The 57198-nt window shown below is 63.8% G+C and carries 49 protein-coding genes, 2 tRNA genes and 1 CRISPR repeat array (2 of these 52 running past the window's edge); of the genes, 22 read left to right on the forward strand and 29 right to left on the reverse strand.

Translation table 11 applies throughout. The annotated features are described in order from the left end of the window. Positions 1–1914: a CRISPR direct-repeat array (repeat unit 32 nt; unit sequence GTTTCGATCCGCGCTCCCGCACGGGGAGCGGC); it begins 1248 nt to the left of the window's first position. 199 nt (positions 1915–2113) lie between these two features. The 12 genes from cas2 to ACELLULO517_RS04025 form a co-directional block, all read right to left on the reverse strand. After that, positions 2114–2404 carry a CRISPR-associated endonuclease Cas2 gene (cas2, locus tag ACELLULO517_RS03970; RefSeq protein ID WP_227305966.1) on the reverse strand — a complete coding sequence of 97 codons (291 nt, stop codon included), beginning with the start codon at positions 2402–2404 and terminating at the stop codon, positions 2114–2116. Between the two features lie 3 nt (positions 2405–2407). Further along, complete coding sequence (cas1c, locus tag ACELLULO517_RS03975) at positions 2408–3448, reverse strand: type I-C CRISPR-associated endonuclease Cas1c (protein WP_227305967.1); 1041 nt, start codon at positions 3446–3448, stop codon at positions 2408–2410. Positions 3449–3457: 9 nt separating this feature from the next. Further along, complete coding sequence (cas4, locus tag ACELLULO517_RS03980; protein WP_227305968.1) at positions 3458–4090, reverse strand: CRISPR-associated protein Cas4; 633 nt, start codon at positions 4088–4090, stop codon at positions 3458–3460. An 11-nt stretch (positions 4091–4101) separates the two neighbouring features. Next, positions 4102–4995 carry a type I-C CRISPR-associated protein Cas7/Csd2 gene (cas7c, locus tag ACELLULO517_RS03985; protein ID WP_227305969.1) on the reverse strand — a complete coding sequence of 298 codons (894 nt, stop codon included), beginning with the start codon at positions 4993–4995 and terminating at the stop codon, positions 4102–4104. 3 nt (positions 4996–4998) lie between these two features. Further along, positions 4999–6900: a type I-C CRISPR-associated protein Cas8c/Csd1 gene (cas8c, locus tag ACELLULO517_RS03990; RefSeq protein WP_227305970.1), complete on the reverse strand. Its 1902-nt coding sequence runs from the start codon at positions 6898–6900 to the stop codon at positions 4999–5001. Then, a complete protein-coding gene (cas5c, locus tag ACELLULO517_RS03995; RefSeq protein ID WP_227305971.1) occupies positions 6897–7568 on the reverse strand; it encodes a type I-C CRISPR-associated protein Cas5c in 672 nt (223 codons plus the stop codon). The genes cas8c and cas5c overlap by 4 nt, the downstream gene beginning before the upstream one ends. Positions 7569–7795: 227 nt before the next feature. Then, the gene (locus ACELLULO517_RS04000; protein ID WP_227305972.1) at positions 7796–10039 is read right to left on the reverse strand and encodes a CRISPR-associated endonuclease Cas3''; all 2244 of its coding nucleotides are present in this window, start codon (positions 10037–10039) and stop codon (positions 7796–7798) included. A 116-nt stretch (positions 10040–10155) separates the two neighbouring features. Next, positions 10156–10232: transfer RNA gene (locus tag ACELLULO517_RS04005), tRNA-Arg, on the reverse strand. 68 nt (positions 10233–10300) lie between these two features. Then, positions 10301–10606 carry an ETC complex I subunit gene (locus ACELLULO517_RS04010; protein WP_227305973.1) on the reverse strand — a complete coding sequence of 102 codons (306 nt, stop codon included), beginning with the start codon at positions 10604–10606 and terminating at the stop codon, positions 10301–10303. A 50-nt stretch (positions 10607–10656) separates the two neighbouring features. Continuing rightward, positions 10657–10733 (reverse strand) — tRNA-Pro (locus tag ACELLULO517_RS04015). A gap of 52 nt (positions 10734–10785) precedes the next feature. Continuing rightward, positions 10786–11334 carry a DUF192 domain-containing protein gene (locus ACELLULO517_RS04020; RefSeq protein WP_227305974.1) on the reverse strand — a complete coding sequence of 183 codons (549 nt, stop codon included), beginning with the start codon at positions 11332–11334 and terminating at the stop codon, positions 10786–10788. A 3-nt stretch (positions 11335–11337) separates the two neighbouring features. Beyond that, positions 11338–12477 carry an acetoin utilization protein AcuC gene (locus tag ACELLULO517_RS04025; protein WP_227305975.1) on the reverse strand — a complete coding sequence of 380 codons (1140 nt, stop codon included), beginning with the start codon at positions 12475–12477 and terminating at the stop codon, positions 11338–11340. 357 nt (positions 12478–12834) lie between these two features. Here ACELLULO517_RS04025 and alaS point away from each other — a divergent pair, with 357 nt between their 5' ends. Continuing rightward, the gene (alaS, locus tag ACELLULO517_RS04030) at positions 12835–15474 is read left to right on the forward strand and encodes an alanine--tRNA ligase (protein WP_227305976.1); all 2640 of its coding nucleotides are present in this window, start codon (positions 12835–12837) and stop codon (positions 15472–15474) included. A gap of 90 nt (positions 15475–15564) precedes the next feature. On the opposite strand, the gene ACELLULO517_RS04035 is transcribed toward alaS, so the two are convergent. Both ACELLULO517_RS04035 and ACELLULO517_RS04040 read right to left on the reverse strand, forming a co-directional pair. Further along, positions 15565–16515 carry a glycosyltransferase family 9 protein gene (locus ACELLULO517_RS04035; RefSeq protein WP_227305977.1) on the reverse strand — a complete coding sequence of 317 codons (951 nt, stop codon included), beginning with the start codon at positions 16513–16515 and terminating at the stop codon, positions 15565–15567. Positions 16516–16593: 78 nt separating this feature from the next. Then, positions 16594–18138 carry a YifB family Mg chelatase-like AAA ATPase gene (locus ACELLULO517_RS04040; protein WP_227305978.1) on the reverse strand — a complete coding sequence of 515 codons (1545 nt, stop codon included), beginning with the start codon at positions 18136–18138 and terminating at the stop codon, positions 16594–16596. 167 nt (positions 18139–18305) lie between these two features. On the opposite strand from ACELLULO517_RS04040, the gene ACELLULO517_RS04045 reads away from it, so the two are divergent. Continuing rightward, positions 18306–19340 (forward strand): aspartate-semialdehyde dehydrogenase, encoded by a 1035-nt coding sequence (locus tag ACELLULO517_RS04045; protein WP_227306074.1) that lies wholly within the window; start codon positions 18306–18308, stop codon positions 19338–19340. 47 nt (positions 19341–19387) lie between these two features. Here the strand turns inward: ACELLULO517_RS04045 and ACELLULO517_RS04050 are convergent, their stop codons facing one another. Next, complete coding sequence (locus tag ACELLULO517_RS04050; protein ID WP_227305979.1) at positions 19388–20218, reverse strand: SDR family oxidoreductase; 831 nt, start codon at positions 20216–20218, stop codon at positions 19388–19390. A gap of 115 nt (positions 20219–20333) precedes the next feature. Between ACELLULO517_RS04050 and ACELLULO517_RS04055 the strand changes: the two genes are divergently transcribed. The 3 genes from ACELLULO517_RS04055 (at position 20334) to ACELLULO517_RS04065 (ending at position 25904) form a co-directional block, all read left to right on the forward strand. After that, positions 20334–21227 carry a LysR family transcriptional regulator gene (locus ACELLULO517_RS04055; protein WP_227305980.1) on the forward strand — a complete coding sequence of 298 codons (894 nt, stop codon included), beginning with the start codon at positions 20334–20336 and terminating at the stop codon, positions 21225–21227. Between the two features lie 200 nt (positions 21228–21427). Further along, positions 21428–24226: a glycosyltransferase gene (locus ACELLULO517_RS04060; protein WP_227305981.1), complete on the forward strand. Its 2799-nt coding sequence runs from the start codon at positions 21428–21430 to the stop codon at positions 24224–24226. Between the two features lie 7 nt (positions 24227–24233). Next, positions 24234–25904: a glycosyltransferase family protein gene (locus ACELLULO517_RS04065; RefSeq protein WP_227305982.1), complete on the forward strand. Its 1671-nt coding sequence runs from the start codon at positions 24234–24236 to the stop codon at positions 25902–25904. 62 nt (positions 25905–25966) lie between these two features. Here ACELLULO517_RS04065 and ACELLULO517_RS04070 read toward each other — a convergent pair whose 3' ends face one another. The 4 genes from ACELLULO517_RS04070 to ACELLULO517_RS04085 form a co-directional block, all read right to left on the reverse strand. Further along, positions 25967–26920 (reverse strand): protein-methionine-sulfoxide reductase heme-binding subunit MsrQ, encoded by a 954-nt coding sequence (locus tag ACELLULO517_RS04070; protein ID WP_227305983.1) that lies wholly within the window; start codon positions 26918–26920, stop codon positions 25967–25969. Further along, positions 26917–27582, reverse strand: coding sequence for a hypothetical protein (locus tag ACELLULO517_RS04075; protein ID WP_227305984.1), 666 nt, complete (start codon positions 27580–27582; stop codon positions 26917–26919). The genes ACELLULO517_RS04070 and ACELLULO517_RS04075 overlap by 4 nt, the downstream gene beginning before the upstream one ends. After that, entirely contained in the window at positions 27579–28244 is a 666-nt protein-coding gene (gene aat, locus ACELLULO517_RS04080; protein WP_227306075.1) for a leucyl/phenylalanyl-tRNA--protein transferase, read from the reverse strand. The genes ACELLULO517_RS04075 and aat overlap by 4 nt, the downstream gene beginning before the upstream one ends. Before the next feature lie 91 nt (positions 28245–28335). Further along, complete coding sequence (locus tag ACELLULO517_RS04085) at positions 28336–28929, reverse strand: S24 family peptidase (RefSeq protein WP_456304384.1); 594 nt, start codon at positions 28927–28929, stop codon at positions 28336–28338. A gap of 264 nt (positions 28930–29193) precedes the next feature. On the opposite strand from ACELLULO517_RS04085, the gene ACELLULO517_RS04090 reads away from it, so the two are divergent. Continuing rightward, positions 29194–29694, forward strand: a complete 501-nt coding sequence (locus tag ACELLULO517_RS04090) for a hypothetical protein (RefSeq protein WP_227305986.1) — start codon at positions 29194–29196, stop codon at positions 29692–29694. 34 nt (positions 29695–29728) lie between these two features. Further along, positions 29729–29965: a hypothetical protein gene (locus tag ACELLULO517_RS04095; RefSeq protein WP_227305987.1), complete on the forward strand. Its 237-nt coding sequence runs from the start codon at positions 29729–29731 to the stop codon at positions 29963–29965. A gap of 38 nt (positions 29966–30003) precedes the next feature. Here ACELLULO517_RS04095 and ACELLULO517_RS04100 read toward each other — a convergent pair whose 3' ends face one another. The 8 genes from ACELLULO517_RS04100 to ACELLULO517_RS04135 all read right to left on the reverse strand — a co-directional run bounded on the left by ACELLULO517_RS04100 (position 30004) and on the right by ACELLULO517_RS04135 (position 36897). Next, positions 30004–30252 carry a hypothetical protein gene (locus tag ACELLULO517_RS04100; protein ID WP_227305988.1) on the reverse strand — a complete coding sequence of 83 codons (249 nt, stop codon included), beginning with the start codon at positions 30250–30252 and terminating at the stop codon, positions 30004–30006. Between the two features lie 126 nt (positions 30253–30378). Beyond that, on the reverse strand, positions 30379–31308 hold the full coding sequence (locus tag ACELLULO517_RS04105) for a cation diffusion facilitator family transporter (protein ID WP_264481298.1): 930 nt from the start codon (positions 31306–31308) through the stop codon (positions 30379–30381). A gap of 60 nt (positions 31309–31368) precedes the next feature. Next, positions 31369–32031: a tyrosine-protein phosphatase gene (locus ACELLULO517_RS04110; protein WP_227305989.1), complete on the reverse strand. Its 663-nt coding sequence runs from the start codon at positions 32029–32031 to the stop codon at positions 31369–31371. 32 nt (positions 32032–32063) lie between these two features. Beyond that, positions 32064–32846: a succinate dehydrogenase iron-sulfur subunit gene (locus ACELLULO517_RS04115; RefSeq protein WP_227305990.1), complete on the reverse strand. Its 783-nt coding sequence runs from the start codon at positions 32844–32846 to the stop codon at positions 32064–32066. A 21-nt stretch (positions 32847–32867) separates the two neighbouring features. Further along, on the reverse strand, positions 32868–34679 hold the full coding sequence (sdhA, locus tag ACELLULO517_RS04120; RefSeq protein ID WP_227305991.1) for a succinate dehydrogenase flavoprotein subunit: 1812 nt from the start codon (positions 34677–34679) through the stop codon (positions 32868–32870). A 13-nt stretch (positions 34680–34692) separates the two neighbouring features. Then, positions 34693–35094, reverse strand: a complete 402-nt coding sequence (gene sdhD / locus ACELLULO517_RS04125; RefSeq protein WP_227305992.1) for a succinate dehydrogenase, hydrophobic membrane anchor protein — start codon at positions 35092–35094, stop codon at positions 34693–34695. 12 nt (positions 35095–35106) lie between these two features. Then, positions 35107–35541, reverse strand: a complete 435-nt coding sequence (gene sdhC / locus ACELLULO517_RS04130; RefSeq protein ID WP_227305993.1) for a succinate dehydrogenase, cytochrome b556 subunit — start codon at positions 35539–35541, stop codon at positions 35107–35109. Between the two features lie 951 nt (positions 35542–36492). Beyond that, positions 36493–36897: a ketosteroid isomerase-related protein gene (locus ACELLULO517_RS04135; protein ID WP_227305994.1), complete on the reverse strand. Its 405-nt coding sequence runs from the start codon at positions 36895–36897 to the stop codon at positions 36493–36495. Positions 36898–36989: 92 nt separating this feature from the next. Here ACELLULO517_RS04135 and ACELLULO517_RS04140 point away from each other — a divergent pair, with 92 nt between their 5' ends. The 5 genes from ACELLULO517_RS04140 to ACELLULO517_RS04160 all read left to right on the forward strand — a co-directional run bounded on the left by ACELLULO517_RS04140 (position 36990) and on the right by ACELLULO517_RS04160 (position 44341). After that, entirely contained in the window at positions 36990–37871 is an 882-nt protein-coding gene (locus ACELLULO517_RS04140; RefSeq protein ID WP_227305995.1) for a glycine--tRNA ligase subunit alpha, read from the forward strand. A gap of 5 nt (positions 37872–37876) precedes the next feature. Continuing rightward, entirely contained in the window at positions 37877–39952 is a 2076-nt protein-coding gene (gene glyS / locus ACELLULO517_RS04145) for a glycine--tRNA ligase subunit beta (protein WP_227305996.1), read from the forward strand. 2 nt (positions 39953–39954) lie between these two features. Beyond that, positions 39955–42636 carry a pyruvate, phosphate dikinase gene (gene ppdK, locus ACELLULO517_RS04150; RefSeq protein ID WP_227305997.1) on the forward strand — a complete coding sequence of 894 codons (2682 nt, stop codon included), beginning with the start codon at positions 39955–39957 and terminating at the stop codon, positions 42634–42636. 140 nt (positions 42637–42776) lie between these two features. After that, positions 42777–43655 (forward strand): glycosyltransferase family 2 protein, encoded by an 879-nt coding sequence (locus ACELLULO517_RS04155; RefSeq protein ID WP_227305998.1) that lies wholly within the window; start codon positions 42777–42779, stop codon positions 43653–43655. Beyond that, the gene (locus tag ACELLULO517_RS04160; RefSeq protein WP_227305999.1) at positions 43652–44341 is read left to right on the forward strand and encodes a TVP38/TMEM64 family protein; all 690 of its coding nucleotides are present in this window, start codon (positions 43652–43654) and stop codon (positions 44339–44341) included. The genes ACELLULO517_RS04155 and ACELLULO517_RS04160 overlap by 4 nt, the downstream gene beginning before the upstream one ends. On the opposite strand, the gene gluQRS is transcribed toward ACELLULO517_RS04160, so the two are convergent. After that, positions 44307–45188 (reverse strand): tRNA glutamyl-Q(34) synthetase GluQRS, encoded by an 882-nt coding sequence (gene gluQRS / locus ACELLULO517_RS04165; protein WP_227306000.1) that lies wholly within the window; start codon positions 45186–45188, stop codon positions 44307–44309. The two genes, ACELLULO517_RS04160 and gluQRS, sit on opposite strands and share 35 nt — an antisense overlap. A 69-nt stretch (positions 45189–45257) precedes the next feature. Here gluQRS and ACELLULO517_RS04170 point away from each other — a divergent pair, with 69 nt between their 5' ends. Both ACELLULO517_RS04170 and ACELLULO517_RS04175 read left to right on the forward strand, forming a co-directional pair. Further along, positions 45258–45929, forward strand: coding sequence for an alpha/beta hydrolase (locus ACELLULO517_RS04170; RefSeq protein WP_227306001.1), 672 nt, complete (start codon positions 45258–45260; stop codon positions 45927–45929). A 331-nt stretch (positions 45930–46260) separates the two neighbouring features. Further along, positions 46261–46773, forward strand: coding sequence for an HNH endonuclease (locus tag ACELLULO517_RS04175; protein WP_264481353.1), 513 nt, complete (start codon positions 46261–46263; stop codon positions 46771–46773). Positions 46774–46859: 86 nt separating this feature from the next. Here ACELLULO517_RS04175 and ACELLULO517_RS04180 read toward each other — a convergent pair whose 3' ends face one another. Next, positions 46860–48434, reverse strand: coding sequence for a Do family serine endopeptidase (locus ACELLULO517_RS04180; protein WP_227306003.1), 1575 nt, complete (start codon positions 48432–48434; stop codon positions 46860–46862). A 154-nt stretch (positions 48435–48588) separates the two neighbouring features. Between ACELLULO517_RS04180 and ACELLULO517_RS04185 the strand changes: the two genes are divergently transcribed. The 8 genes from ACELLULO517_RS04185 to ACELLULO517_RS04220 form a co-directional block, all read left to right on the forward strand. Next, positions 48589–49713: an Mrp/NBP35 family ATP-binding protein gene (locus ACELLULO517_RS04185; protein WP_227306004.1), complete on the forward strand. Its 1125-nt coding sequence runs from the start codon at positions 48589–48591 to the stop codon at positions 49711–49713. Between the two features lie 397 nt (positions 49714–50110). Continuing rightward, the gene (locus ACELLULO517_RS04190) at positions 50111–51004 is read left to right on the forward strand and encodes a hypothetical protein (protein WP_227306005.1); all 894 of its coding nucleotides are present in this window, start codon (positions 50111–50113) and stop codon (positions 51002–51004) included. A gap of 82 nt (positions 51005–51086) precedes the next feature. Further along, positions 51087–51614 carry a Fur family transcriptional regulator gene (locus ACELLULO517_RS04195; protein WP_227306006.1) on the forward strand — a complete coding sequence of 176 codons (528 nt, stop codon included), beginning with the start codon at positions 51087–51089 and terminating at the stop codon, positions 51612–51614. A 60-nt stretch (positions 51615–51674) separates the two neighbouring features. Next, positions 51675–54488, forward strand: coding sequence for an isoleucine--tRNA ligase (ileS, locus tag ACELLULO517_RS04200; protein ID WP_406566229.1), 2814 nt, complete (start codon positions 51675–51677; stop codon positions 54486–54488). 5 nt (positions 54489–54493) lie between these two features. Beyond that, positions 54494–55003, forward strand: a complete 510-nt coding sequence (gene lspA, locus ACELLULO517_RS04205) for a signal peptidase II (protein WP_227306008.1) — start codon at positions 54494–54496, stop codon at positions 55001–55003. 11 nt (positions 55004–55014) lie between these two features. Next, positions 55015–55590, forward strand: coding sequence for a DUF3035 domain-containing protein (locus ACELLULO517_RS04210; protein ID WP_227306009.1), 576 nt, complete (start codon positions 55015–55017; stop codon positions 55588–55590). A 12-nt stretch (positions 55591–55602) separates the two neighbouring features. Continuing rightward, positions 55603–56370 (forward strand): SDR family NAD(P)-dependent oxidoreductase, encoded by a 768-nt coding sequence (locus ACELLULO517_RS04215; RefSeq protein WP_227306010.1) that lies wholly within the window; start codon positions 55603–55605, stop codon positions 56368–56370. 38 nt (positions 56371–56408) lie between these two features. Next, positions 56409–57198: the 5' portion of an aldo/keto reductase gene (locus tag ACELLULO517_RS04220; RefSeq protein ID WP_227306011.1), read on the forward strand. 236 nt of this gene lie beyond the right edge of the window; the window shows 790 of its 1026 coding nt (coding positions 1–790); the start codon lies at positions 56409–56411; the stop codon falls past the right edge of the window.

The raw sequence follows: 57198 nt of genomic DNA on the forward strand, positions 1-57198 counted from the left end.
CACGCAGAGGGTGTGTTTCGATCCGCGCTCCCGCACGGGGAGCGGCGTGTCGGGCGGGGCCTCGCCGCGGCGCCATTTCAAGTTTCGATCCGCGCTCCCGCACGGGGAGCGGCGCCCACGGGCTGGTAGATTGCGTGACAGCCCATGTCGTTTCGATCCGCGCTCCCGCACGGGGAGCGGCTTGCTTCAAAAAGGCGGACCCGTATTTCAGAGACTCGTTTCGATCCGCGCTCCCGCACGGGGAGCGGCGAATTCGGCGACGCGATCATTGATCTCCTCGGGGGTTTCGATCCGCGCTCCCGCACGGGGAGCGGCCAACCAGGTAACCGGCACCGCTCTCGCTGAGAGCGTTTCGATCCGCGCTCCCGCACGGGGAGCGGCCCAAGATCGCCGCCGCCGCCGTCGCGACCAAGACAGTTTCGATCCGCGCTCCCGCACGGGGAGCGGCATGTCCGAACCGATATCGACCTTTGTGGACTGCGAGTTTCGATCCGCGCTCCCGCACGGGGAGCGGCCCATAATATCCGATATAGGCGGCGTCCGTCGGCTGTTTCGATCCGCGCTCCCGCACGGGGAGCGGCTGGGCGGCACTTACCCCGCCGATGATGAGCGGGGAGTTTCGATCCGCGCTCCCGCACGGGGAGCGGCAGCCCGGCAGGGACAATGCCGCCCCATCATCGTCATGTTTCGATCCGCGCTCCCGCACGGGGAGCGGCTTATATGGCGACGCAAAGGCGCCCCCAGCCGAGGGTTTCGATCCGCGCTCCCGCACGGGGAGCGGCTCCAATCCTTCCGCTATCTCTTCATCGATTGTGTTGTTTCGATCCGCGCTCCCGCACGGGGAGCGGCGTGCAGATAATCGAGGACGGCGATCATACGGACGTTTCGATCCGCGCTCCCGCACGGGGAGCGGCCACATGGGTTGTGCGTCGGCCCAGCTAAAAATTGTTTCGATCCGCGCTCCCGCACGGGGAGCGGCCCGGAGGCGCCGTGAATGCCTCGTAAAGCTTCATGTTTCGATCCGCGCTCCCGCACGGGGAGCGGCGGCCTGGGGTATCAAGGTTCTGTCGGCGCTATCATGTTTCGATCCGCGCTCCCGCACGGGGAGCGGCACCACCGGGACAAGTACTTGTCGTTGTAAAGGCAGTTTCGATCCGCGCTCCCGCACGGGGAGCGGCCCTGTCCCGCGTGGTCAGTGCGGATGAAATGAAATGTTTCGATCCGCGCTCCCGCACGGGGAGCGGCTTCGTCACGGTCGCACCATCGATCGTGAAGGTGAGACGTTTCGATCCGCGCTCCCGCGCGGGGAGCGGCTTGCATGAAAATTACCGCGATAAGCCAATGGATTTGTTTCGATCCGCGCTCCCGCGCGGGGAGCGGCAGACTATTGCCAAAAGAAAAGAGAAGCACTCATTGAGTTTCGATCCGCGCTCCCGCGCGGGGAGCGGCTATCGGTGGTGTAGGTCATCACCACGCGCTCCAGTTTCGATCCGCGCTCCCGCGCGGGGAGCGGCAAAACGATCACCAGCTTGATCGCGTTGTAAATCCTGTTTCGATCCGCGCTCCCGCGCGGGGAGCGGCCGGACCTGGCCAGTGCGGCAAGACGGCGATCGCCGAGTTTCGATCCGCGCTCCCGCGCGGGGAGCGGCCGATGCGCCGGCGGACGACCTAGTTGTGATCGGCGTTTCGATCCGCGCTCCCGCGCGGGGAGCGGCAAGGATCAGCCTCAAACCGGTCAAAGTCATCACCGTTTCGATCCGCGCTCCCGCGCGGGGAGCGGCCGGACTGAACACGTAGCGCAGCCATCATGACTTTGTTTCGATCCGCGCTCCCGCGCGGGGAGCGGCCCGTATTTTGGAAGACATAGGTTATCAAATGAGGCGTTTCGATCCGCGCTCCCGCGCGGGGAGCGGCTCCTGCGCCGTAAGCGGTTGATCCGCTTAGAAAAAACGCCTCGCTCGCGCGAACCATCCTCCCCAAACCTCACAAACGCCTGCCAAGCAAAGGAGCTTCGACAAAATCTAGCCTATAAACAATGACAAAGACCAATCGCGAACCGCCCTGACTTTTGTCGGACGCTTGGGGTCCGCGCAAGCGGCCAGATTGCCGCTCTTCACAGGATCAAGGGGCCTTCAAGGTCCACCGCCGGCTTGGCGCCGACATGTTCCACGCGCCTGCGGCCGGAAGCGCCGAGGAAATAGAAGCGCAGGCTGTCACGCTCGGCATCCATCTCCGCCACCAGCCTTGCCCGCAGCAAAACCCATTGATCGGGCGCCAGCTCGCATTCGAAGACTGAGAATTGCACGCGCTGGCCGTAATCCTTGCAGGCCTTTGCGATCCGCCGCAAGCGGCGCGCGCCGCCCGGCGACGTCACTTCGACATCATAGCTGATGAGGACGAGCAAGATCTATTTCCAGATCATCGGCGGATAGGCGTCCAGATCGCCGCGCAGCGTGCGCGCCAGCAGGCTCGCCTGCAGATGCGGCAACAACCCGAGCGAGGTGCGTTCCTTCAGGAAGGGATGCTCGATCTCCTCCTTCTTACGCTCCTGCCAGGCCGTCAGCACTGTCTTGCGACTGTCCTCCGCCAGCAATACCGCGCCATTCTCCATCACCCGGAAATCCGCGATCCCGATCTCCCGCCGGTTGAGCAAGGACAGCACCAGGCGGTCAGCCAAATTCGCCCGCAATTCCTCCATCAGATCCAGCGCCATGCTCGGCCGGCCGGGCCGCATGCGGTGCAGAAAGCCAGCCGCCGGGTCCAGCCCGACGCCTTCCAGCGCCCCCCGGCAATCATGCACCAGCATGGTATAGACGAAGGAGAGCAGTGCATTGACAGGGTCCATCGGCGGGCGGCGACTGCGGCCGCGGAAGACGATACCGGGATCGGGCACACGCAGCGCATGGCCGAAGACGCCGAAATAAAGCGCGGCGGCCTCTCCCTCATGCCCGCGCAACCGGTCGAGATCCGTCTCATGCGCTGCGCGCGCCGCGATGTCCCGCATGCGCTCGACAGCGGCTGCCATCGCCGCCCGCGCATCCTCGCTCAAACCCACACCATGATCGCGCAAAGCGCGTTGCAGAAGGCCGCGCTGGTTAAGCGCCTTGGCCGCCACCATGGCGCGCGCTACCGCGACGCAGCCGGCCGGGTCATCCATGCGCCGATACTGCTCGCGCCGCAGCAGAATATTGCCGGAGACCGGGCCTTCCACCCGCGCCAGAAAGCGGCCGTTCATGCTGAAGAAGGCGCTGACGATTCCAGCCTCGGCCAGCGCCCCCATCAGCGCGGGCGAGAGCGAGACGCGACCGAAAACCGCGACGCTGCCCAGCATATGCAGCGGCACGCGCAGCTTCTCCTCACCCGCGACCTCCGCCACGACATTCAGCCCATCCTTGCGCAGATAGGCGCCGTCCAACGTCACATAAAGCGTGTTGAGCAATCGGCGCATGCGATCCGCCTAATCCTGCAATTGTTCGTCGAACCAGGCAGCGACCGAGCCTTTTGCGCCGGTCACGCGCGGCCGGCAGATATCGATGAGCGAGCAAGCATCGCAGCGCTTTTTCTCGTAACCCATGCGGGGCGTGCGGCCGCCGGCGAGCAGCGCGCTGGTGTCGGCCGCGACCGACCGGGTCAGGTCCCGCAAGGCGGCATCGAAGGCAACAACCGTGCGGCGCCGCGGCTCCCCATAGAACAAGGCGCCTTCGGCGATTTCCACCGCGAACATCTCCTCCAGCGCAAAAGCTTGGGCGCAGAGCTGCACCTCATCCGCGCGATGCGCCTTGGGACGGCCGCGCTTATGCTCCACAGGGTAAGGGCGCCAGCCGCCGGCAGCGGTCGCATGCAGTTCAACCACATCGGCGACGCCAGTGACGCCCAGCCGATCCGATCGCAGCGGCATGCCAGTGACGGTGCGCACACCGCGACGGATTTCGGAGACGGTCGCATGAACCCGTTCATGCGCGACGCGCCCCTCCGCCGTCACCGCGTTTTCGGCCCATAGCTGCTCGATATGGATGAGCGCGCATTGACGCGGGCAGAACAGATAGTGCTGCAGGGCGGAGAGAGCGATGAGATCGGCATCCGACGTCATCGCCCGCCCCGTCAGATCTTGTGTTCGACAGTGATGCCGGGCGGCAGATCGGCCTCGTTCACCGTCACCACATAATCGCCGAAACCGCGCGCCGGCCCCTCGCCTTCGGCGCGCGACACCGTCACGCGCTCCAGCAGCTTATGCGCGGGCGCATTGCCCAGATCGCTGTCATGCTTGAAGACGATCAGGCTGCGGGCCGTCATCTCCCCCCGTGCGGCGGCGCGGTCATGATCGAACATGGTCGCCAGCGCATCCCAGAGCAGAGCGAGGTCGGCATCCGAAAAGCCCGTGCCTTTGCGCGCGTCATTGGCCAGGCGGGCGTTGATGAAGCCATGCGCGCGATAGAGACCGTAGGGCACGATATGCTTGCGCCCCATGGTGCGATCATTCTGTAGCGCGTCGCGCTCGTTGGTGACGGAGGAACGGGTGATGGAGATTTCCATCGGCACGATGGCCTCGATACTCTCAGCGAAAGTGAATTGCACCGGCCCGCGCACCTGACCGGCATTGACTTCGGTCGACATCACCGCGCCGAAGGCGCGGATATCGAAGAAGTTGCTGCACATCCAGCGCGTCAGTTCCTCGGCCTTGTCCTTCGGCGCCTTCTTGGTCTTGGTGTCGGGTTCGATCCCGAAATGCGCATAGGCTTTGCGGTGCTGGACGTTCAACACCGCGCCGTCGCGCATATAGATGTCGTAGCCTGGCGCATCGCCCTTCGCCATGGCGACATAGTTGCGAATCTTGCGTTTGATGGCGACGTCGGTCACAAGCCCGTGCGCCGTCTCGGGGTCCATGCGCGGCATATTGCCGGCGTCCGGGTCGCCGTTCGGATTGCCGTTGCGGACATCGAAAAGAAACACGAAATCATAGCGATGAGTGATGGGCGTCGGCTGCGTCTCGGTCATCGGTCACTCTCCCTCAGGGGATGTATCGGCATTGGCTTCGGCAGCCTCGATCTCGGGCGGCACATCTTTTTTGCGGCGAAAGACATCGCGCTGATGGTAGTAGCCGAGGGCGAAGCGTCCTTGATCTTCCAAAGGCAGCGTCTTCGGAAAGCTGCCGTCCAGGCCGGAGACGATCTCGGCGATATGATCCTCGAACCATTCAGCAAGACCCGCACCCACCTTGGTGCGGATCGTCTTGCTATGGTTGCGCGCATTGCGGATGAGCGAGGGGAAGACCAGCGCCGGCGTCGCCGAGGCCGAGGCATAGAAGCGATCGCGCACGGTCGCGTTGCGCTGGCCGAGTGCGGCCCCTTGCAACCGCTCCAGCACCGAGAAAAGACGGCCCAGACGATAGGCCGGGTTGGTGGTCGTCAGATCAATCGACACAGGCACGTCCTCCGCAATTTGGTTCCAGCGGTACATCCGGGCGAGGCAGGCTTTCAGCAGCGCGACCCGCAGGTCGCTGACCTTCTCCAAGGCGCGGCCGGTACGCCGATCCTCCTGATCCTGATCGGCGCGGATGCGCATGATCGTCTGCACCAGCAGGCTGCGCGGATAGGGCAGACCGGTGAGGATCGCGCGCATCACCTCACCGCTCAGATTGGGCGGAATATTTTCGGACTTCCGTTGCGGCGCGATGTCCCGCAGCAAAGCCCAAAGCGGCGGCGGCCAGAAGCGTGGCGACGGATCGAGCCGCAGATCCGACCAATGGGTTTGAAAATTCGCTGTGAAATCGCCGAGTGACTGCTCATACCAGAACCGGACGGAAAGCCGGGCGGCATTGGGGCTGAGGCCGAGCACATAGGATCGCGTCTCCGGCTTCAGGTCCGTGCCGGCGCTTGCTTCCGTCAGGGGCAGGCCGTCCTCCAGCCGTTTCATGACGTCGCGGAGCTTCGTGGTCTCGGTTCCCTCATCCGCCGGCAAGCCGCCGTCCGGGTCTTCCTCTTCCTCTTCGCCGCCCGCGATCATGCGGCGCATGAGGCTTTCGGCGTCCCCAAATTCCGCCCAGAAGGCCGTCGTCGTCTCACCCAGCATGACACGGTTCGGGTAGCGGGGCCGCCCTTTGGAATCCTGGCCTTTGGCGGTCAGCAAAGCATTGAGGGCCGTGCCATAGGCGAAAGCGGCGGCCTGCGATACCGGTGCATTGTCACCCTGGCTATGGCCGTAGGAGTCGAAGGATTTCTCGTTAAAAGAAACCAATGGCGCGAGTTTTTCGCTAATCCCTTTAATCGGGGGATGCAGTCGGGCAATTGGCGCCTTTCTTCCCGTCACTAGGCACATTGCCTCGGTAACCATGCCTTCGCCGGATGCCTCGGCCAGCAGCGCATCGCGCGCCGCTTGGCGATCATGAATGAAACCGTTGTCACCTTGCAGCCGGAAAACCACATTGCTTCCCGGCAAGCCCTCTAGGTTGTGGATTTGGCCAATTTCGTTGGGTGTCCAACTCTCCAGAAAGCGTAGCAACGCCCGACAACCGATATCGTCGGTCTTGGCCAACAGCATCCTATGCCGCTCTTTGAAAGCACTATGCTTTTCGACAGCTTTGCGCCGCAACTTCTCAATTGCCGCAGGGGAACCTGACTTGTCAGGGCGCGGGATGCCTAGAGCATAGTCTGTTGGATCCCAAAAAGTCCCAGAGACAATCTTTTCACCTCTCCGGTCATTCGGTGCTTGAGGAGCTTCCACTACTTTTGGGAGACGTTTCTTCCCAATTTCGAGTCGTTCGTCATCTACTGAGACAACTGCGCCATCCTGGTTCAGCACGATCGTGAAGCTGATCTGCGCGGGTCCGAAGCCGGGCACCGGCGCCTCCCCCACCAGCGCCTGACGGTCATACCGCCGCGCCAGGGATTGCAGGATGGTCAAGACACGATGCCCGCATCGCCGCTGGCCGGAATCTCGATCACGCCGTCCTTCATTACCGCGCGGAAGAACTTTGCCTCCATGCCCGGTGCGTAATCGACGTCGAGCACCATCCAGCCGAGATCCCGCTCACCCTGCAGTGAGTCATGCGGCGCGGGCGCCTCCCCCTCCCACAGTTCGAAATCGCAGGCAAATTCTCGTGTGCCCAGATAGGGGTGATGGAAATACTGGCCCTTTGCGGCACGACGGCGCGCCATTTCCAGATGCTTCTGCACGGATTCGCTCGGGTCGGCGCGGCCTTTGGCACTCAGCTCGACCCGCGCCTCGATAATATAGGCGACCTCCTTCAACAGCGTGGAGGCGCGCTGCTGCCGATCCTCGTCCACATAAAGCGCCAACCCATCGGTTGACTGGGCACGCATGGCGGAAGCGATCTTGCCGGCTGGGATTTTGGAGCCGACTTCGTTGCGGCGGATGGACTCGAAACGGATCTGGTTGAGCACGCGAATGCGTTCGATGCGCCAGACCATTTGTGGTTTCCAATGGATGGCTTCCAGCACGCCGCGCGCGGCGGAGGGTGTCATGACATCGTAGCTGACACGCTCGACCTTCATTTCCGGGCGGGAAAATAGCGCTCGCCGGCCAGAGACTTTAAGCTTGAAGCTGTTCATGCGCAGCCTGTCTGATCGTTACGAATATGATGTAACGAATCAACCAATCAGGCAATAGGCTTTGAGACAGATCATCGATCTTCGGCTCGGAAAATCTCGGCCCTTACAAACAAAACAGGAAACCAAACGTTATCTCAAAAGCAACGCAGTTTTGCAGTGCAATGAAACCTCGCTCAACTTGTCGGATGCAGACATAGTCACTGCCGCCCGCCTCAGGGCAATGCGTTTTACGTAAGCATCAACCCCTCGGCCTTACGAAACGTAAGATCGCTCCAGTCCAGCCCGGCCTCTGGACTGTAGAGATCAAGATTGCTCAGCACCACGAACTGATCGCCAAATTTCGCCTCCTCGATGCAGGTGACGGCACCTTTGGCCAGCATCTCCGCCCGCACAGCGCAAGGAACGCCCACCGTATAGCGCCCCAGTTTCTGCGCAATCCCGCCCGTGCCTTTTACATAGGGCAACTGATCCAATAGCGGTTTGACTTCCCCGTCATCCTCAACCGGCACGATGACCGGCACCATCGCGTCGTCGATGAAGCGCATGCGGGCGGCGATGTCCGCGAAAGGAAAGTTGAGGTCGCCGCGTTTCTCGCCGCAAAGCGCCAGAACGTTCTTATCGTCCAGCGCATCATCGCCATGCCGCCAATAGAGCATGCGGAAAAAGGCCGTCATGGCCTCCGGGCTGAAGGGGTCATCCGCATGCAGGCCCAGAACCTCGCCACCGGCCTCGGCATTCCTCCGCAGCTTCGGAATCACCTTGTATGCGGGCGAGGAGAAAACCAGCACCTCGCTCTCCTCAGGTGTTCGCCTGAATTCTCGGTTGCAGCGGCCGGCGGCTTGGGCGATCTGGTCCAACCCCGCCGTCGCCCGCAATACGAGCGGAAAATCGACATCGACTCCAGCCTCGACCAGCGATGTCGAGACAACCTGACAAGGGCGCTCACGCTTCAGATCGTCCCGGATTTCCGCCAGAATCCGTCTGCGATGCACGCTATGCATGCAGGTCGAGAGATGCCGTGCGCCGGGCAGGTGTTTGATGGAATCATACAGCGCCCGCGCATGGGCACGCTGGTTGACGATACATAGCACTTGCGGCGCGGCCGCGATGCGGTCCGCCAATGCGCTATCCGTCTGCGGCCCGATGTCCCGCAGCGTCACCCGCCGCAGCTGCGCGAACAGCGCCGGCACATCGGCGATGATTTCCTGCGGATTGTCGAAGCCGCCCGCGAATCCCGCCTCACTGCCAGGCAAGGGCGCCGTCAAAGCCGGCTGGGTCGCGGTGCATAACACGACCGAACTGCCGTAATTGCGCGTGAGTTCCTTCAGCGCCGCCACACAAGGCCGCAGCAAAGCCAGCGGCATGGTCTGCGCCTCATCCAGCACCACCACGCTGCGCGCGATGCTATGCAGCTTGCGGCAACGGCTGGGCCGGTTGGAAAACAGGCTCTCGAAGAACTGCACGGCCGTCGTCACCACAATCGGCTTGTCCCAACGCTCCATCGACAGGCGCAGCCGGTCAGGCCCCGTTCGCTCGCCGCTCCATGTCGCCTCATCCGCCATCTCGAAGGCGCTGTGATGTTCCAGCACCGCATCGCCCAGCCCTTCCAGCGCGGTGCGGTAGACCTCCGCCGTCTGCTCGATGATCGAGGTATAGGGGATGACGACGATGACGCGGTCCAGGTGGTGCTGCCGCGCATGGGCGAGTGCGAAGGCGAGCGAGGTCAGCGTCTTGCCGCCGCCGGTCGGCACCGTCAGCGTGAAGACGCCCGGCGGCGCCGCGGCTTTGGCCATCGCCTCGCGCAGCACGCCGTCACGCAGGGTATTGAGCGGGCTGGGTTTGGCGTCACGGGCCGCGATCCAACCCATCAATTGCGCTTCCAGCGCCGCGATCGCAGGATGCGTGATCGCCGCCACCGTTTCACCGCGCGATTGCGCATCGAAGCGGGCCGCCGCCGTGCGATCCGCGTCGATCAGGCAGGAGAAGATCATGCGTGTCAGGAAGGCGCGCTGAAAGCCGCCTTCATCGGTAAAGAAGCGCATGCCTTCGGGCTTTGACAGAGTCTGGGGGAGGAGAAGACCATCGGACTTGGCGGTGCGCGCGACGGCCGCCAGCAGGCCGGAGCCCCCGTCCAGCCGCCCGTCAGGGCCGAACAGATCATCCTGCAGCCCGGCATGATGTCCTGCCACGGCATGCGCGATCAGCCGGCCCCATTTTTCCGGCAGATTTTCCTTGGCCCAGACCGCACCAGCCGTTGAGTGATCGACCCGTGCGGCGGCACCCTGCAATCGCGCCTGAAACGCCGGGCTGTATTTGCCGATATCATGCAGCAGCCCGGCCAGCCGCCCGAATTCGGCACATCCGAACCGGGCCGCAAGCGCGGCCGCCAGGTCCGCCACCTCCTGCAAATGATGCAGAAGCGGCTCCCACGGCTGACCTTCGGGCGCGGTATGAGCGAAGTAAGCCACCATAGGAACAGACGTCCTTTCAGGCGCTCAGCATGATGCTTCCAACATAGCACAGCCATTGTCGCATCATCGGTCGATGACGGGACAATGGCATGCATCAAACATATCGGAAAAGGGAATGGCGCGCCCTGGTGGATTCGAACCACCGACCCACAGCTTAGAAGGCTGTTGCTCTATCCAACTGAGCTAAGGGCGCAGACGCCGCGCAAATCTGGAACGCGTGGCGAGAAGTCTGGCCGGCCAAATCGTGCGGCCGGCGTCACATCAATGAGACCAGTTATCGACCCGGTCATTGCGGAAATTATCGGCATAGGCCTTAGGCTTGACCTCACGGGCGTGGACGATCTCCACGTCATAGGCGGCACCGTTCTTTTCGGCATAGGCAATCGCCTCTTCCCGCGTCGGGAAGGAGAGGATGACCTGCTGCTGCGTCTCACCGCCGCCGATCCAGCCCATCAGCGGATCAGGCCGCTGCGGCTCCTGCCGCTGCCATTCCAGCACCCAATGATGCTGCGCGCCGAAGCCGGACTGCATCGCGGATTTCGGCCGCCGAAAGATACGTGCGCGCATCGCAACTCCTCCATCCTGCCGGACCCGAAGCTCCGGTGTCGCTTATCCGGTGGTCGGGGCGGCCGGACTCGAACCGGCGGCCTCGTGTACCCAAAACACGCGCGCTACCAGGCTGCGCCACGCCCCGTCCGAAGCGATGTATAGCGGGCCTTGTGCAATATGCCAGCCCGTCTGGATGCTTAGTTGCTACCCGCGGCGGTGTTGGTCGGCTTGGTATCGCCGAAGGTCTCGGCGACGACGCTATCCCCGACCGAGATCTGCTCCTTCGCCGTCAGCCCGCCCTGCAGCTCCAGCACGGCCTTCACCGGGCCGCCGCTATCGACCGGCGCCAGGCTGAAGGGCACGGTATTCTCGGCGATGGCGCGGATGGTGCCGTCCGGATTGATGAAGACCATGTCGAGCGGGACCAGCGTGTTCTTCATCCAGAAGGGCTCGGGCTGGACGGTCGGGAAGACGAACAGCATGCCGCTATCGGCCGGGACGACCTTGCGGAACATCAGGCCGGTCGCCTGCTGCTGCGGCGTCATCGCCATTTCCACCTTGAAGCGATGCGGCTTGCCCTGATCGTCCATGATCGTCAGCGGTTGCTGCGTCAGCGTCGCCTGCGGGCCGGTCGGGTCGTCGTCCTGCGCGTGGACAGGCGCGATCCAGCCCAGCACGATCGGCACGGCGGACAGGATGAGCAAGAGGATGAATACGAGGATGATGGTGCGAAGGCGAAGGCGCATCCGTTAGGTCTCCTGTAGCGTGACGGCGGCGAGCTGGCGGATCTCCTCCCGCACCGGCCCCTCCCTGGGCTGATCCCGCAGGGTCCTGGTCCAATGCGCGGGCGGATTGCGACCGGCGGCGCGGTTGTAGACCAGTCCGCGCAGGATTGTCTCAGCCTCGGTAGGCAAAATTTCGGGGATCTGAAACCCGTTTACGGTTGCCCAGATACCGGCCCAGCAACGCGCGACGGTGAAAGGGTTATAGCCGCCGCCGCCGAGCAGGATCAGCCGGGGCGACAGCGGCATGACGGCGGCGACCGCCGCCCAATAGGCATTATTGGAGAGGGACAGCCGCGCGAGCGGGTCTTCCTCTAGGGAATCCGCCCCACATTGCAGCATGATCGCCTGCGGGCGGAAGCGCTGGATCAGCGGCAGCACAGCCTCGTGCAGCAGAAACCGGGCCTCCGTATCATTATAGCCGGCCAGCACCGGCAGATTGCGGGCCGATCCGCCGGCGCGATCCCCTATCAGGCCGGTATGGGGCCAGCGCCCGGCCTCATGAATGCTGACCGTCAGAACCCTGGGGTCGCCGGCAAAAGCATCCTGCACGCCGTCACCGTGATGGGCATCGAGGTCCAGATACAGAACGCGCTCCAGCCCCCGGTCCAGCCAGGTCAAAATGCCGAGCACGCAGTCATTGACGTAGCAGAAGCCTGACGCGCGATCTGCGCGGCCGTGATGGGTGCCGCCGCCCGGCACATGGACGATGCCGCCTTCCCCCGTCAGCGGTGCCGTCAGCCGGGCCGCCAGCATGACGCCGCCGGCCGAGGTCGCCGGGCGGCGGAACATCTCGGGATAGACCGGGTTATTGTCCGTGCCGATGCGGAAGCGATCCCGATCCGCCACGCTGACTGTGCCGGAGCGCTCCGCATTCTGCAGGGCCGCCAGATAGGCCGGATCGTGGAACCGGCTCAGCTCGGCCAGGTCCGCCATCGGGGAGTCACGGTAAACTCTATCCGGCAGCCAGCCGAGGGCGCGGCAAAGGTCAATCGTCGTGGAAACCCGGGGCACGGCCAGGGGATGGGTCGGCCCATAGGTCGAAAAACGATAGATATCGCTGCCGATGAACAATGGTGGTGTTGCAGAGGCGCGGACCAGACCCAATGATTATCCCTCAGGGCAAAAAAAAGGCGGTGCCGAAGCACCGCCAAGTTTAGGGAGGAAACGTCCAAGAAAGCAGCAACACGATCAAGGACCGCCGTTGCTGCGATGCACAAAGTAATTTGGACGAATGATTTTTGCAAGCGCATTTTTGCAGCACTGAACCGCATAGCGAACACACTTCCATAATTACGAAGTGAAGTAGCGTGCGACCCGCGCTCTGTGCGCTGGATTATGGTCCGATACCCGCTTAAAACGCATACCTCCTGCAAACTCAGGCCGACAAGGTGACAGCGCCGGGCGGGTGCGCTAGGTGCGGACTACCGTCATTTCATCCCAGTCTTCGAGATCTTGCCCGCCATGGCCAGCAGCAACGATATCCGCGCGACTTTCCTCGATTACTTTGCCCGCAATGGGCATAGCGTGGTGGAAAGCTCTCCCCTCGTCCCGCGGAACGACCCTACGCTGATGTTCACCAACAGCGGCATGGTCCAGTTCAAGAATGTCTTCACCGGGCAGGAACGCCGGCCCTATAGCCGCGCCGCGACGGCGCAGAAATGCGTGCGTGCCGGCGGCAAGCATAACGACCTCGACAATGTCGGCTATACCGCCCGCCACCATACTTTCTTTGAAATGCTGGGGAATTTCTCCTTCGGCGACTATTTCAAGGAACAGGCCATCACCCATGCCTGGACCCTGCTGACGAAGGATTTCGGCCTGCCCGCCGATAAGCTGATGGTCACGGTCTATCATGAGGATGAGGAAGCGGCGGCACTTTGGCGCCGTATCGCCGGCCTGCCGGATGACCGCATCATCCGCATCGCGACCTCGGACAATTTCTGGCGCATGGGCGATACCGGCCCCTGCGGCCCCTGCAGCGAGATCTTCTATGATCACGGCCCCTCCATCCCCGGCGGCCCGCCCGGCAGTCCGGACGAGGACGGCGACCGGTTCATCGAGATCTGGAACCTCGTCTTCATGCAGTATGAGGAAGGTCCGCCCGGCACACGCACCGCCCTGCCGCGTCCCTCCATCGATACCGGCATGGGGTTGGAGCGGTTCGCCGCTATCCTGCAGGGCAAGCACAATAATTACGACACCGACACGCTACGCGCGCTGATCCTGGCGAGCGCGGAAGCGACCGGGCGCGACCCGGACGGCGTAGAGAAGACCAGCCACCGCGTCATCGCCGATCATCTGCGCTCCAGCTGCTTCCTGATCGCGGACGGCGTGCTGCCATCCAACGAAGGGCGCGGCTATGTGGTGCGCCGGATCATGCGCCGCGCCATGCGCCACGCCTATCAGATGGGCGCGGCCGAGCCGCTGATGCCGCGTCTGGTGCCGGCGCTGGTTCGCCAGATGGGCCAGGCCTATCCGGAACTGACCCGCGCGCAGGCGCTGATGACGGATACGCTGCGCCTGGAAGAGACCCGGTTCCGCTCCCTGCTGGAGCGTGGCCTCCATCTCCTCGCGGAAGAGACCGGCAAGCTCGGCGAAGGCCAGGTTCTGGCCGGCGACGTCGCGTTCAAGCTTTACGACACCTACGGCTTCCCGCTCGACCTGACGCAGGACGCGCTGCGCGAACAGGGCCGCACGGTCGATGTCTCGGGTTTCGAGGAAGCGATGGCCGAGCAGCGCACCCGTGCGCGCGCCGCCTGGGCGGGGTCCGGCGATGCCGCGACGGATCGCGTGTGGTTCGATCTTAAGGAAAAGGTCGGTGCGACCGAGTTCCTGGGCTACGCGACCGAAAGTGCTGAGGGCGAGATCCTGGCCATCGTCGTCGATGGTGCCACGGTCGCGGATGCCATGGCCGGCAGCGAGGTTGCCGTCATCCTCAACCAGACGCCTTTCTATGCCGAAAGCGGCGGTCAGGTCGGCGATCAGGGTCTCATTACCGGCGCCGATGGGCTGGTGATTGCCGTCACCGATACGCAGAAGAAGCTGGGCGACCTGTTCGTCCATTACGGCCGCGTCGAGAGCGGCCTCGCCCGTCCCGGCTTCGCTGTTCAGGCCAAGGTCGATCACACCCGGCGCGGCGCCATTCGCGCCCATCACTCGGCAACCCATCTGCTGCACGAGGCGCTACGCCGTCAGCTCGGCACGCATGTCGCGCAGAAGGGCAGCTTGAACGCGCCGGACCGTCTGCGCTTCGACATCAGCCATCCGAAGCCAGTCACGGCTGAGGAACTGGCTATCGTCGAGGCCGAGGTGAATGCCCGCATCCGCGAGAATTCGGCCGTCACCACGCGCCTGATGACGCCGGATGCCGCCGTCGCCGAAGGTGCGATGGCCCTGTTCGGCGAGAAATACGGCGATGAGGTTCGCGTCGTCTCCATGGGTGACGGTGACGGCGAGCGTGGCGCCTATTCCATCGAACTCTGCGGCGGCACGCATGTCGGTCGCACCGGCGATATCGGCCTGCTGCGCATCGTGGGCGAAACCGGTGTCTCCGCCGGCGTGCGCCGTATCGAAGCTGTCGCGGCCGAAAGCGCCTTCCTCAGCCTGCGCGAGACCGAGCGCCTGTTGGACGAAGCGGCGGCCGCCTTGAAGGTGCCGGCGGCCCAACTGCCCGCGCGCATTGCAGCCCTTGTTGAAGACCGCAAGAAGCTGGAGCGTCAGCTCAGCGAAGCGCAGAAGAAGCTCGCCACCGGCGACGGTGCCGCCGCGATTGAGGAGATTGCCGGCGTGAAGCTCGCCGCGCGCAATCTGGGTGACGTCTCGCCGCGTGATCTGAAGGGTTTGGCGGAAACCATCGGCAAGCAGATCGAAAGCGGCGTCGTGGCGCTGGTCTCGACCGCCGAAGGCAAGCTCAGCATCGTCGTCAGCGTCTCTGACGATCTCACCAGCCGGATCAATGCCGTCGATCTGGTGCGCGCAGCTGCGGAAGCCGCCGGCGGCAAGGGCGGCGGCGGGCGTCCGAACCTGGGTCAGGCCGGCGGCCCTGACGGCACCCTGGCCGATGCCGCGCTGGATGCCGTGCGGGCGAAGCTGGCGGCATAAGACGAGCGCTACCGCCCCTTGTCGTCCGCGTGCTCGTCACGCGGATCTACCCGCCTGTGCTACCGCACGGCCGATGAGGCGCCGTCACGGCTAAAGCAGATCCGCCGTGCTGAGCGCGGCGGTGACGTCGTCCAGCGCCAAATCCACCAGATTATCCTCGCGCAGGACGATTCCGGCCTGGCCGGTCGGGCCACGCGGTTGTGTGCGCGACGGATCGCTGTCGTAGGAAAACAGCGTGACGGTCGGGCAGCCCATGGCTGCGGCCAGATGCATCGGCCCGGTATCATTGCCGACCGCAAAACGGGCGCCCGCCGCAAGCGCGGCAAGCCCCGGCAGATCGGTCTGACCCGTCAGGTCGATCGCCTCGGGGCAGAATTCCTGAATGGTGCGCGCCAGCGGACCTTCCGGCCCGGTGCCGATCACGACCGGCGTAATCCCGACCCTGACCAGAATACTGCCCAACTGGCCGTAGAAGGGCGTCGGCCAGCGTTTCGCCGGCCGGTGCGGCGCAGCGCCCGGCACCAGCAGCGCATAGCGTTCCGGCATTTCAGGCGGATTGGCAGCCTGGATCAGCCAATCCGTTGCCGCCATCGGCACCGACGCGATCCCGGCCATGGCCAACTGATCGCGCTGCCGCTCCCAGGTATGCATGGTGTCACGCTCGGGATTCGCATGGGGATGCGAGGCGCCCTGGGCGATGCCCGACCAGCCCGGCCGCCCGGCAAGCGCGAAATAGCGGCTGGACCGCCCGGAGGTCTGCAAGTCGTAGACGAAATCGTAGCCGCGCAGCTTCCGCCGGATGTCGAAGAAGCCGCGCAGGTCCCACCAGGGCGCGCGGCGGTCGATGACCACGTCATCGAACCAAGGGCTGAGGCGGCCCAGGCGCGCGAAAGCGGGCGTCGTCAGCAGCGTGATATGGGCATCCGGATGCTGGGCGCGGATCGCCGCGAATGGCCCGAAGGAGAGGATGACATCGCCCAGCGCACTCAGGCGGATCACCAGGATCCGCTTCGCTGTCCTCGGGTCTTTGGGTCGAGCCATCGCGGGAATGCGCCTTGTCTGCAGCCGGGTCCGTCCCCTCGCCTAACCCATCCGTCGCGCGAAGGAAATCCGCGCGCCCTAATCGGCTGCCGCCCCTTGGCTTTTGCGCGGGCGCAGTGTCGGCTGGCCGGGCGAGCGATGGCGATAGGCGAAGGCCTCCGCGACATCGATGCGACGAACGGTCGCGATCCCCGCCAGATCCGCGATCGAGCGCGAGACGCGCAGCATGCGGGTGAAGCCCCGCGCCGACAGACCCAGCCGCTCGGCCGCCTTCTCGGCATAGTCCCGCGCGTCCGGCTGCAAGGCGATGCGGTCGACCTCCATCTCGCTATTCAGCCAGGCCGTCTCGGCCTCGCCTGCCCTGGCACGCTGTGCCGCGCGCGCCGCAGCCACGCGGGCAGCGACCTCGGCGCTCGTCTCGCCCGGCGGTGCGCGGGAAAGTTCGATCGGCGTGATCGGTGAAACCTCGACGACCAAGTCGATCCGGTCCATCAGCGGACCGCTGATCTTGCCCTGATAATCCTCCGCGCAACGCGGCGCCCGGCCACATTCGCGCGCGGCATTGCCAAAATGGCCGCACCGGCAAGGGTTCATGGCCGCGATCATCTGAAACCGCGCGGGATAGGTAATATGGGCGGCGGCGCGTGCCACCGTGGTCCGTCCAGCCTCCACCGGCTGGCGCAAGGCTTCCAAAGCAGCCCTTGGGAACTCGGGTAATTCGTCGAGGAACAGAACGCCACGATGAGCGAGGCTGACCTCCCCCGGACGTGCCCGCTGGCCGCCACCCGTCAGCGCGGCCTGAGAGGCCGAATGATGCGGTTCCCGGAACGGCGGCCGTTTGATCAATTGCCCGCCCTGCAACATGCCGGCGACGCTATGGACCATGCTGACCTCCAGCGCTTCCATCGGGCTGAGATCGGGCAGGATACCGGGCAGGCGCGAGGCGAGCATGGATTTGCCGGCGCCGGGCGGCCCGATCATCAGCAGATGATGGCCGCCGGCGGCCGCGATCTCCATCGCGCGGCGGGCGAGTTCCATGCCCTTCACCTGGGCCAGATCCGGTCCCGGCGGCGCTTCGGCCAGACCCGCGACCGAGGGCGGCATCAGGATCTGCGTGCCACGAAAATGATTGATCAAGCTCATCAGATCCGGCGCCGCCAGAATGGCGAGATTGCCGGCCCAGGCCGCTTCCGGCCCTTGCGCCGCCGGGCAGATCAACCCCCAGTCCCGCTCGGCCGCCGCGATCGCCGCCGGCAAAATGCCGGCGACCGATACGATGCCGCCGTCGAGCGACACCTCCCCCAGGGCTGCGAAGCGCGCCAGCTCCTCGGGCGGAAGGATATCCATGGTGCCGAGCACGGCGATGGCCATCGGCAAATCGAAATGGCTGCCTTCCTTGATCTGATCGGCCGGCGCCAGATTGATCAGCAGGCGCTTGGGCGGCAAAGCCAGCCCCATGGCCGAGAGCGCGGCCCTGACCCGCTCCCGCGCCTCGCCCACGGCCTTGTCGGGCAGGCCCACGACCAGGAAGGCCGGCAATCCGCCGGACGCCTGGGCCTGCACCTCCACCGGCACGGCGCGAATGCCGGAGAAGGCGAAGCTCTGCACCCGGACCACGCCCATGAAACATTCCAATTGTGTCGATATCGGAATATTAATCTGCCTGACCGGGCCTTGTCCATCGCCGGCCGGGGGGCTGCCCGGCAGAGGCTTCGCTTGTGATCGCCAACCGAAATCGCTAACGGGATCGACCCTCCCTAATCGCAGGTTGGGTAATAGGAGCAAGGATGATGGGCTATCGGGTCGCGGTCGTAGGCGCCACAGGGGCTGTGGGACGCGAAATCATCAAAACGCTGGCCGAGCGGGATTTTCCGATTAGCGATATTGTCGCCCTTGCCTCCGGCCGTTCCACCGGCACCGAAATCTCCTTCGGCGATAAACAAGTGCTGAAAACCCAGAACCTGGAAAAATTCGACTTCCACGGCTGGGACATCGCCCTGTTCAGCCCCGGCGCCTCCGTCTCGGCCATTCACGCGCCGCGCGCGGCGGCAGCCGGCTGCGTCGTCATCGACAATACCAGCCATTTCCGCATGGACCCGGATGTGCCGCTGGTGGTGCCGGAAGTGAACCCCGAGGCGCTGCTCGGCTTCCGCAAGAAGAACATCATCGCCAATCCGAACTGCTCGACCATTCAGATGGTGGTGGCGCTGAAGCCGCTGCATGACGAGTTCAAGATCAAGCGCGTGATCGTCGCGACCTATCAGTCGGTCTCGGGCGCCGGCAAGGAAGGCATGGACGAGCTGTTCAACAACAGCCGCGCCATCTACGTGAACGACCCGGTGACGCCGCAGCAATTCACCAAGAACATCGCCTATAACGTCATCCCGCATATCGACGTCTTCATGGATGACGGCTCCACCAAGGAAGAGTGGAAGATGGTCGTGGAGACGAAGAAAATCCTCGACCCCAACATCGCTGTGACAGCGACCTGCGTGCGCGTGCCGGTCTTCATCGGCCATGCCGAAGCCGTGCATGTCGAGTTCGAGAATCCGGTAACGGCGGGTGAAGCGCGCGCCACGCTGCGCGATGCCCCGGGCGTGACGGTGATCGATGTCCGCGAAGACGGCGGCTACGCGACGCCGGCCGAAATTGCCGGTGAGGATAATGTCTTCGTCAGCCGCATCCGCAAGGACCCGACGGTGCCGAACGGCATCGCCTTCTGGTGCGTGTCCGACAATCTGCGCAAGGGCGCGGCGCTCAACGCGGTGCAGATCGCGGAAAGCCTGATCGCGCAGAACCTGCTCAGCCAGCCGAAGGCGGCCTGATTTTCTGTCCCATCGGGGTCCGTCCGGACCCCGATGGAACGGGATTATCAAGCGTCGCGTTCGGTCGAGACAGCGACGTCCTTCTGAGCCTCTAACGCTGCCAGACGCTCCGTCAGCGCCGCGTGAACGCGGCCCCAGGCATCGCGGCCAAGCAGAAGCCGGCGCGGGGCCTTGCCGCTATCGGCACAATCGATCATCGCCTGGGCCATCTTGTCGGCATCCCCCCGAATGGCGAAGCTGCCGCTCATGATCGCGCGGCGAACGGCCCCCGCCGGCGTCTCGGCATAGACGTCCATCGCCGGCGCGGAGACGAGATTGGTCGCGAAGCTGGTCCCCGCCGGCCCGGGCTCGACGATGGTACAGGTGATGCCGAAGGGTGCCACTTCCTGCGCCACCGCTTCCACGAAACCCTCAATCCCCCATTTCGTCGCGTGATAAAGACCGAAACTTGGGTAAGCGAGCTGCCCGCCTTCTGACGACACCTGCTGGATCTGGCCGCCCCCCTGCGCGCGCAGATGCGGCAGCGCCGCCCGGATGACGGCGATGGAACCGAGCAGATTGGTATCCAACTGCTGCTTGATCTGCGTGTCGCTCAACTCCTCGCCCGCCCCGAACAGGCCATAGCCGGCATTGCTGACGACGACGTCGATCTGGCCCAGATCGCTGAAGGCGCGGGCCATGACGTCCCGCACTTTGTCCAGATCGGTGACGTCGAGTGACGCGACCCATAGGCTGTCGCCGTAGCGAGCCTTCAGATCGTCCAGCACGTCCGTCCGCCGCAGGGTCGCGGCCACACGATCACCGCGAGCGAGCAGCCGTTCGGTCAGGTATCGTCCGATACCGGTGGAAGTACCGGTGATGAACCAGGTTTTGGACATCGACATTCTCCAGAATCAGGCCGCCGGATTGCGCTGCCTTGCTGCCGGAGGAATTTGCGCTTCTTTATTGCTGGGATAATCGGCAATAAGTGGCATGACTTGGTGAAAATATCACATGAATGAGCAACCGAATCTCGGCGAGTTGCGGGCCTTTGCCGCGATCCTCCGCCATCGCAGCTTCCGCAAAGCCGCTGATGAGCTGGACGTCTCTCCGTCGACGCTCAGCCATATCATGCGTAGTCTGGAAGCCGGGCTTGGCGTGCGGCTGCTCCATCGCACAACGCGCAGCCTGTCACCGACCGAAGCGGGGGAGCGTTTGATGGCGCGACTGCAGACCGTGCTGCGCGACCTCGACGGCGCGCTCGCGGAGGCGACGACCTTCGGAGACCGGCCCAGCGGCCGGCTGCGTATCAATGCGGGCGAAGCCGGGGCCCGACTGCTGCTGACCCATGTCGTGCCGACGTTCATGGAACGCTATCCCGAAGTGGAGCTTGACCTCGTCACCGACGGTCGCCTTGTCGATATCGTGGCGGAAGGCTTCGATGCCGGGATCAGACTTGGGGAGGCCGTGCCGCAGGACATGATCGCCGTGCGTTTCGGCGGCCATGCGCGCTTTGTCGCTGTTGCGGCACCCCGCTACCTCGCCGGTCGCACCGTCCCGCAAACACCCGACGACCTCCATCACCACGCCTGCATCCGCATCCGCATGCCCAGCGGCAAACCGTATCGGTGGGAATTCGAGCGTCACGGGCAGGAGATCACCATCGACGTGCCGGGCAAGCTGACGTTGGATCATCCGGGCCTGATCGTCCGCGCGGCGGCGTCCGGTCTCGGCATCGCCTATGTGGTCGAGCGCGAAGCCCAGCCCTATCTCGACCGCGGCGACTTAACCATCCTGCTGGATGAATGGTGCCCGCCGATCCCGGGGCTTTTCCTCTATTATCCCGGCCATCGCCATGTGCCGCCTGCGCTGCGCGCTTTCGTCGACTTGCTGAAAGCGGCAATCTGACCGGCTGCCTCATGGTTTTAATTTATTTTTTTATCAAAACAAATCCCGATGTGTCGTTTTTATCTTTTCGTTTAGATAACATTTATATATGCATTTATAGGCAGAAAGACAACGCCTCGCGGCTGTTCGTTATCGCTTCTGGTCCGCCGATTTAGACTGATCGCAAACTCAGCCATTGTTTGAAATGCATAGACATGCAGATGCACAGCCCTGCAGAAATCTCGAAAATACACTACTGGCTTCAAGGCCGGCCCAAGCAGAATTTCGGTGATTTCCTGACGGAATTTTTCCTGAATTCCCTTTTTCTGCCGACGCCCGGCGAGGCGAGAGGAATCCACCTCATCGGCAGCGTTATGGACGACATGTTCGTCGCTGCCGACACGGAAGCGGATCATCCCGTCGTCTTCTGGGGTTGCGGCTTACGCACGCCGGAAGGATTATCGCCGGAGCGCAAGGCCCAGGCCAATATTCTGGCGGTTCGCGGTCCCCTGAGCCGGTCGCAATTGCGCCTTGGCGCCCTTGTCCCCTTTGGCGACCCCGGATTTCTGGTCGCGGCTCTATACGACCCCAGAGCGGCATCGGCCTTCGCGGGACGCAGCCTCTGCATTCCGCATTTCCAGGACCAGCGGCCCGATTCCGAACTGATCGCCCTGACCGGCTGCGACCTTGTTCTGCGGCCGAATATCGACCCCCGTATCGAGGCTATTCACCAGTTCATCGATGCCGTCGCCGCAGCCGATTTCGTTCTCACCGCCTCGCTCCATGGCGCGGTGATCGCTGCCGCCTATCGCAAGCCCTTCGCCTTCTGGGATTCCGGCGCCATCGACCTTCCCTTCAAGTGGGAGGATCTGGCTGCCTCCATGGGGTTTGACTGCGCCTTCCAGCCCGATCTGGATAGCGCGCGGTCGTGGTATAGCCGTGTCGAAGATCAGATCCAGCTTCCCGAAGCCTGGCGGCTTCTGATCAACCCGCCTCTGCTGATCCGGCCGGAGGCTCTGCTGCGAATCACCCGCCATTACATAGCGGGTTCGGACCGTCATAATTGCTCTATGGAGACCTTCGTCACAGCCTTCCAGGGGCATCACGCTAGTTCAGCCCGCTTTGCCAAGCGCATGTATCAGTACATAAAAGATGCAGATGAGATCTATCTCGACCGAAACCAACTTGCCGCGCGTCATGAGGTTCAACAGGGCATCCATACGGCGCTGCAGAGTGATCGCGACAATCTGCAGAACGCGTATGATCATCTGCGGGCAGATCATGAAACCCTCGGCAGACTCCACGCGGCTCTGAAAAACAACCACGCCGAGACTGAAATCCGCGTTGCCGCGCTTGCGAACCAGCACGACAGCGACGTCGAACTCACGACGAGACAGCAAATCCAGATCGCCGAAATCTCAAAATGCGCGGAAAGCCTCAAGCAAGATACTATCAAAGCCCGCATGCAACTGTCCCGACTCGCGGCCTCGAAGTCAGCGCAGGATGACGAACTTGCCGCTCTGAAACAGGATCACCACGACAAGCTCAACCAGTTGCAAGCGCTCTCACGGCATAGTCAAGACCAGGATCAACAACTGGCAGCCAAATCCCACGCGCTGGCCGCCGTCTATGCCAGCACAAGCTGGCGCGCGACGCATCGGCTAAGGCGTTTTGCTTCGTGCTATCCCGCATCGGCGCGGACGCTGCGTCGCGCGGCCAAGCTGGCCTGGTGGACGGCGACTTGGCAACTCGGCCGAAGACTGAAGCTGCGCGCTGCCATTATCGCCGAAGCGCGATCCACGAGCATCACAATGACGGCGGCCATTCCCACAACCGTATGTCATCCGCACCGGCCGGCACCATTGCCGTTCCACTTCAACAACCCGGACGCGCCCAAGGTGCTGTTCCTGGACAGTCGCTATCCGCGCACCGACCGCGATTCCGGATCGCTGGACACATTCAATACGATCCGGCTCCTGCAATCCTTCGGCTATGACATCCTCTTCATCGCGACAGCCGAATATCATGAGATCAACGCCTATGGCGCCGAACTGCAGAAGCATGATGTGACCATTATCACGTCCGGCCAGTTCGATAGTATCCAGACCTTCCTGAAGCAGCACGGGCCGGAAATCACCCTCGGCATATTGTCCCGCGTGGATTGCGGCGGGCAATTCATCGATGACATGCGCCGCCTGGCCCCGCAGGCGCGTGTCATTTTCAATACCGTCGACCTGCACCATGTCCGGCAGGAACGCGAAGCCGCTCTCACGAACGACCGCCAATTGCTCAACGAGGCGCGGCGTATGGAGGAGCGTGAGCGCTATCTGATCAGCATGGCCGACGTCACCTTCGTTGTCTCCTCCTCCGACCAAAACCGCTCACGCACATTGGCACCCGGCGCCGATGTCGCATTGATGCCGATCCTGCGCATCATTCCGGGCCGACATGTCGGATTTTCCGAACGCCGGGGCATCGGCTTCGTCGGCGGCTTCCAGCACAAACCCAATCTGGATGCCGTCAGCTACTTCCTTGAACAGATCTGGCCGAAAGTCCGCGCGCTTCTGCCCGATGCGCAATTCCACGTCATCGGCGCGGACATGCCGCAATCCATGCGTGATCTCGAAATCCCGGGCGTCGAGATGGTGGGCTTCGTGCCGGAACTCGATCCCTGGCTGGATAGGCTGAGACTGACAGTGGCGCCATTGCGCTACGGCGCCGGCGCCAAGGGCAAGGTCGTGTCGAGCTTCTCCTTCGGGGTTCCCTGCGTGATGTCCACCATCGCCGCCGAGGGCATGGGCATCGACGGGGAAGCGGTGGCGCTGCTGGCCGACGACCCCGATCAGTTCGCGCGCATGGTCGCCAGGCTTTATCAGGACCCGGCCAAATGGCTGGTTCTGTCGGATGCCTGCTTGAGCCTGGTGCAAAGCCAAAACTCGCTGGACCGAGGACGCGCGGTTCTGCGCGCGGTTTTGGAGAAGCTAAACCTGCCCGTCGGCAAAACGCTGCTTGAAGCTTGAGGCGATCATGACCGCGCTGCCGCTCCTCGCCACCGCACAGACACCAGCCGCGCCGATGATCGTCTTCACCATCTGTTCCCGCAATTTCCTGGGCTATGCTCAGGCGCTATGGCAGTCGCTGACCGCGCATCACCACAATGTCGTGTTTCATGTCGGTCTCTGCGATGACGCCAGCACCTTCGATATTCTGACGCATCCCTTCGAGATCATCCAGATTTCGGAACTGGGCATCCAGACATGGGATAGGATGCTGGCCCGATACAACATCACGGAGCTCAACACGGCGCTGAAGCCTTTCCTGTTTCTGCTGCTGTTCGACCGCTACCCGGGGCAGCCGATTGTCTATCTCGACCCGGATATCCTGGTTTTCAGCCCTTTGACTGAAATCTTCGCGCTGCTCGACGATGGCGCCAATTGCGTCCTCACGCCCCATGTCACCGGCCCATCCGAATTCGCGGAGATGAACGACCAGCAGTTTCTGCGCTACGGGGCCTATAATCTGGGTTTCTGCGTCCTGCGAGGCGTGCCGGAGGTCCGGCGCGTCGTATCCTGGTGGGGACGCCGGCTTGAGACGCAATGCGTCATAGACCTGGAACAAGGGCTGTTCGTCGATCAGAAATGGGCGGATCTCTTTCCGGCCTATATCGACCGGACGGCGATCCTGCGACATCCCGGGTACAATGTCGCCTATTGGAATCTCGCCCAGCGCATCGTGCGGGTCGATTCCGCGGGTCATTGGTCGGTCAATGGCGAGCCGCTGCGCTTCTTTCATTTCAGCGGCAATAAGATCGAAGACCGGCAACACTTTTCCCGCCACAGCGAGGTTTTCTCGGTCGAGACGATCGGCGATGTCCGCAAGCTGCTCGACATCTACCGTGACGCGGTGAACGGCAACGGCCATCCCTATTACCTTGGCATTCCCTATGCCTTCGCCTGGAGCCAGGGTGACGGAAAGCACGTCCATGCGCCGTCGAGTATCGAGGCCGAGCGGCTGGCCAACGCTTCGCGGATTCCGTTTCTGCCTGTCGACGCGACACCACCCGGCACCGAGATGACAGAGCGCGTCACAAGCGCCCGCCACCAGGCCCAGCGTCAGGCGGTAGACCGCCTTGTCCGCCGCAGCCTCGCGAGCGGACAAGCCGTCGATGGGTTCTGCGTCATCTGCAATGCGCCCTCGCAATTCGCGATGCCACAGACGACAGGGACCAGCGCGCCCGCATTCGCTTGGGGTCCCAGCCTGGCCTGCCAGATTTGCGAACAGCCCAGCTACGTTCGTGCCGCTGCCAAGCTATTGGCTCAGCGCGGCAAAGACGATGGCCTTCGGCGCGTCACGACCAATCATCCTGGCCTGCTTCTCTGCGACGGGCTGCAGACAGATTTCGACATGAGCACCTTGGCGCATAGCGACCGGCAAAATCCTGACCCGCAACAGGCCGATATCGTCACGCTCTGCCTGGACACAATCGGCGCCGATGCCGATGCGCCGCTATCCGCCGCCTATGCGGCGCTGCGTCATGGTGGTGCGCTTCTGCTAACGACCGGCGTAAATCTGCCGGATATCGAAACCCGATTGGAATCGGCGGGGTTTTCTGCCCTCCGCCGCCTCGCCTATTGGTCCGAATCCCTAGCGCATTTCGGTGACGCGCCAGGAGCCATGACAGCCGTCAGGCGCGACTAGAGCGTTTCCTGTTCGCTTACGCTAACAGGCGCCGCTCTAGTTTATTGTTTTTGCGAGCATCTTTACCCGGCAGATGATTCCATCTGACCGGGATCTGCTCTAGGCTTCCGAGACCGAACCGGCATGCGGCGCCACATGAGCGCGGCCGCGACAACGGCGAGCCCGTCCAGCGTCACCCAGAAAGACGGGCGCGGACCCAGCCGCCCGAAATGCCAATTCGCCATCAGCACGCGGCCGGGCGGCACGAAGGTCGCGATGGCATACCAGGCATATTCGACAGCGATGGTGCCGGTGCCTGCGGCGAGCGCGAGCAGAACAAGGCTGGCCAGCTGCTTTTCGACAGAGGTCGGCAATCCCCGCCACAGCATCAGCCAAAGAAACAGGCCCGTCGGCAGCACCGCCAGCGTCACATCGATCTTCTGGGTCAGAAAGAAATGCCAGAGCGAGAGAATGGCGATCGGATAGATCAGCCGGTGCAGCCATTTCCAACGCCGGCCGAGCTTGCGGATGGCGGGATCGGTCGAGGTGACGGAGAGCGCCACGAAGCCCAGGACCGCGATGAAGCCGATCGTCAGATAGAAGCGGTGGATGATCTCGCCAATCACGAAAGGCACATTGATGCCCTCCATCAGCACATAAAAGACGAGATGCGCGACGGTATAGGCAGCCGCCGCCAGACCCAGCATCCGCCGCACCTGAATGAGCTTGGGGAGACCGAAGATCGACCGCGCCGGCGTCACGGCGAGAGAGAGCAGCAGAAACCAGACCGCCCAGACGCCGGTCATCAGCATGGCCTGATTGAGCGGCCGGCTGGTAAACAGACCGACGCACCATTGCCCGGTCATATAGATCGCGGGCAGCAGGCAGCCGACCAGCACCAACGTCTTGAAGGGCGAAAAACGCCCGGCACGGTCGTGCCAGGGGGCCGTGAACCAGCGATCGCTCGGGCCACGCCGACCCGGTACCGGTATGGCACGCGGCAATGGCATGGCGGACGGCTGGTCCTTGGCGGTCATTGGATAGGAATTCCTGAAAGGCCGGGGATCATGGAGGCAAGCAGGCTCGGCGGCAGATCGACTTCCTGCAGGCCAGGCGGAATCGCGAAGGCATCCGGCGGGACGGGATCGTAATTGACGGAGATCGCGGTCAGCCGTCCGGATTGAATCTGCCCTTGATCGTCCGGCTTGTTTCCCTGGCCTGACCCCGCCAGCAGAATGCCGTCACGCGTGATGCAGGCCTCGCCCTGCCCGCCCGGTCCTTCGACCGACCAATCCATGCAGCCATGGCCCGCGACCTGACGTTGCCCACGCGGCTGGAAGCGCAGATTGGAGCCGGGCCCCAGATCGCGATGCAGAAATCCATTGGAGGAGACAGCGAAGACAAGATGTTTGCCGGGCGAGACCAGCATGATGCGCTCATGCCCGCGGTCGAGCAGCAGATAGTCGCCACCCTGGCCTTCCTGCAGGCGCATCATCTGCAATTCCGGACTGACAAAAGCCTGGACCTGCATCGGCCCGGTCTGCGTGCTGTTCAGCTGATAAGTGACGGTCGCCGGGCGCCGAGGCTGGATGCTCGGGAAATCCTGTGCCTTGGCCTGGGGCGAAACGGCACCAAGCGCCAGGGCAATGGCGGGTGCTGCAAACCAGCGGGCAAGCGTTTCTTTGGTCGATAGGGTCATGAAAAATCCTTGCCTAAGGCTTCGATGGCATTGCGCAGAACGTTACCTTCCGGATGCAGCGGCCAGGTGACCGGCAGATCGACCGCCGCCGCCAGCTGCGCACGATAGAGATCGCGCGGCACCTCCTCCGTGCCGAATTGTGACAGGTGCTGCGTCACGAACTGGGTGTCGAGCAGCGTGAAACCAGCGAGGCGCAGCCGCGCCACGAGATGCACCAGCGCCACCTTGGACGCATCCCTTGCGCGCGAAAACATGCTCTCGCCGAAGAAGGCCCCGCCGATCGCGAGCCCATAAAGCCCGCCGACCAGCGTCTCCCCCTCCCAGCATTCGACGCTATGGGCATGCCCCTGCAGATGCAGGGCCGTGAACAGACGCTCGATCACGGGGTTGATCCAGGTCTCCGGCCGATCCTGTGTCGCCTCCGCACAGGCCGTGATGACAGCGGTGAAATCCTGATCGGTCGTGACGCGATAGTGATCGGCGAGCACGGTACGGCGCAGCCGCCGGGGCAGATGGAACCGGTCGAGCGGCAGCACGCCGCGCATTTCGGGATCGAGCCAATAGAGGCGAAAATTGCCCCGCGTCTCGGCCATCGGAAAAAGCCCGGCGCGATAGGCGCGCAGAAGAAGGTCGGGCGTGAGATCCATGTGCTGGCGCTGCATGCGTCGCATGTGGGATCACTCCGGCCGGGGTAAATCGTCTGGCGCAGCTTTCAGCATTCTTGTGACCGGTCCGATCCCGCAGGTTCCGCAATCATTGGCTGGCCCAGACGACGCGATGCATCCAAGCGATGGCCTCCGTCTCCAGTCTTGTATCGGCCCGCGCCGGGTTAAGCGACCTTGCATCGACCGTCCGCGGTGACCGGCGAACGATCTGGCGCACCATAACGCGACCCTTACGATCCCTTAGCACGACCCGATCGCCGCGGCGGATCGGCGCCAAGGGCGAGATGATCAGAAAATCACCGTCGCGATAGACGGGTTCCAGCGTATCGCCGCTGACCTCCAGCGCATAGGCATGCGGATCGGAGACATCGGGCAGGGCCGTTTCATCCCAATCCTTGCCGGACGGGTTGCCGGCTTCGTCGAAAAAGCCGGGCAGCGCGGCCTGGCTTATGGAAATCATCGGCAGCCTGCGGATCGTCGCGCGCCCGACACCGGTCGGCAAAGCGCGCGCGCCTGAGACGAGGCTCGCGAATTCCTCCAAGGTCGCGTCTGTCGCGCCCAGAACTTTCGATACGCTCTCGGTACTGGGCCAGCGGGCACGACCGTCGGCGGTTGCCCGTTTCGATTGGTTGAAGGTTGTGGGATCCAACCCTGCGCGGCGGGCGAGGCCGGATGCCGTCAATCCTCGCTCCGCCGCCAGAGTGTCAATCGCGCGCCAAATATCTTCGTGCCGCATCGGGGTTCCATCGGTTTTGACGTTCGGGGGACGAGTCGCCGTCTTGAGATAAGAATATTTACCTATTTTTTGGTTGCAAATCTCCCTCTAAAGTCCTAATCATTATTATATCGAAACAGAAAATCCTGTCTGTTTCGTGGGATCGGCTGGTCCTGACTTAGCCCCCGAAGGCGGCTGCCCCCTTCGTGACCCCCAGAAGCGGATAATCTCATGATGCATAACGAGCCATCGACCCCGCCATTGCGGGATCGCCGACCTGCGCCTCAGCCGACCTTAGCCCGCCCCGCCGCTGCCCTGGTCCAATCGCCCCGCGCCGACGACCTCAGCCCTGCCCGCGCGCTCGGCGGACCGCAGCGCCTTGGCCAGCCCTTTCGGGATGCCGAAGCCTGCATTTTCTGGACCATCAGGGCATTGGCGGCAGAGGTCGCCCCGTCACCAGCGGCGGCGAACCGCCGCGCAATCCGCCGCCGCCCGGTGGCGTCGATCTGCACGCCGGCCGAGGTCGTCAAATGTCTGGATAAGCTGTACCGGCGCCGCCGCATCGACCTGCACCATGTCCGCATCCTGCGGATCTGGGGCCATCGCGGGCGGGCGCCGAACCCCGAACTGGGCAAGGAGCGCGGGGATTGGCGGGTCTGGCGGGAAGCGCTGGAGCGGCTAGACTGGCCGCTGCGGTCTCTAGGTATAATTTCCTGTCATTTTGATGATTGAGGATAACATTCCTGTAGCCTGGGAGCGACCCAATATGTCTTTCGCCTTCCGCAATCTTTGCGTGCTGGCCTATGCGAATGGATTCACACTCTGGCACTACAAGGCAGGGCCCGACCCGCTGGAAGATGTCGCGGGCCAGGGCTTCTTTGCCGATGCGAGCGACATGCTGTCGCAGGGCGATATGATCATGATCTCGGCGCGCAATGGCGGCCGCATCGCGGGGGTCGAAACCCGCCAGGGCCAGCCGGCACTGACCGATCTGCAATTGTGACCGGCCAGCCGCCTAAAGCGGCTCGCCGGTCGATGACCCTATTGGTAATAGGGCCTCGGCCGCTGGGGCGTCGTCGCCGCACCGCCGGCCGCCCCCACCGCGCCGCCGATCAGCGCGCCAAGCCCGGCGCCTTGGCCGCCGCCGGCAATGCCGCCGATAACGGCACCGGTGCCGGCACCGATGGCCGCGCCACCCAGCGCGCGCTGGCCAGGACTATAGGGGTCAGTGCAGGCGGCGAGCAGGGTCAGGCCGCTCAGCACCGCCAAAGCCACCAATTGCTTACGCATGATCATCGTCTCCTTGTCTATGGAGACAGGTCTGGACCGCCACCGGGGCAGGATCTTTGCGGCTTCATGGTGACGGCATGGCGGAAAGCCGCCAATTATGGCGGCCGGCGGCAAAAGAGGCCCTAATCAGAGGACGATCACGCCAGTGTGTTTGGCCTTCTGCTCCGGCTCGACATGGATGGTCACCACCAGCCCCTCCATCTCCGCCTTCAGCGCGGCCTCGATGCGGTCGCAGATCTCATGCGCTTCTTCCACCGTCATGCTGCCCGGCACGACCAGATGGAACTGCAGGAAGGTCAGGCGCCCGGCCTGGCGCGTCCGCAAGTCATGCGCTTCCAGCGCGCCTTCGGCATGGGCGCCGACCGTGCGTCGGATCCGCAGCAGCGTCTCGTCATCGGGCGCGGCATCCATCAGCCCGCTCAGCGACTGCCGCAGCATCTGGATGCCGGCCCACAGGATATAGAGCGCGGTCGCCACCGCGAGCGCGGAATCGAGCCAAAGGACGCCGGTTGCCACCACCAGCAGGAGGCCGATCAGGATACCGGTCGAGGTAATGACATCGGTGCCGAGATGCTTGGCATCCGCGATCAGCGCGGGGGAGCGGATGCGCCGCCCCTGCTTCATCAGGAAATAGGCCCAAACCCCGTTCAGGACGGTCGCGACAAGATTGACGGCCATGCCCGTGAAGGGCGCGCGCAACTCATCACCCACCTTCAGGTTGAGCCAGACGTGATGCAGGATGGAGGCGGCGGCGACCAGGATAAGCACCGCTTCGACCACGGCGGAGAAGAACTCCGCCTTGTCATGCCCGTAAGGATGATCGTGATCGGCCGGTTGTGCGGCGACACGCAAGGTCCAGAACGCGACCACGGCCGTCACCACATTGACGACGGTCTCCAGCGCATCGGAATAGAGCGCGGCGCTACCCGTGACCCACCAGGCGGCGCCCTTCAGCGCCAGCACGATGAGGCCGACGACGATGCTGCCGGCAGCCAGCCTGAGGGCAGGCCGGGGGATGCCGGGGGCAAGATCGGGGAGAGGATATTCGTCGATCAATTGGCAGGTCCTGTCGCCGGGTTGCGGCAGAAGCTGCCCCTGTGACAGCCCGTTCGGGGTTTATTCGCGCCGCAGCAAGCGATCAACCACGAAGGCGGACAACCCTCCTGCGACGAAGTCCTTCTTCAAGGCAACTTCATCATATTCGGTCTTCACCCAGTCCAGGAACGAAATACGCCCCTCGGCCTGATCCGCGTAGCGCATGAAGAAAGCGTCCAGAATGCCGGTGCGCGCCCGGCTCCAATGGCCGAAGCGCCAGGAGAGCTGGTTGAGGGCGTCCCGGCTGCTGCCGCCGTTGAAGATCAGGAACAGACCGGCCGCAAGACCGGTACGGTCCGCGCCCGACTTGCAATGCATCAGCGCGGGCTCGGTCACCGTCTGGCAAATGTCATAAAAGCGCAGGATGCGGTCGCGATGCGGCGCGCCCCGGCTCTCGAACGCCATGTCGATATGCTTCAGGCCAAGCTGGGCCGAAGCCTCGCGGGACAGCGCATCCGACCCGCAGAAGCGCTTGCCACGCAGATTGATCACCGTCTTGATGCCAAGCTTGCGCTGCGCCGCCGCCAACCGCCAGGCGGTGGGATGGTTGCAACGATAGAGCCGCCCAGGCGTCACTTCGGACCAATTCGACCAGACCAGACGAAACACGGCATGGTCGACGAAGAGCGAATCAGACCAGGCGGCCAATCGGCCACCGGTCGTCGCCATATCACCCTTGAACATGATCGGGTCTTATCTGCTCTGCCGGTGTCCCGTCAGCCCTGGCGCTGCACCATCAGCTTCTTGATCTCACCGATTGCCTTGGCCGGGTTCAGACCCTTGGGGCAGGTTTCGGTGCAGTTCATGATGGTGTGGCAGCGATAGAGCTTGAAGGGATCTTCCAGCGCATCCAGCCGGTCGCCCGTATGCTCGTCGCGGCTGTCGGCGATCCAGCGATAGGCGGCCAGCAGCACGGCCGGCCCCAGGTAACGGTCGCCGTTCCACCAATAGCTCGGGCAGCTGGTGGTGCAGCAGAAGCACAGGATGCATTCCCACATACCGTCCAGCTTCGCGCGTTCTTCCACGCTCTGCAGGCGCTCGCCGTCCGGCGGCGGCGGGGTTTCGGACTGCAGCCAAGGCTCGATGCTGCGATATTGCGCATAGGCCTGGGTCAGATCCGGCACCAGATCCTTCACCACCGCCATATGCGGCAGCGGGTTGATCTTCACGGCACCCTTGACGGCCTCGATCGGCTTGAGGCAGGCCAGCGTATTGGTGCCGTCGATATTCATGGCGCAGGAGCCGCAGATGCCCTCGCGGCAGGACCGGCGGAAGGTCAGCGTGCTGTCGACCTCGTTCTTGATCTTGATCAGCGCGTCCAGAACCATCGGCCCGCAGGCGTCGAGGTCGATCTCATAGATATCGGTATGCGGGTTTTTCTCGTCATCCGGATTCCAGCGATAGATGCGGAATTCCTGAACCCGCTTGGCCCCCGCCGGCGCTTTATAGCGCTGGCCTTCGACCACTTTGCTGTTCTTGGGGAGGGTAAATTCTGCCATGTGCCAGACTCCGATCCGCGCTCAGTACACGCGCTTCTGGGGCGGGAAGACCGAGACTTCGTTCGTCAGGGTCTGCATTTTCACCGGACGATAGCCAAGCTGCACATCGCCCTTGGCATCGCACCAGGCGAGTGTGTGCTTCATCCAGTTCACGTCGTCGCGGTTCGGGAAATCGTCATGCGCCTGGGCGCCACGGCTTTCCGTGCGGGCTTCGGCGCCGACCATGGTGGTCATGGCGGCACCCATCAGGTTCTGCAGTTCCAGCGCTTCGACCAGATCAGAATTCCAGATCAGGCTGCGATCGGAGACCGACATATCGTCCAGCCCCTTCCAGACCGTCTGGATCTTCTCGACACCAAGGGTGAGGCTTTCCGAATTGCGGAAAACCGCCGCATGGGACTGCATGGACTTCTGCAGATCGGCCCGCAGATCGGCGACGCGCGTGCCGCCCTTCGCGTTGCGGGCAGCGTCGAACCGGTCAAGCGAGGCTTCGCCCGCGCCCGCCGGCAGCGGCGCTTGCGTGGCACCGGACTGCACCGTCTCTGCCGCACGATGGGCGGCGGCACGACCGAAGACCACCAGATCGAGCAGCGAATTGGTGCCGAGGCGGTTGGCGCCATGGACCGAGACGCTGGCGCATTCGCCGACCGCCATCAGGCCGCGCACGATGCGGTCCGGATCCTCCGGCGTCGGCGACAGCACTTCGCCATGATAATTCGTGGGGATACCGCCCATATTGTAATGGACGGTCGGCAGAACCGGGATCGGCTCCTTGGTCACATCGACGCCGGCGAAAACCTTCGCCGTCTCGGAAATGCCGGGCAGGCGCTGATGCAGCAACTCCCCGCCGAGATGCTCCAGATGCAGCATGATATGGTCCTTGTTGGGACCGACGCCGCGACCTTCGTTGATTTCAATGGTCATGGAACGGGAGACGACGTCACGGCTCGCCAGATCCTTGGCGGTCGGGGCGTAACGCTCCATGAAACGCTCACCGGAGGCATTGGTCAGATAGCCGCCCTCGCCGCGCGCGCCTTCGGTGATCAGGCAGCCGGCGCCGAAAATGCCCGTCGGATGGAACTGCACGAATTCCATGTCCTGCATCGGCAGGCCGGCGCGGATCACCATGCCGTTGCCGTCGCCGGTGCAGGTATGGGCGGAGGTGCAGCTTTGATAGGCGCGGCCGTAACCGCCCGTGGCCAGCACAACGGTCTGGGCGCGGAAGCGGTGGATTGATCCGTCATCCAGGTTCCAGGCCATCACGCCGCGGCAGGCGCCGTCCTCATCCATGATGAGGTCGAGGGCGAAGTATTCGACGAAGAATTCGACCTCATGCTTCAGGCTCTGCTGATACAGCGTATGCAGGATGGCGTGGCCGGTGCGGTCGGCGGCGGCGCAGGCGCGCATCGCGGGCCACTTGCCGTAATCCTGCATATGGCCGCCGAAGGGGCGCTGATAGATGCGGCCATCCTCGGTGCGGCTGAAGGGCACGCCGAAATGCTCAAGCTCATGGATCGCCGGAATGGCGTTGCGGCACATATATTCGATCGCGTCCTGGTCACCCAGCCAGTCCGACCCTTTGACGGTGTCGTACATATGCCAGCGCCAGTCATCCTCGCCCATATTGCCGAGCGCCGCGCCGATGCCGCCTTGGGCCGCCACCGTATGGCTGCGCGTCGGGAAGACCTTGGTCACGCAAGCGGTTTTCAAACCAGCGGCGCCCATGCCGAGCGTGGCGCGCAGCCCAGCGCCACCGGCGCCGACCACGACCACGTCATAGGTATGGTCGATGATATTATAGGCGCCGAGGGACGGCTTCGAGATCGCGTTCATCGTGACGCCCTCTTCAGATCGCGAGTTTCAGAACGGAGAGGACGGCGGCCAGACCCAGCAGCCAGACGATCGCCTTCATGACCATCATCCAGATCAGGCGCTGGCCTTCCTCATGGATGTAGTCTTCCATCACCATCTGCAATCCGAGCTGCGTATGGTGGAAGGAGGCGACGATCAGCGCGATCAGCAGCACGGCGACCAGCGGGTGCGAGACCCAGTGGACGATATCGGCCTGCGGATGCCCTGCCATCGACAGGACGGAGAACACGAACCACAGCGTCAGCGGGATCAGCGCGACCGAGGTCACCCGCTCCCCCCACCAGTGATGCACACCGGATTTGGCGGAGCCGAGACCCTTGACCCGTCCGAGCGGCGTCTGCCGCATCGTGACGGAGATTTTGTCATTCTGTGCCATGGGCATTGATCCTCAGAGCCAGACGGCCAGGCCGATGATCCAACAAATAACCGTCATCACCACCGTCGCCGCGACGACGATCATGGCGGTTTGGTGTGAGGTCTTGATCTCGAAACCCCAACCGATATCCCACAGCAGATGCCGGATGCCGTTGAAGAAGTGATACCAAAGCGCCAGCGTCCAGCCGAACATCAGGATCAGGCCGATGGGTGAGCCGACGAAACCCTGAGCGGTCGCGAAGGATTTCGGACCGCTGGCGGCGGCGACCAGCCACCAGACCATCAGGATCAGACCGACGGACAGCGCAATGCCGGTCACGCGGTTGATGATCGAGGTCGCAGAACTGACCTGCGGCTTATAGATCTGAAGATGGGGCGAAAGGGGCCGGCGGACCAGCGAACCGTCGCTGCGCTTGCCGATACTCAATGCATCACGCACATCTGGCATAAGCGGTTCCACTTAGCTTGTATGGCGACCCAAACCGCGTGCGCGGTCGCTTGGACGGTCCGCGATGACGGCGCCGGAGGCCGTTAATTATGAGACCTCTGTAATCTTGCTACAGCAGCGGGTCAACGCAGGTGCAGCATCAAGAATTGGGGGGCAGCTACCCCAAACTGTGCCATCCCCGCACGTGTTACGCGGATGGCGACAAATGTGACTTTTCAGTCGAGAACGCCCAGCGCCCTCTGCCCTCAATCGTCCTGCCCAATAGTCGCCATGCCCGCCCTTCACCTCAATCGTACTGCCCCCACGCGTCATGCCCGGCTTCATGCCGGGCAACTACCCGTGGCAGCGCCGAAACGCCGTCTGGGCGCCGCAGGGACCTGCGCAACAATCCCCCTAACTCGTCATGCCAGGCTTCATGCCGGGCAACTGCCCATGGTGGCACCGAAACGCCGTCTGGGCGCCGCAGGGACCCGCGCAACAATCCCCCCACCCGTCATGCCCGGCTTCATGCCGGGCAACTACCCATGGCTGCGCCGAAACGCTGTCTGGGCGCCGCAGGGACCCGCGCAACAATCCCCCACTCGTCATGCCCGGCTTCATGCCGGGCAACTACCCGCGGCAGCGCCGAAACGCCGTCTGGGGCGGCAAGGACCCGCGCAACAATCTCCCCCACTCGTCATGCCCGGCTTCATGCCGGGCAACTTCCCATGGCAGCGCTGAAACGCTGTCTGGCCGTCACGAGGATCCGCGCAACAATCCCCCCCACTCGTCATGCCCGGCTTCATGCCGGGCAACTACCCATGGCAGCGCCGAAACGCCGTTTGGGCGCCGCCATGGGTAGACCCGCGCAACAAGTGCGCGGGCGACAAGTTAGGGGGTGCGGGCGACTGTAGTGAGGCGGCGCGGGCGACACTCATGAAGTCCGCGCGCGACATAAAAAATAGCGAACGATTACGCCCCGACCTGGGCCAGCCAATCCTGCAGGTTATAATAATTCGTGATGCGGGCGACCTTACCGTCGCGCAGCGTGAAGAAGGCGCCGGCCGGCAGAGTGTAAGTCTGGCCATTCGCCTCGGGCAGGCCCTCGTCGGTCGCGAGATAGGTGCCATGGACGATGAATTCGGCCGAGCCCCGATCCGGCGTCGATCCCGTCATGATCACCATATCCGTCAGCTGCTCCCGGTAGCAGCGCGTCATGTGATCAACGAAACGGCCGAAGGCCTCCTTCCCGACCTGACGCTCACCCTGGTTGATGTCATGCGCCACGTCATCGGTCAGCACATCCAGGAAAGCCTGCTTATCCCCGGCATTGAAGGCCGCGTAATAGGCCCCGATCACCGCCGCCACGTCACTCATACCCGTCCTCATCCTCTAAAATGGCGCCTTGCCTTGCCGGAAGGCTGCGGGGGCCGTAATGGGAAACCCCCTTTAAAAGCCTTGGCGAGCCCATGAACCCGAGTTCCACGAACCCGCGCAAGCCCCTGAGCTTCCAGGGCATCATTCTCAAGCTGCACGAATACTGGTCCGACCGGGGCTGCGTCATTCTGCAGCCCTATGACATGGAAGTCGGCGCCGGCACCTTCCATCCGGCGACGACCTTGCGCGCGCTCGGCAATAAGCCGTGGAAGGCCGCCTATGTACAGCCCAGCCGCCGCCCGACGGACGGCCGCTACGGCGAGAATCCGAACCGCTTGCAGCACTATTACCAGTATCAGGTGCTGATGAAGCCGAGCCCGGCGGATGCGCAGGCGCTGCTGCTGGGCAGTTACGCGGCGATCGGCATCGACCTTGCCCGCCACGATATCCGCTTCGTGGAAGACGACTGGGAAAGCCCGACGCTGGGCGCCTGGGGCCTCGGCTGGGAAGTCTGGTGCGACGGTATGGAGGTGACGCAGTTCACCTATTTCCAGCAGGTCGGCGGCATTGCCTGCGCCCTGCCGAGCATGGAACTAACCTACGGGCTGGAGCGTCTGGCCATGTATGTGCAGGGGATCGAGAACGTCTACGACCTCGATTTCAACGGCCAGGGCGTCACCTACGGTGATGTCTTCAAACGCGCCGAGATCGACTACAGCAAGCACAATTTCGAATATGCCAATACCGAAATGCTGGCCCGGCACTTCGTGGATGCCGAGCTGGAATGCCAGTCCCTGCTGAACGCCAAATTGGCGCAGCCGGCCTATGACCAATGCATCAAGGCGAGCCACCTTTTCAATCTGCTGGATGCGCGCGGCGTCATCAGCGTCACCGAGCGCGCCGCCTATATCGGCCGCGTGCGCACCCTCGCCCGTGGCTGCTGCGAAGCCTGGCTTGCCGGGGAGCAGGAGTAACACCCATGGCCGAACTGCTCCTCGAACTCTTCTCCGAAGAAATCCCGGCCCGCATGCAAGCGCAGGCGGCCGACAATCTGGCCCGGCTGATGGGCGAAGCGCTGTCCGCCCTCGCGCCCAGCGCAGTGCGAAGCTTCCACGGCACCCGGCGCATCACCTGGATCGCTGAGATCGCGGCTGAAGTGCCGGCGTCCACCATCAATGAGCGCGGACCCAAGCTCGGCGCGCCGGAACAGGCTTTGGCCGGCTTCCTGCGCAAGCATGGCGCCGCGCGAACCGACATACGCGAGGAAGGCGGTTACTTTCTTCTCGAAAAAGCCATTCCCGGCCGTCCGGCGGCGGAGCTGATCGCGGAAGCGATGCCGGCCCTGCTGCGCCGTTTCCCTTGGCCGAAATCGATGCGCTGGGGCGGTACCAGTCAGTTCACCTGGGTGCGTCCGCTGCGCCGGATTCTTTGTCTTCTCGACGGGCAGGTTGTGCCGTTCAACCTCGCTTTGGGTGAGGATGACGGCCATGGGCTGACAAGCAGCGACCAGACCGAAGGCCACCGTTTTCTGTCGCCCGGCGCCATCACCATCGCCGGGGCTGCCGATTATCTGGACAGGCTTCGCGACGCCCATGTCCTCGCTGACGCTGCTGAACGCCGGCGGGTCGTGGCCGAAGGGATCGAAAAACGCGCGTCCGAGGCCGGTTATTCCATCGTGCCGGACGAGGGGCTGCTGGACGAGGTCGCGGGGCTGGTGGAATGGCCGGTGGCGCTCCTCGGCCGCATCGATGATGATTTCATGGGCCTGCCACCGGAAGTGCGCCAAGTCTCCATGCGCGTGAACCAGCGCTATTTCGCGCTGACCGATGCGGCTGGCGCACCCGCCCCGGCCTTCGTTTTTGCCGCCAATATCGTCGCCCCCGATCAGGGTGAGGCGATCATTCACGGCAATGAGCGTGTGCTCCGCGCGCGCCTGTCGGATGCCCGGCATTTCTGGGATCTGGATCGCGCGCAACCCCTCGCCGCGCGCCTACCCGCGCTGGAAAAGGTCACGTTTCACGCGAAACTCGGCAGCCAATCCGCCCGCGTGGCAAGACTGAAGGCCCTGGCGCCCATCATCGCACAGGCGATCGGCGCCGATATGGTGGAAGCCGAGCGCGCAGCGGAACTCGCCAAAGCCGATCTGACCACCGGCATGGTCGGTGAATTTCCGGAGCTTCAGGGCGTCATGGGCGGCTATTACGCGCTGCATGACGGCGAAACCGCCGCCGTCGCCGCCGCGATCCGCGAACACTACCAACCCAAGGGTCCGGGTGACGCGGTGCCGACCGCACCGGTCTCCATCGCCGTCGCTTTGGCCGAAAAGATCGAAATCCTCGTCGGTTTCTTCGGCATCGGGGAAAAGCCGACCGGCTCGGGCGATCCTTACGCACTGCGCCGGGCCGCTCTTGGTATTATCCGGATCATTCGTGAGAACGCGCTCCGTCTCTCGCTACGTCAGTTGATTGACAAGGCGCAGATATTCTTCGCCGGCGTGATTGAAGAGAATGCCGGTCTTGCCGACGAGGTCCTGGCCTTCATCATCGAACGGCTGCGTGTGCAGCTGCGCACGGAAGGCCGCCGGCATGACGTGCTGGCGGCAGCCTTTGCGGCCGCCAATGACGATGATTTGACACGTCTCCTTCATCGAACGGACGCGATCGAGGCCCTGCTCGGCACCAAGGACGGCGAAAACCTGCTCGCCGGCTATCGTCGCGCCGCCAATATCCTGCGCATCGAGGAGAAGAAGGGCGCGGTCGGCTCTGCCGCCATCGACACGGCATTGTTGACGGAACCGGCCGAGATCGCCCTGGCCTCCGCGCTGGACCGCGTCGAGGGACAAGTCACAAAAGCGCTGGGAGAAGAAAATTTCTCACTCGCAATGACGCAATTGTCCGAACTTCGGCCTGTAGTCGATGAGTTTTTCGATAAAGTGACCGTGAATGCAGACGAGCCCGGCTTAAGAACTAATCGCCTCACACTGCTCAAGCGGCTAAGGTCCTTGACGGATCTATCCGCCGACTTCTCAAGGCTGGAAACCACGGGAGCCGTCTAAATATGAGCGATGTGACCACGAAGTGGGTCTATAATTTCGGCGCGGAGGCCAATGAAGGCCGCGCCGGCATGCGCAACCTGCTGGGTGGCAAAGGCGCTAATCTGGCCGAAATGGCCAGTATCGGTCTGCCGGTACCGCCGGGATTTACGATTACCACTGAGGTCTGCACCGCTTTCAATAGCGCGGGGCGGCAATACCCGACCGATCTGCAAGCGCAGGTCGCCGAGGCCTTGGCCCGCGTCGAAGCGGCGGTCGGGCTGACATTCGGAGATCCGGCCAAGCCGCTTCTGGTCTCCGTCCGCTCCGGCGCCCGGGTTTCCATGCCGGGCATGATGGATACCGTTCTCAACCTTGGCCTGAATGACGAGACCGTTCGCGGTCTCGTTTCTGCATCTGGGGATGCCCGCTTCGCCTGGGACAGCTATCGCCGCTTCATCCAGATGTTCGGCAGCGTCGTCCTCGGCGTCGATCATCACCGGTTCGAGGAGATCATCGAACAGGCCAAGATCGATGCCGGCGTCATCGAAGATACGGCGCTGACCGCCCTGCAGTGGCAGGAAGTCGTCGAGGCCTATCAGACCCTGGTCGAGACGGAAACGGGAAAGCCCTTCCCGCAATCGCCCCAGGATCAGCTGTGGCGCGCCATCGGCGCGGTCTTCGGCAGCTGGATGAATACCCGCGCCATCACCTATCGCCGCCTGCATGACATTCCGGCCGATTGGGGCACGGCGGTCAATGTGCAGGCCATGGTCTTCGGCAATATGGGCGCCGATTGCGCCACGGGCGTGTGTTTCACCCGCGATCCCTCGACCGGCGAGGACGTCTTCTACGGCGAATTCCTGGTCAATGCGCAGGGTGAGGATGTCGTCGCCGGTATCCGCACGCCGCAACCGCTGTCCGCCGCGCGGTCCAAGCCCGGCGAAGTGAGCATGGAGCAGGCACTGCCCGAAGCCTATGCCGAGTTGCTGAAGGTCCGGGAGACCTTGGAGCAGCACTACAAGGATATGCAGGACATCGAATTCACCGTGCAGAGCAACAAGCTCTACATGCTGCAGACGAGAAACGGGAAGCGCACCGCGAGTGCCGCTCTGCGGATCGCGGTGGAAATGGCCGAATCCGGGCTGATCACGCGGGATGAGGCGCTGATGCGCGTCAACCCGGCAGCGCTGGACCAGCTGCTGCACCCGATGCTGAACCCCGATGCGCCACGCACCCTGCTGTCGCGCGGTCTGCCGGCCTCACCCGGGGCAGCTTCCGGCATCGTCGTCTTCTCGGCCGATGAGGCCGAGATGCGGGCGCAGAAGGGTGAAGCCGTCATTCTGGTGCGGGTCGAAACCTCGCCGGAAGATATCCACGGCATGCATGCGGCGCGCGGTATCCTCACCACGCGCGGCGGCATGACGAGCCATGCGGCGGTCGTGGCACGCGGCATGGGCCGGCCCTGCGTCTCCGGCGCCGGCGGCGTGGCGGTCGATTACGGCAAGCAGACCCTCTCGGCCGGCGGCCGTTCGGTGCGGGCGGGGGAGGCCATCACCATCGACGGCGCGACCGGCGAGGTCTTCATCGGCTATGTCGCCATGATCGAGCCCAAGGTCTCAGGCCATTTCGGGACGATGATGGGCTGGGCGGATGACGTGCGCACGCTGAAGGTCCGCAGCAATGCGGAAACGCCGCTGGACGCCGAAACCGCCAAGCGCTTCGGCGCCGAGGGCATCGGCCTCTGCCGGACCGAGCATATGTTCTTCGACCCCGAGCGGATCGGCGCGGTGCGCCAGATGATCATGGCGGGCGACGAGGACGGCCGTCGTCTGGCGGTCGAGAAGCTGCTGCCCTTCCAGCGTGGCGACTTCATCTCCCTCTTCCGCATCATGGCCGGCCTGCCGGTGACGATCCGCCTGCTCGATCCGCCGCTGCATGAATTCCTGCCGCATGGCGACCAGGAACTGGCGGAGATTGCCGGGGTCCTCGGCGTCGATTTCGCGACCATCCAGCGCCGGGCGGGTGAGCTGTCGGAAGCCAATCCGATGCTCGGCCATCGCGGCTGCCGCCTCGGCATCACCTATCCTGAAATCTACGAAATGCAGGCGCGGGCGATTTTCGAGGCCGCGATTGCCATTGCCGTGGAAACCGGCGCGGCTCCGGTGCCGGAAATCATGATCCCGCTCGTCGGGACCCCGCGGGAGCTGGAGATTACGCGGAAGCTGGTCGATGATGCGGCCGCCGCGGTCTTCGCCGTCCACGGCCGGACGATCGAATACCAGGTCGGCACCATGATCGAACTGCCCCGCGCCGCTCTGCTCGCCGACAAGATTGCCAAAAGCGCCGATTTCTTCAGCTTCGGCACCAATGACCTGACGCAGACGGTCTATGGCCTGTCGCGCGACGATGCCGGCAAGTTCCTGCCCAAATATGTCGAAAGCGGCATCTACGACAAAGATCCCTTCGTGACTCTGGATCGTGACGGCGTCGGGCTTTTGGTGCAGATGGCGGCAGACAAAGGGCGGGCGACGAAACCCGGTCTTAAGCTCGGCATCTGCGGCGAGCATGGCGGCGACCCGGCCTCCATCGCTTTCTGTCAGGAAGCGGGGCTCGATTACGTGTCCTGCAGCCCTTACCGCGTGCCGGTCGCGCGCCTCGCCGCCGCGCAGGCGGCTATCGGAAACCGTGTAGACCGCACCAGCTGACGGTCTGCCCTCCTGCCTGAATGATGGCAAACCCGGCCATTATCTTACCATGTCTTGGGTGCTTGCTCATGTGATGGATGGTGTGGGTAGTCAAACGGGACTACCCACACGATCTTGCACAAAGGGCAAGGAGACGGAATATGAGCGAGGCGCAGCTGTTTGGTTCGTCATTGACGCCGCTGAATGACGGCCCGTTGATTTCCGTGGTTGTGCCGGTGCGGAATGAAGCACCGAACATCCTGCCGCTGATCGGTGAAATCCGCGCCGCCCTTGTCGGCATTTCCTACGAAATCGTCTATGTCGACGACGGCAGCACGGATGAGACGCCGCAGCGTCTGCGTCAGGCTTTGGCCGAGGGCGCGCCGCTCCGCATCATCCGTCACAAGGAAAGCTGCGGCCAGAGTGCCGGCGTCATCACCGGCGTCAAGCATTCACGCGGCACCTGGATCGCGACGCTGGACGGTGACGGCCAGAACGACCCCGCCAGCATCCCCGAAATGCTCGCCCGCGCCCAGACCGAGGAACGCGCCGGCGGCGGCCCGATCCTGATCGCCGGCTGGCGCCAGAAGCGCCGCGATACCTCGGCCAAGCGCTACGGGTCCCGCATCGCCAATAAGGTGCGCGCCTCCGTTTTGCGCGACGCGACCCCCGATACCGGTTGCGGGCTGAAAGTCTTCCGCCGCGACGCTTTTATCGACATTCCGCATTTCGACCATATGCACCGCTTCCTGCCGGCGCTGTTCATCCGCCAGGGCGGGCGCGTCATCTCGGTCGCCGTGAACCACCGGCACCGCATGGAAGGCGTCTCCAACTACAACAACTGGCAGCGCCTGAAAGTCGGCATCGTCGATCTGATCGGCATGTATTGGCTGCAACGCCGCTGGCGCGGTCCGCAGATTGATGGTCAGATCATCGAACCGCCCTTGGCCGCGATCGCCCGTCGTCCTGTCGAGGCTATCAGCCAGACCGGCAATGTCGGGGGCCATAGCGTTGACCTGTCTGGGGAGCTGAACACGTGAGTGCCGTATCGTCCCATTCCCTGCCCAGCCGCCCGACCGAACCCTGGAAGCTCTTCGTCAAGCCGCTCGGCCTGGCGCTCGGTCTGGTCGTCGCCGGCGTCGTTCTGAAGACGCTCGCGGGTGGCGTGAAGGGGGGGTTGTTCGCCCATTACGTGATGGGGCATGGGATTGAGGGCGAAGTGATCTTCGTCCTGGGCGGCGCCTTGCTGACGGCGGCCGGTCTGCCGCGTCAGGCGGTCGCCTTTGCCGGCGGCTATGCTTTCGGGCTGAAGATGGGTCTGGCCCTGGCCATGCTTGCCCAGATTCTCGGCTGTGTCGCCGACTTCTACTGGGCGCGGGCCATCGCGCGGGAATGGGTGCGGGCGCGGGTCGGCAAGCGCCTTGCCAAGCTCGATGACCGGTTAAGTGCACAGCCCTTCACCGCGTCGCTGACATTGCGGTTGTTGCCGATTGGCAATAACGTGTTGCTCAGCCTGCTCGCCGGCCTCTCCTCGGTCAGCGCGCCGGCCTTCCTGATCGCCTCAGCCATCGGCTATGTGCCGCAGACGATGATTTTCGCGCTCCTCGGCAGTGGCGTTCAGGTTTCGCACACAACGCAGATCGTGCTTGCCGTGGCACTTTTTGTGCTCTCCGCCGGCTTTGGCCTGCTGCTCATGCGCCGCTGGAAGCCCGTGCAGGCCGCCTGAACGCATCCTTTATTCCAGCCCGGCGGAAAGCCTCCGCCGGGCTGATCCCCTCCGCGCGCAACGCGCGGAGTGACAAAGCCCCATCCCGCTTCGATAATTTGGCCCCATGCTGATCCGTCAGCAGCGCGTGATGCGCGTAGATCGGCGCTGGCCAGCCCATCAGCGCCTGGATCAGCCGATGAATGTCGGTGGCCGCCCGCAACTCCTTCCCCCGCGTCACCAGCGTCACCCCTTGGGCGGCATCGTCATGGGTCACGCAGAGATGATAGCTGCCGGGGCAATCCTTCCGCGCCAGCACAACATCGCCGAAAACTTCTGGCGCGCAGATGATCCGCCCTTGGCCCTCCTCCTCGTAACCCAGGGCGCCGACACGGTGATGCGCGACGCGCGTGCGCAACCGCCAGGCATGGGCTTCCCCTGCCGCGATCCTGTCCCCGGCCTCCGCCGCTGACAGACGGGCACAGGTGCCGGGATAGATCGGCCCGTCCGGCCCATGCGGTGCTTGGCCCGAAGCGGCCACTTCCCGCGCGATATCGGCGCGCGTACAGAAGCAGGGATAAAGCAGCCCCTGCGCGCGCAACTGCTCCAGAACAGCCCGGTATTCCGGCAGATGATCCTGCTGACGGCGCACCGGCCCATCCCAGCCGAGGCAGAGCCAGGCCATGTCATCCAGAATGCCAGCCTCATACTCGGGCCGGCAGCGCGTCGCGTCGATATTCTCGATCCGCAGCAGGAACTGACCACCAGCCTCTCGCGCCCGTGCCCAGGCGATCATCGCCGCATGGGCATGGCCCAGATGCAGATAGCCGGTCGGGCTGGGGGCGAAGCGCGTCACTCTCTTTTGCATGAAGCAGGACTCGGCTCAGAACCCGATTGCTGTAGCATCAGGGCGAATGACAGGCACGAGGCGGACTTCATGGCCCATCTGACCGGACCGACCTTCGGACCCGCGGCCGGCGGCGCGCCCAGGCAGCTGGTCGTCATCTGCCATGGCCTTGGGGCGAACGGCGACAATCTCATTCCCTTGGCGCCGGCTTTGTCAGCAGCCCTGCCTCATGCGCTGTTCGTGGCGCCGCATGCGCCGGACCCCTGCGACCTGGTATCGCCGGAAGACGGCCTCCACGCCCGGCAATGGTTCAGCCTGCGGGACTGGAGCCCGGCCGCCATGGCTGCCGGCGTGCGCAGCGCACGGCCGAGCCTGGACCGCTTTCTGGATGAAACGCTGGCCGCCCATGCGATCCCGGACAGCGACTATGCGCTCGTCGGCTTCAGCCAGGGCGCCATGATGTCGCTGTTTACGGGACTCCGCCGGTCGATACCGCCGCGCGCCATCCTGGCCTATGCTGGTATTCTGCTCGACCCGGACAAGCTGGCGGATGAAATCGCTTGCCGGCCGCCGGTGCTGCTCGTGCACGGTGACGCGGATAATGTCGTCTCCGTCGAATTTTCCCGCATGGCGGCCGATATCCTCAAGCGGCAGCAGGTGCCATTCGACCTTCTCATCGAGCCGGGCTTGGGTCATGCCATCGATGCCGCAGGTGTCGCGGCCGGCACACAGGCTTTGGCGCAAGCTTTTGCCGGCGGCTGATCGGCCGCCACACGGCCTGAAATGCTGACTTACCTCTGCCGGCCAGATGAATCCCCTATGACACAGTAGCGGAGGCGCTTGCCGAGCCCGGCAGCCTTTGCAATAGTCAAAATAGGAATTCAGCGGCGTACCATATTTGGTTCGATCCTTGGCTTTTCCGGACCAGATATGGTCGCTCTTGAAGGAGCGACGATCGGCTTATGGCTAATTGCCTAAACGAGCACTGGTTCAGGGACATCCTTCCTGTCCCTGACAGCACCATATCTTCTGCGAGGGTAATCCGGTGAGCCAATCCCCAGCCGGACTGCAGACCCTCGTGCTCAACGCGGATATGCAACCGCTCAGCTGGGGACCTCTGTCTGTCTGGCCCTGGCAGGATGCCCTGGTAGCGGTCCTGCAAGACCGCGTCAGCCCGGTCATCAATTACGAGACCGAGGTCCGGTCCGCCAACCAAAGCTTTCCCATTCCCTCCGTCGTCGCCCTCAAGCGCTATCACAAGCGCAAGCATGTGGCCTTCACCCGCTACCATGTCTTTTTGCGCGACGGTTTCCGCTGCCAATATTGCGGCGACAGCCTGACAGCGAAGGAACTGACCTTCGATCACGTTGTCCCCCGCTGCCGCGGCGGTACCACGGTCTGGCATAACGTCGTCACCTGCTGCCAGCGCGACAATCTGTTCAAGGGCAGCAAGTCGCTGTCGGAAAGCGGTCTCAGGCTGCTGCGCTCGCCTTACGAGCCGTCACCGCACCAGATCGACGAATTCGCGAAGCGCCACGCGACGCGGGATTACTTGCACAAGACCTGGCTCGACTTCCTGTATTGGGACGCCGACCTGGAAGCCTGATTCTGTGCTGCGGCCGCTTGCCCTCGGCTCAGGGCTCGCAGCCGAAAAAAGGCATGCAGCGTCGAGACGCCGCCGATCCTGACCGATCAGCCGGTCCAGCCACCGTCGAGACTGATCCATTGCGTCTCATCCGTGCCTTGTACCAGCAGCAGAACCTCGTTCTGGTGATCGCTGCGCAGATCCGCGATCTGGTCCAGGAAATCGCGCAGATGCGCGACCGGCTTGCCGCCGAGCTGAAGAATGACGTCACCCGGCGCCAGCCCCTGGCGTGCGGCAACGCTGTTCGGCGTCACTGCGGTGATCATCACACCATGCGTATCGCCGGCGACATTATATTTGCTGGCGAGTGCCGGCGTGAGATCCGACAAGGTCAGGCCCAGCCCCATGACGGGCGCAGGCGGCGATGGCGCAGGCGAAGGCGCCTTGGGTGCGGCCGAGGGCGTGGATGAAGACGGCTCGTCCATGACCGTCAGACTGGCGACGGCCTGATGCCCGTCCCGCCAGTAATCGACCTCCGCCGGTTGGCCGACCGCGCTTTCCTGAACCAGACGCGGCAGGGATTTCATATCGGTGACCGGGTGGCCGTCATAGGTCAGGATGACGTCGCCGGGTTTGAGATGGGCAGCGGATGCCGGACTGCCGGCCGCGACCGTGCCGATCACGGCGCCGTCATCGCCAGGCATATTCAGCATCGCCGCGATATCGGGCGTCAGTGACTGCACCTGCGCCCCGATCCAGCCGCGCCGCGGCTTGCCGTAGAGCCGCAACTGATTGACGACGGCCGAAACCTCGTCGGACGGAATAGCGAAACCGATACCGACGGAACCGCCCGAGGGCGAATAGATCGCCGTATTGATGCCGATGACATTGCCTTGCATGTCGAACAACGGACCGCCGGAATTGCCGCGATTGATGGCGGCGTCCGTCTGGATATAGTCGCTCGATCCGTCTTCCTGCAGATCGCGTCCACGGGCGCTGATGATGCCGGCCGTCACCGTGCCGCCCAGGCCGTAAGGATTGCCGATGGCCACCACCCAGTCGCCGATACGCGCCAGGCGCGACGGGCCGAAATGTACGGCTTTCAGCGGATGGTTGGGATGGACGCGCAGCAACGCGATGTCGTTCTGCGTATCGCGCCCGACCAGCGTCGCCGGCAGGGCCGTGCCGTCCGACAGGATGACGCTCATGCTCTGCGCGCCGTCGATGACGTGATTATTCGTCACGATGAGACCGGACGGGTCGATGATGAAGCCCGAGCCGAGACTTTGCATCTCGCTGCCGCTCGACGTCGCATCCGGGCTGCCGGGGCCCTGGGTACTGTGCAGGAATTGCTGAAAACTTTTATCGATCGCGGAAGCGGCAGACGAGGGCTGGGCATTGCCCGCCGATCCCCCGTCACCGCCGCCATTGCCGGTCGTGTCGGCCCCGCTGGTGGCACCGCCATCGGGGGCGGACTGACCGTCCGGCGCGGACTGGCTATCGCCGCCGCCCGAGGTCGCATTGCTATTGTCGCCGCTCCCCGCCTGCGTGCTCGCGACATTGACCACCGATGGCAGCAGTTGCGCCGCAAGGTCAGCGAATCCGGTCGGCACATCATGCGCCGAGGCAAGCGGGGCGGCTGCCAGAAGAAGGGCCGCGGAAGCGAGCAGAAGGGCGCGCATAGATCTCTTTAGCTCATCCGGTGGACAGAGATGACATGAAAGGGGATTGTGCGCGTGCGAGCGCCTGATCACAAGCGCGGCGAGGTGCGACGGGAAAAACCGTGATCTCGCCACCGCCTCCTGAGCCCGGACGATAAACCCTGGAATGACCCGCATGGCCGAACATGATGATGCCCTGGCACTCGCCGCGCGCCGCCTAATCACGACATTCCAGGCGGAAGACGCCAAAGGCGAGCTTTTGGGCGCGACGCACCTGGAAGGGATCGCGGTGCGCGACGGCCTGGTTCAGGTCACGCTCGGCGTCGATCGGGCGCGCGCCGGCAGTCTCGAACAGGCGCGGCGCGCGGCGGAGGCGGCGATCGCGCGCCTGCCCGGCGTCCGCAACGCGACGGTGGTTCTGACCGCGCACCGCGCTCCGCAGGAAACGGCCCCAGCCCCCCAGACCGGGGGTCATGCGGGCCATGGCCATGGCGCAGCGTCGCGGCCGCCGGCCCCGAAGCCCCAGCCTATTCCGGGTATCGCCCACATTATCGCTGTCGGATCCGGCAAGGGTGGCGTCGGCAAATCGACCGTGTCGGTCAATCTGGCTGTGGCCCTCGCCCAGGCCGGGCTCAGGGTCGGGCTGATGGATGCCGATATCTATGGCCCCAGCCTGCCGCGCATGCTGGGGGCTAGTCGCCGTCCGGACGTGCGCGGTGACCGGCTGATTCCGATCGAGGCCTGGGGGCTTAAGGCCATGTCCATGGGGTTCCTGGTCGAGGAAGACAGCGCCATGATCTGGCGTGGTCCGATGATCATGGGGGCGGTTCAGCAATTTCTGGGACAGGTCGAATGGGGCGAACTTGATGTGCTCGTGGTCGATCTGCCACCCGGCACCGGCGATATTCAACTGACATTGTCACAGCGCGCGAAAGTAACCGGCGCTGTCATTGTTTCCACCCCGCAGGATATCGCGCTGATCGATGCACGGCGCGCCGTGAAGATGTTCGAGAAAGTCGAAATCCCGATCTTCGGTGTTATTGAAAACATGAGTTACTTCTGCTGTCCGAATTGCGGTCATCAGACCAATATATTCGGCCATGGCGGCGCGCGCGCCGAAGCTGCGACGCTCGGTCAGGCCTTCCTGGGAGAAATCCCGCTTCTGCCTGAAGTGCGTGCCATGTCAGATGCTGGCACACCAGTCGTGACCGAAGCGCCCGACAGTGAAGCGGGCCGCGCCTTCGCGGCAATCGCGCAAACGCTTTTGTCGCGCCTGGGAGCAGAGACCGAGAGGGCATAAGAGCCCATTAAGATTTGATTGCGGCTTTTACTTGCAACAGGGTTCAGGCTGCGTGCGATCACAAAAAGACATGTCCCTGCCAATATCTTTTAGAATCAACCCCAAGCCCTCTCTACTCCGCGGACCGAAGCCTTGGAACCCTGTCCAATTTTCTTAGCGGCATTGTCCAAAAATCTCTAATTTCCATCATTAACAGCCTTGCATTTCTGCGGATTTCCTTACAAGTAATGGAAATACGAATCGACGAAATGCGAAGACACATTACAACCGTGTCATTTAAGCATGTATTTCGCCCGCGTTATTACGCCCTAAAAGTCACCATTACAGAGTCACAATGCCGTCCCAGAAGCTTAATCTTGACCAGCCCGCTGAGGCTACCGACGCAGCAGAAGCGCGTATGCGTCTTGCGCTCGGCCTCACCGGCTCCAGCCGCCCGGCTCCGACCGGCCAAGGCGGCGGGTCGCATAACCATGCGCCGCAACAGCAGGGGTCATCGCACGATGCCTCGCGTCCACAGCGTCGTCGTTTCGCCCAGGACGGCGATGTGCCCGTCGTCATGCTCAACCGTGGCCGCGATGCGGACAATGCCGGCGAAAGCCGCATCCACACGCTGACAGCGGAGTTGCGGGAGGAGCGCGGCAATCGTCAACGCGCCGAACGCACGCTTGACGAAGCAAACCTCAGCATTCAGTCCCTGAAGACCAAACTTGCTCATGCTGAAATGGCTTTTGAGGAACGCCTGCGCGAGGAACGTGAAGCGCGCGGCAAAATCGAAACGCTGCGCTTAGCCGATCATGAGGCGCGACAGCAGGCCGAGCGGAAGGAAGCGGAAACCGTTTTGGCGCTCTCCCTTGTCGAACGTCGGATAGCGGAACTGGAAGTCGAGGCCGCAACGGCCAAGGCCGCCCTTGCTGCCGCAACCATGATTGCAAGCCCCGCAACCGATCTTTTCGGCGATGTGTCGGCGGACTTGCCCCTGCGCAAAACGCGCCAGTCCCGCAAGCCGGTTGTCATCGAAGCCGAACTCGAAATCGAAGCCGAACCGGAGGTCGAGCCTGATCTGCCGGTGGTCCGCGCTCCGAAGCTCTCCGCAAAAGCAGCCGCGAAGGCAGCCTTGGCTGCTGCGGCGAGCGCTGCGGAAAAGCCGGCCGGCAAACGCGGTCCCAAGAAAGCCGTCGCTCCTGTCGATGAGGCCGAAACGCCGGAAAACGACCAGCCGATCGAATGGTGGCTGCCGAGCTTCCGTGCCACCCGCACGGCCGGCGCGACACGTAAACGCAAGACGGGCTGACCGCCGGTCCGCGACAAGGCGAGGGGAGACCGGCAACCGCGGCGGTTGACGGTTGCCCCCAAGCCGATTGAACTGGCTCGCCATGGGCGCCACACATTTCACCCCTGATACCGAGCGGCTGCTGACCAGCGCCGAAGCCTTCTGCGCCAGCCGCGGCTTGCGGCTGACGGAGCAGCGCCGGCAGGTGCTGGGGCTTATCCTCGACAGCCCGCGTCCCTCCGGTGCCTATGATCTGCTCGACCGGCTGCGGATCGACGGCAAGCCGGCCGCACCGCCGACCGTCTATCGCGCGCTGGAATTTCTCACCGCTCAGGGCCTGGTCCATAAGATCGAGCGCCTCTCGGCCTTCGTCGGCTGCGCCCATATGCTGCAGTCGGAAGGCCCTTGCGGCCATGGCCACGCTCATGCGCATGGCGTGGAGGCCATCCAGTTCCTGATTTGCACGCATTGCCGCAGGGTTTTTGAGATCACCGACGACCGTATCCGCACCGCCATCGACGCGGCGGCCAAGGCCACCGGCTTCCGCCCGGCCGGCGCGACGGTGGAGATTGAAGGCATTTGCGCGGAATGCGCAGCCGCCCCGGCGCCCGCGCAAACTCACGTCGCCTAATCGCTTTCCCGATTCGCATTCACCCAGGAATTCGGCCATACCGCCGCCATGAACGACACCGTGACACAGACCCCAGACACCGCTGCCGCCCAGGATCAGGCGCCCGATTATCGGAAGACCGTCTTCCTGCCGCGCACGGCTTTCCCGATGAAGGGTGACCTGCCCAAGCGCGAACCCGGCATGCTCGCTGGCTGGGAGCAGGCCAAGCTATGGGAGCAGGTGCGCGCAGAATCGCAGGGCCGCACGCCCTTCGTTCTGCATGACGGCCCGCCCTACGCGAACGGCAATCTCCATCTCGGCCATGCGCTCAACAAGGTGCTGAAGGATGCGATCAACCGTGCCCATCAGATGGCCGGTTTCGACGCGCATTTCATTCCCGGCTGGGACTGTCACGGTCTGCCGATCGAATGGAAGGTTGAGGAAGGCCATCGCAAAGCCGGCCGCAACAAGGACGAAATCCCGGTTCTGCAATTCCGCGCCGAATGCCGCGCCTATGCCGAGAAATGGCTCGCCATCCAGGCCGAGGAATTCAAGCGCCTCGGCATCCTGGGCGATTGGGACAATCGCTACGCGACCATGGACTTCACGTCCGAAGCCGCCATCGCGGCTGAGATCGGCCGCTTCCTGATGAACGGCGCGCTGTATCGGGGTCTGCGCCCGGTGATGTGGAGCCCGGTCGAGAAGACGGCGCTGGCCGAGGCCGAGATCGAATATCACGACCATAAAAGCGTCACGATCTGGGTCCGCTTTCCGGTCATCTCCGGCGGGCCCGCTGCCATCGCCGGCAGTTCGATCGTCATCTGGACGACGACGCCTTGGACGATGCCGGCCAACCGCGCCATCGCCTATGGTCCCGAGATCGACTATTTGCTCCTCGAAGTCACCGAAACCGCCGCAGGCGCGCGCGCGGAGGTCGGTGAGCGCGTCATGGTGGCGGAAGCGCTGCTGGACGCCTTCATCAAGGAAACCGGCATCGCCGGCTTCACGACCCTCGGCACCTTCAAGGGCGAGGATCTGGCCGGCGTCATCACATCCCATCCGCTGCGCGGCCAGGGCTATGATTATGACGTGCCGCTGCTGCCGGCCGAATATGTGACGACCGAGGCCGGCACCGGCTTTGTCCACACGGCCCCGACGCATGGCGAGGATGACTTCATCCTCGGCCGCGCGCATGGGCTGGAAGTGCCCGACACGGTGGGCGACGACGGCACCTATAACGCCTGGGTCCCGCTCTTTGCCGGGCTGCATGTCTTCAAGGCGGCGGACCCGGTCTGCGCCGCGCTGGAAGCGGCCGGCGGGCTGCTGCACCGCAATACCCTGGTGCATTCCTATCCGCATTCCTGGCGGTCCAAGGCGCCGGTCATCTACCGCGCGACGCCGCAATGGTTCATCCGCATGGACGGGCCCGAGGATATTCGCGGCAAGGCGCTGCAGGCCATCGCCGATACGAAATTCATCCCCGAACAAGGCCGCAACCGCATCGCCAGCATGGTCGGTGCCCGGCCGGACTGGTGCGTCAGCCGCCAGCGCGCCTGGGGCGTGCCGATCGCGATCTTCGTCGATCGCCGCACGGGTGAGCCGCTGCGCGACCCGGCCGTCATGGCCCGGATCGTCGAATTCTTTAAAACCGAGGGGGCCGACGCCTGGTACGCGCGTCCGGCGGCGGATTTCCTCGGCAATGAATACGACCCCACGCAGTATGAGCAGGTCCGCGACATCGTCGATGTCTGGTTCGAAAGCGGCTCTACCCATGCTTTCGTGCTGGAAGCGCGCGGCATGTCCTGGCCGGCCGATCTTTATCTGGAAGGCTCGGACCAGCATCGCGGCTGGTTCCATTCCTCCCTGCTCGAAGCCGTCGGCACGCGGGGTGTTGCGCCCTTCAAGGCGGTGCTGACGCATGGCTTCCTGGTCGATGAGCAGGGCCGCAAGATGTCCAAGTCCCTCGGCAATGGGGTCGAGCCGCAGGACGTCATCCAGAAATACGGTGCCGATATTCTGCGCCTTTGGGTCATGTCCTCCGACGCGCGGGACGATCTCAGCATCGGACCGGAAATCCTGAAGCAGCAGGGCGAACTGTATCGCCGGTTGCGCAATACGCTGCGCTGGCTGCTGGGCAGCCTGGACGGTTTCGACGCAAGCGAAATCCTGCCCTATGCCGAGCTGCCGGAGCTGGAGCGCTGGGTCCTGCACCGCCTGTCGGAGCTCGACGTACAACTACGCGCGGCGATCGAAAATCACGACTGGACCGGCGTCTATCCCGCCATCCATCATTTCTGCGCGACCGATCTTTCGGCCTATTACTTCGATATCCGCAAGGACGCGCTCTATTGCGACGGGCCGGACAGTCTGCGTCGCCGCGCCGTCCGCACCGTGCTGGACCAGCTGCATCGCTGCCTGGCCACCTGGCTCGCCCCTGTTCTGGTCTTCACGGCCGAGGAAGCCTGGCAGACGCGATTCGGGACCGAGACCAGCGTGCACGCCCAGCAATTCCCCGTCATTCCCGCCGAATGGCGGAACGATGGGCTGGCCGAGAAATGGACCCGCATCCGCGACATCCGCCGCCTCGGCACGACCAAGCTGGAAGCCATGCGGCAGGGCGGCCAGATCGGGGCCTCGCTGCAGGCCGATGTCACCCTGACCTTCCCTGCCGGTGCCGACACGCTGCTGTCGGCGGCCGATTGGGCGGATATGCTGATCGTCTCGACCGTCAATCTTGCGACGGCGGACGCGATCGCAGCGGAAGCGACCGTCGCGGCCGGCGAGAAATGCGCCCGCTGCTGGCGCGTGCTGCCGGAAGTGGACGGCAGCACGAAGCTTTGCCTGCGCTGCACGGATGTCGTGGCGTCCGGTCTCACCTGCCAGCAGGCCGGTTGATCCGCATGCGTTTGTCCGTCGTGCTCAGCGGCCTGCTGACAGCCATCCTCGTCCTGGCCGCCGACCAGGGCAGCAAATGGTGGGTCCTGCATGATCTCAACCTGCCGCAGATCGGTCAGGTCGTGATCTTGCCGGTGCTGAACTTCACCATGGTCTGGAACCGGGGCGTCACCTTCGGCCTGCTGACCGGTGACAGCACCTTCGCCCATCTGGCGCTGGCGGTCTTCGCTCTGGTCGTCGTGATCGTGCTCGGCATTTGGCTCATCCGCACGCAGCGGCTGATAATTGCTATCCCAGTGGGCGCAATTGCGGGGGGGGCCCTTGGCAACGTCGCCGACCGGCTGCATTACGGCGCCGTGGTCGATTTCATCCAGGCGCATGCCCTTGGCTATTCGTGGTATGTTTTCAACTTGGCCGACGCCGCCATCGTATGCGGGGTCGCCGCGCTGGTGATCGACAACCTACTGCCCGGCCGGTCGGATGCGACCGCCTCGGGTGCCAAGAATCGCGGCTGAGGGACGCACGCATGCCCAGGATGACAATGATGCGGTGGACGCTGTTTGTGGCGCCGCTGATGCTGGCAGGCTGTTCCAGCGGTACCATGCAGACGCTCGGCCTTCAGCGTGATCCGCCGGACGAGTTCCAGGTGACGACGCAGAGCCAGCTCGCCATGCCGCCGGACCTGAATACGGCCGCGGCCAATCTGCCGACGCCCACCCCGGGCGCCCCGCGTCCGCAGGAAGTCGCCATTCCGGTGCAGGCGGAAAGCGCCATGATCGGTGGCGCCTCGCTGTCGGGCGGCGCGCCCAATACGGCCGGCGACCAGGCTTTCGTCGCCCAGGCCGGTCCGCCGGCACCGGCCGATATCCGCCAGGAAATCAGTGCCCAGGCCGCGCGCGACGCCAAAAGCCAGACGACGGGCAACCGCATGAACCCCTTCGGTCTGGCGGTCGCCAAACCGGCCGTGGTCGATGCCAAGGGCGAAAGCCAGCGTCTGCAGAAAAATGCCGCCCTCGGCCTCAGCCCGGCCAATGGCAGCACGCCGCTCGTGAAGCCCAAAAGCAATGGGCCGCTCGGCGACCTGCTCGACAAGATCTTCTGAGGAAACCATCCCATGGACGGCCGCTTCGCGATTTATCCCAGTCTTGAAGGGCGGCGCGTTCTGGTGACAGGCGGCGCCTCCGGCATCGGCGCCGGCATCGTCGAGCATTTTGTGGCTCAGGGCGCCCATGTCGGCTTCCTTGACCTGGACGAGACATCGGCCACTGACCTGATCGCCAGACAGCCGGCAGGCTCGGCCGTGCATTTCGAAAAGGTCGATCTGCGCGATATTCCGGCCGTGCGGGCCGCCATCGCTGGCTTGCGCGAAAAACTCGGCGGCGGTTTCCATGTTCTGGTGAACAATGCCGCGCGCGACGATCGCCACAGCATCGACGACGTCACCCCCGAATACTGGGACGACCGGATGGCGACCAACCTGCGCCATCAGTTCTTCTGCGCCCAGGCGGTGAAGGATGACATGATCGCGGCCGGCGGGGGCTCGATCATCAATATGAGTTCCAACAGCTTCCTGATGGCCCAAGGGGGGTTCGCTGCCTATACCTCGGCCAAATCCGGCGTCATCGGCCTTACCCGCAGTCTGGCGCGTGATCTGGGCCCGCATCACATCCGCGCCAATATCGTCTTTCCGGGCTGGATCATCACGCAGCGCCAGCAAGATCTGTGGATGACGCCCGAGGCTGAGGCCAAGCGCGCGGCCGGGCAATGCATCCCGGATCGGCTGTTTGAGGCCGATGTCGCTCGCATGGTGCTTTGGCTGGCGGCCGATGACAGCCGATTGGTCACGGCGCGCGAATTCATCGTCGACGGGGGCTGGTACTAACCCTAAGCCCCTGCCCCGCCCCATAAAAGGAGGTTAGCTTGGAACAAAGACGTCTCGGACGATCCGGCTTCATGGTGCCCGTGCTGAGCTTCGGCACCGGCACTTTCGGCGGCAAGGGTGAGTTTTTCCAGGCCTGGGGCGCGACCGATGTCACCGAAGCCAGCCGTCTGATCGACATCTGCCTCGATGCCGGGCTCAATATGTTCGACAGCGCGGATATCTATTCCGCCGGCGCGGCGGAGGAAGTGCTGGGCGCCGCCATCCAGGGCCGGCGCGACAAGCTCATCATCTCGACCAAGGCGACCTTCCGGGCCGGTGAGGGCGCCAACGACGTCGGCTCCTCCCGCTTTCACCTCATCCGGTCGGTCGAGAACTCCCTCAAGCGTCTCGGCACCGATTACATCGATCTCTTCCAGCTGCATGGTTTCGACGCGATGACACCGGTGGAGGAGACGCTTTCGACGCTGGATGACCTCATCCGTGCCGGAAAGATCCGCTACGTCGGCTGTTCCAACTTCTCCGGCTGGCATCTGATGAAGTCGCTGGCGGCGGCCGAGAAATACAACCTGCCGCGCTATGTCGCGCATCAGGCCTATTACTCCCTCGTCGGCCGCGATTACGAGTGGGAGCTGATGCCGCTGGGCGTTGAGGAAGGCGTCGGCGCGGTGGTCTGGAGCCCGCTCGGCTGGGGCCGCCTGACCGGCAAGATCCGCCGCGGCCAGCCGCTGCCGGCAGGGTCCCGCCTGCACAAGACCGCCGATATGGGTCCGCCGGTGCCGGATGAGCTGGTTTATACGGTCGTTGAGGCGATGGACGAGATCGCGGAGG

It is taken from the genome of Acidisoma cellulosilyticum, from assembly GCF_020621385.1.
GTDB lineage: Bacteria > Pseudomonadota > Alphaproteobacteria > Acetobacterales > Acetobacteraceae > Acidisoma > Acidisoma cellulosilyticum.

Coding starts and splice junctions, on each gene's coding strand:
- ACELLULO517_RS04110 (WP_227305989.1), bottom strand. CDS start 32,031: ATGTTCAAGGGTGATATGGCGACGACCGGTGGCCGATTGGCCGCCTGG.
- ACELLULO517_RS04090 (WP_227305986.1), top strand. CDS start 29,194: ATGATGCATAACGAGCCATCGACCCCGCCATTGCGGGATCGCCGACCT.
- sdhD (WP_227305992.1), bottom strand. CDS start 35,094: ATGGCACAGAATGACAAAATCTCCGTCACGATGCGGCAGACGCCGCTC.
- cas1c (WP_227305967.1), bottom strand. CDS start 3,448: ATGCGCCGATTGCTCAACACGCTTTATGTGACGTTGGACGGCGCCTAT.
- ACELLULO517_RS04035 (WP_227305977.1), bottom strand. CDS start 16,515: ATGGCTCGACCCAAAGACCCGAGGACAGCGAAGCGGATCCTGGTGATC.
- ACELLULO517_RS04075 (WP_227305984.1), bottom strand. CDS start 27,582: ATGACCCTATCGACCAAAGAAACGCTTGCCCGCTGGTTTGCAGCACCC.
- ACELLULO517_RS04100 (WP_227305988.1), bottom strand. CDS start 30,252: ATGCGTAAGCAATTGGTGGCTTTGGCGGTGCTGAGCGGCCTGACCCTG.
- ACELLULO517_RS04140 (WP_227305995.1), top strand. CDS start 36,990: ATGAACCCGAGTTCCACGAACCCGCGCAAGCCCCTGAGCTTCCAGGGC.
- ACELLULO517_RS04040 (WP_227305978.1), bottom strand. CDS start 18,138: ATGGGCGTGGTCCGGGTGCAGAGCTTCGCCTTCTCCGGCATTCGCGCC.
- ACELLULO517_RS04155 (WP_227305998.1), top strand. CDS start 42,777: ATGAGCGAGGCGCAGCTGTTTGGTTCGTCATTGACGCCGCTGAATGAC.
- ACELLULO517_RS04170 (WP_227306001.1), top strand. CDS start 45,258: ATGGCCCATCTGACCGGACCGACCTTCGGACCCGCGGCCGGCGGCGCG.
- ACELLULO517_RS04045 (WP_227306074.1), top strand. CDS start 18,306: ATGGGCTATCGGGTCGCGGTCGTAGGCGCCACAGGGGCTGTGGGACGC.
- ACELLULO517_RS04180 (WP_227306003.1), bottom strand. CDS start 48,434: ATGCGCGCCCTTCTGCTCGCTTCCGCGGCCCTTCTTCTGGCAGCCGCC.
- ACELLULO517_RS04210 (WP_227306009.1), top strand. CDS start 55,015: ATGCCCAGGATGACAATGATGCGGTGGACGCTGTTTGTGGCGCCGCTG.
- ACELLULO517_RS04050 (WP_227305979.1), bottom strand. CDS start 20,218: ATGTCCAAAACCTGGTTCATCACCGGTACTTCCACCGGTATCGGACGA.
- ACELLULO517_RS04190 (WP_227306005.1), top strand. CDS start 50,111: ATGCGTCTTGCGCTCGGCCTCACCGGCTCCAGCCGCCCGGCTCCGACC.
- ACELLULO517_RS04175 (WP_264481353.1), top strand. CDS start 46,261: ATGCAACCGCTCAGCTGGGGACCTCTGTCTGTCTGGCCCTGGCAGGAT.
- ACELLULO517_RS04055 (WP_227305980.1), top strand. CDS start 20,334: ATGAATGAGCAACCGAATCTCGGCGAGTTGCGGGCCTTTGCCGCGATC.
- ACELLULO517_RS04115 (WP_227305990.1), bottom strand. CDS start 32,846: ATGGCAGAATTTACCCTCCCCAAGAACAGCAAAGTGGTCGAAGGCCAG.
- ppdK (WP_227305997.1), top strand. CDS start 39,955: ATGAGCGATGTGACCACGAAGTGGGTCTATAATTTCGGCGCGGAGGCC.
- sdhA (WP_227305991.1), bottom strand. CDS start 34,679: ATGAACGCGATCTCGAAGCCGTCCCTCGGCGCCTATAATATCATCGAC.
- alaS (WP_227305976.1), top strand. CDS start 12,835: ATGGCCAGCAGCAACGATATCCGCGCGACTTTCCTCGATTACTTTGCC.
- ACELLULO517_RS04215 (WP_227306010.1), top strand. CDS start 55,603: ATGGACGGCCGCTTCGCGATTTATCCCAGTCTTGAAGGGCGGCGCGTT.
- ACELLULO517_RS04010 (WP_227305973.1), bottom strand. CDS start 10,606: ATGCGCGCACGTATCTTTCGGCGGCCGAAATCCGCGATGCAGTCCGGC.
- ACELLULO517_RS04095 (WP_227305987.1), top strand. CDS start 29,729: ATGTCTTTCGCCTTCCGCAATCTTTGCGTGCTGGCCTATGCGAATGGA.
- sdhC (WP_227305993.1), bottom strand. CDS start 35,541: ATGCCAGATGTGCGTGATGCATTGAGTATCGGCAAGCGCAGCGACGGT.
- cas4 (WP_227305968.1), bottom strand. CDS start 4,090: ATGACGTCGGATGCCGATCTCATCGCTCTCTCCGCCCTGCAGCACTAT.
- cas7c (WP_227305969.1), bottom strand. CDS start 4,995: ATGACCGAGACGCAGCCGACGCCCATCACTCATCGCTATGATTTCGTG.
- cas5c (WP_227305971.1), bottom strand. CDS start 7,568: ATGAACAGCTTCAAGCTTAAAGTCTCTGGCCGGCGAGCGCTATTTTCC.
- ACELLULO517_RS04020 (WP_227305974.1), bottom strand. CDS start 11,334: ATGCGCCTTCGCCTTCGCACCATCATCCTCGTATTCATCCTCTTGCTC.
- gluQRS (WP_227306000.1), bottom strand. CDS start 45,188: ATGCAAAAGAGAGTGACGCGCTTCGCCCCCAGCCCGACCGGCTATCTG.
- ACELLULO517_RS04000 (WP_227305972.1), bottom strand. CDS start 10,039: ATGGTGGCTTACTTCGCTCATACCGCGCCCGAAGGTCAGCCGTGGGAG.
- ACELLULO517_RS04185 (WP_227306004.1), top strand. CDS start 48,589: ATGGCCGAACATGATGATGCCCTGGCACTCGCCGCGCGCCGCCTAATC.
- ACELLULO517_RS04195 (WP_227306006.1), top strand. CDS start 51,087: ATGGGCGCCACACATTTCACCCCTGATACCGAGCGGCTGCTGACCAGC.
- ACELLULO517_RS04060 (WP_227305981.1), top strand. CDS start 21,428: ATGCACAGCCCTGCAGAAATCTCGAAAATACACTACTGGCTTCAAGGC.
- ACELLULO517_RS04070 (WP_227305983.1), bottom strand. CDS start 26,920: ATGACCGCCAAGGACCAGCCGTCCGCCATGCCATTGCCGCGTGCCATA.
- aat (WP_227306075.1), bottom strand. CDS start 28,244: ATGCAGCGCCAGCACATGGATCTCACGCCCGACCTTCTTCTGCGCGCC.
- lspA (WP_227306008.1), top strand. CDS start 54,494: ATGCGTTTGTCCGTCGTGCTCAGCGGCCTGCTGACAGCCATCCTCGTC.
- ACELLULO517_RS04065 (WP_227305982.1), top strand. CDS start 24,234: ATGACCGCGCTGCCGCTCCTCGCCACCGCACAGACACCAGCCGCGCCG.
- ACELLULO517_RS04135 (WP_227305994.1), bottom strand. CDS start 36,897: ATGAGTGACGTGGCGGCGGTGATCGGGGCCTATTACGCGGCCTTCAAT.
- glyS (WP_227305996.1), top strand. CDS start 37,877: ATGGCCGAACTGCTCCTCGAACTCTTCTCCGAAGAAATCCCGGCCCGC.